Source organism: Lactococcus formosensis, assembly GCF_037892375.1.
Taxonomy (GTDB): domain Bacteria; phylum Bacillota; class Bacilli; order Lactobacillales; family Streptococcaceae; genus Lactococcus; species Lactococcus formosensis.
Map to the genome: position 1 here is coordinate 1,268,773 of NZ_CP141721.1, position 57,671 is coordinate 1,326,443.

General features: G+C 38.0%; 54 protein-coding genes and 1 other RNA gene (2 of these 55 only partly in view). 34 read left to right on the forward strand and 21 right to left on the reverse strand.

The genetic code is table 11. The annotated features are described in order from the left end of the window. The 4 genes from VNN39_RS06240 to VNN39_RS06255 all read left to right on the forward strand — a co-directional run. On the forward strand, nt 1–199 hold the 3' portion of the coding sequence (locus tag VNN39_RS06240; protein ID WP_339006968.1) for a hypothetical protein. It extends 38 nt beyond the left edge of the window; the window shows 199 of its 237 coding nt (coding positions 39–237); the start codon falls outside the window, past its left edge; it ends in the stop codon at nt 197–199. Next, complete coding sequence (locus VNN39_RS06245; RefSeq protein WP_339006969.1) at nt 186–1,772, forward strand: hypothetical protein; 1,587 nt, start codon at nt 186–188, stop codon at nt 1,770–1,772. The genes VNN39_RS06240 and VNN39_RS06245 overlap by 14 nt, the downstream gene beginning before the upstream one ends. A 279-nt stretch (nt 1,773–2,051) precedes the next feature. Then, entirely contained in the window at nt 2,052–2,537 is a 486-nt protein-coding gene (locus tag VNN39_RS06250) for a phage tail protein (RefSeq protein ID WP_338997083.1), read from the forward strand. Nucleotides 2,538–2,733: 196 nt separating this feature from the next. After that, complete coding sequence (locus tag VNN39_RS06255) at nt 2,734–3,087, forward strand: YxeA family protein (RefSeq protein WP_165714111.1); 354 nt, start codon at nt 2,734–2,736, stop codon at nt 3,085–3,087. Between the two features lie 472 nt (nt 3,088–3,559). On the opposite strand, the gene VNN39_RS06260 is transcribed toward VNN39_RS06255, so the two are convergent. Then, nucleotides 3,560–5,212, reverse strand: a complete 1,653-nt coding sequence (locus VNN39_RS06260; RefSeq protein ID WP_339006970.1) for a SulP family inorganic anion transporter — start codon at nt 5,210–5,212, stop codon at nt 3,560–3,562. A 343-nt stretch (nt 5,213–5,555) separates the two neighbouring features. Between VNN39_RS06260 and VNN39_RS06265 the strand changes: the two genes are divergently transcribed. Beyond that, on the forward strand, nt 5,556–5,864 hold the full coding sequence (locus VNN39_RS06265; protein ID WP_422393574.1) for a pentapeptide repeat-containing protein: 309 nt from the start codon (nt 5,556–5,558) through the stop codon (nt 5,862–5,864). 58 nt (nt 5,865–5,922) lie between these two features. Here VNN39_RS06265 and VNN39_RS06270 read toward each other — a convergent pair whose 3' ends face one another. Together VNN39_RS06270 and VNN39_RS06275 are read right to left on the reverse strand one after the other, a co-directional pair. Further along, nucleotides 5,923–6,090 carry a hypothetical protein gene (locus tag VNN39_RS06270; protein ID WP_016170871.1) on the reverse strand — a complete coding sequence of 56 codons (168 nt, stop codon included), beginning with the start codon at nt 6,088–6,090 and terminating at the stop codon, nt 5,923–5,925. Beyond that, the gene (locus VNN39_RS06275) at nt 6,087–6,842 is read right to left on the reverse strand and encodes a hypothetical protein (protein WP_338997087.1); all 756 of its coding nucleotides are present in this window, start codon (nt 6,840–6,842) and stop codon (nt 6,087–6,089) included. The genes VNN39_RS06270 and VNN39_RS06275 overlap by 4 nt, the downstream gene beginning before the upstream one ends. 404 nt (nt 6,843–7,246) lie before the next feature. Here VNN39_RS06275 and VNN39_RS06280 point away from each other — a divergent pair, with 404 nt between their 5' ends. Further along, nucleotides 7,247–8,413, forward strand: a complete 1,167-nt coding sequence (locus VNN39_RS06280) for a hypothetical protein (protein ID WP_338997088.1) — start codon at nt 7,247–7,249, stop codon at nt 8,411–8,413. 434 nt (nt 8,414–8,847) lie between these two features. Here the strand turns inward: VNN39_RS06280 and VNN39_RS06285 are convergent, their stop codons facing one another. Beyond that, nucleotides 8,848–9,273 (reverse strand): hypothetical protein, encoded by a 426-nt coding sequence (locus tag VNN39_RS06285; RefSeq protein ID WP_338997089.1) that lies wholly within the window; start codon nt 9,271–9,273, stop codon nt 8,848–8,850. A gap of 482 nt (nt 9,274–9,755) precedes the next feature. On the opposite strand from VNN39_RS06285, the gene VNN39_RS06290 reads away from it, so the two are divergent. From VNN39_RS06290 to VNN39_RS06300, 3 genes are all read left to right on the forward strand, one after another. Further along, the gene (locus tag VNN39_RS06290; protein ID WP_338997090.1) at nt 9,756–10,310 is read left to right on the forward strand and encodes a recombinase family protein; all 555 of its coding nucleotides are present in this window, start codon (nt 9,756–9,758) and stop codon (nt 10,308–10,310) included. Nucleotides 10,311–10,545: 235 nt separating this feature from the next. Next, nucleotides 10,546–11,370 (forward strand): glycosyltransferase family 32 protein, encoded by an 825-nt coding sequence (locus VNN39_RS06295; protein ID WP_338997092.1) that lies wholly within the window; start codon nt 10,546–10,548, stop codon nt 11,368–11,370. Nucleotides 11,371–11,381: 11 nt separating this feature from the next. After that, a complete protein-coding gene (locus VNN39_RS06300) occupies nt 11,382–13,484 on the forward strand; it encodes a family 16 glycosylhydrolase (protein ID WP_339006972.1) in 2,103 nt (700 codons plus the stop codon). A gap of 322 nt (nt 13,485–13,806) precedes the next feature. Here VNN39_RS06300 and VNN39_RS06305 read toward each other — a convergent pair whose 3' ends face one another. From VNN39_RS06305 to VNN39_RS06320, 4 genes are all read right to left on the reverse strand, one after another. Further along, nucleotides 13,807–14,445, reverse strand: a complete 639-nt coding sequence (locus VNN39_RS06305; protein ID WP_338997096.1) for a hypothetical protein — start codon at nt 14,443–14,445, stop codon at nt 13,807–13,809. A gap of 1,530 nt (nt 14,446–15,975) precedes the next feature. Further along, complete coding sequence (locus VNN39_RS06310) at nt 15,976–16,659, reverse strand: lactate utilization protein C (protein ID WP_338997097.1); 684 nt, start codon at nt 16,657–16,659, stop codon at nt 15,976–15,978. A 2-nt stretch (nt 16,660–16,661) separates the two neighbouring features. Next, the gene (locus tag VNN39_RS06315; protein ID WP_338997099.1) at nt 16,662–18,134 is read right to left on the reverse strand and encodes a LutB/LldF family L-lactate oxidation iron-sulfur protein; all 1,473 of its coding nucleotides are present in this window, start codon (nt 18,132–18,134) and stop codon (nt 16,662–16,664) included. Nucleotides 18,135–18,147: 13 nt separating this feature from the next. Then, complete coding sequence (locus VNN39_RS06320) at nt 18,148–18,915, reverse strand: (Fe-S)-binding protein (protein WP_338997101.1); 768 nt, start codon at nt 18,913–18,915, stop codon at nt 18,148–18,150. Nucleotides 18,916–19,169: 254 nt separating this feature from the next. Between VNN39_RS06320 and VNN39_RS06325 the strand changes: the two genes are divergently transcribed. From VNN39_RS06325 to ffs, 5 genes are all read left to right on the forward strand, one after another. Next, nucleotides 19,170–19,841: a YoaK family protein gene (locus tag VNN39_RS06325; RefSeq protein WP_014025116.1), complete on the forward strand. Its 672-nt coding sequence runs from the start codon at nt 19,170–19,172 to the stop codon at nt 19,839–19,841. Further along, complete coding sequence (locus VNN39_RS06330; RefSeq protein ID WP_213495998.1) at nt 19,838–20,572, forward strand: MBL fold metallo-hydrolase; 735 nt, start codon at nt 19,838–19,840, stop codon at nt 20,570–20,572. The genes VNN39_RS06325 and VNN39_RS06330 overlap by 4 nt, the downstream gene beginning before the upstream one ends. After that, nucleotides 20,572–21,063: a tRNA adenosine(34) deaminase TadA gene (tadA, locus tag VNN39_RS06335; protein WP_338998099.1), complete on the forward strand. Its 492-nt coding sequence runs from the start codon at nt 20,572–20,574 to the stop codon at nt 21,061–21,063. Before VNN39_RS06330 ends, tadA begins: the two co-directional genes overlap by 1 nt. A gap of 78 nt (nt 21,064–21,141) precedes the next feature. Next, nucleotides 21,142–21,603: a hypothetical protein gene (locus VNN39_RS06340; RefSeq protein WP_213495999.1), complete on the forward strand. Its 462-nt coding sequence runs from the start codon at nt 21,142–21,144 to the stop codon at nt 21,601–21,603. A 53-nt stretch (nt 21,604–21,656) separates the two neighbouring features. After that, nucleotides 21,657–21,754: signal recognition particle sRNA small type (ffs, locus tag VNN39_RS06345), an RNA gene on the forward strand. Nucleotides 21,755–22,021: 267 nt separating this feature from the next. Here the strand turns inward: ffs and VNN39_RS06350 are convergent. Beyond that, on the reverse strand, nt 22,022–25,000 hold the full coding sequence (locus VNN39_RS06350; RefSeq protein ID WP_338997104.1) for a polysaccharide lyase 8 family protein: 2,979 nt from the start codon (nt 24,998–25,000) through the stop codon (nt 22,022–22,024). Between the two features lie 349 nt (nt 25,001–25,349). On the opposite strand from VNN39_RS06350, the gene VNN39_RS06355 reads away from it, so the two are divergent. Then, nucleotides 25,350–26,504, forward strand: a complete 1,155-nt coding sequence (locus VNN39_RS06355) for a glycoside hydrolase family 88 protein (RefSeq protein ID WP_338997106.1) — start codon at nt 25,350–25,352, stop codon at nt 26,502–26,504. 9 nt (nt 26,505–26,513) lie between these two features. Then, nucleotides 26,514–28,301 carry a beta-galactosidase family protein gene (locus tag VNN39_RS06360; protein ID WP_338997108.1) on the forward strand — a complete coding sequence of 596 codons (1,788 nt, stop codon included), beginning with the start codon at nt 26,514–26,516 and terminating at the stop codon, nt 28,299–28,301. Nucleotides 28,302–28,326: 25 nt separating this feature from the next. Here VNN39_RS06360 and VNN39_RS06365 read toward each other — a convergent pair whose 3' ends face one another. Next, the gene (locus VNN39_RS06365) at nt 28,327–29,034 is read right to left on the reverse strand and encodes a GntR family transcriptional regulator (protein WP_165713467.1); all 708 of its coding nucleotides are present in this window, start codon (nt 29,032–29,034) and stop codon (nt 28,327–28,329) included. A 228-nt stretch (nt 29,035–29,262) separates the two neighbouring features. Here VNN39_RS06365 and VNN39_RS06370 point away from each other — a divergent pair, with 228 nt between their 5' ends. The 11 genes from VNN39_RS06370 (at nt 29,263) to VNN39_RS06420 (ending at nt 39,987) form a co-directional block, all read left to right on the forward strand. Beyond that, nucleotides 29,263–30,180: a PTS mannose/fructose/sorbose transporter subunit IIAB gene (locus tag VNN39_RS06370; protein WP_338997111.1), complete on the forward strand. Its 918-nt coding sequence runs from the start codon at nt 29,263–29,265 to the stop codon at nt 30,178–30,180. A gap of 12 nt (nt 30,181–30,192) precedes the next feature. After that, nucleotides 30,193–30,990 carry a PTS mannose/fructose/sorbose/N-acetylgalactosamine transporter subunit IIC gene (locus VNN39_RS06375; RefSeq protein ID WP_213496003.1) on the forward strand — a complete coding sequence of 266 codons (798 nt, stop codon included), beginning with the start codon at nt 30,193–30,195 and terminating at the stop codon, nt 30,988–30,990. Further along, nucleotides 30,983–31,807 (forward strand): PTS system mannose/fructose/sorbose family transporter subunit IID, encoded by an 825-nt coding sequence (locus VNN39_RS06380; protein WP_019294115.1) that lies wholly within the window; start codon nt 30,983–30,985, stop codon nt 31,805–31,807. Before VNN39_RS06375 ends, VNN39_RS06380 begins: the two co-directional genes overlap by 8 nt. A 173-nt stretch (nt 31,808–31,980) precedes the next feature. After that, a complete protein-coding gene (locus tag VNN39_RS06385) occupies nt 31,981–32,790 on the forward strand; it encodes a gluconate 5-dehydrogenase (protein WP_338997112.1) in 810 nt (269 codons plus the stop codon). A gap of 20 nt (nt 32,791–32,810) precedes the next feature. Beyond that, on the forward strand, nt 32,811–33,647 hold the full coding sequence (locus tag VNN39_RS06390; protein WP_165713463.1) for a hypothetical protein: 837 nt from the start codon (nt 32,811–32,813) through the stop codon (nt 33,645–33,647). A gap of 55 nt (nt 33,648–33,702) precedes the next feature. Beyond that, the gene (locus tag VNN39_RS06395; RefSeq protein WP_338997114.1) at nt 33,703–35,463 is read left to right on the forward strand and encodes a DUF2264 domain-containing protein; all 1,761 of its coding nucleotides are present in this window, start codon (nt 33,703–33,705) and stop codon (nt 35,461–35,463) included. A 45-nt stretch (nt 35,464–35,508) separates the two neighbouring features. After that, entirely contained in the window at nt 35,509–36,516 is a 1,008-nt protein-coding gene (locus VNN39_RS06400; RefSeq protein ID WP_270231566.1) for a LacI family DNA-binding transcriptional regulator, read from the forward strand. A gap of 147 nt (nt 36,517–36,663) precedes the next feature. Further along, the gene (gene kduI, locus VNN39_RS06405) at nt 36,664–37,509 is read left to right on the forward strand and encodes a 5-dehydro-4-deoxy-D-glucuronate isomerase (protein ID WP_165711578.1); all 846 of its coding nucleotides are present in this window, start codon (nt 36,664–36,666) and stop codon (nt 37,507–37,509) included. A 31-nt stretch (nt 37,510–37,540) separates the two neighbouring features. Then, nucleotides 37,541–38,347 (forward strand): gluconate 5-dehydrogenase, encoded by an 807-nt coding sequence (locus VNN39_RS06410; protein WP_165711577.1) that lies wholly within the window; start codon nt 37,541–37,543, stop codon nt 38,345–38,347. 30 nt (nt 38,348–38,377) lie between these two features. Next, nucleotides 38,378–39,346, forward strand: a complete 969-nt coding sequence (locus VNN39_RS06415) for a sugar kinase (protein ID WP_338997118.1) — start codon at nt 38,378–38,380, stop codon at nt 39,344–39,346. Continuing rightward, nucleotides 39,346–39,987, forward strand: a complete 642-nt coding sequence (locus tag VNN39_RS06420; protein WP_338997119.1) for a bifunctional 4-hydroxy-2-oxoglutarate aldolase/2-dehydro-3-deoxy-phosphogluconate aldolase — start codon at nt 39,346–39,348, stop codon at nt 39,985–39,987. The genes VNN39_RS06415 and VNN39_RS06420 overlap by 1 nt, the downstream gene beginning before the upstream one ends. A 39-nt stretch (nt 39,988–40,026) precedes the next feature. On the opposite strand, the gene VNN39_RS06425 is transcribed toward VNN39_RS06420, so the two are convergent. The 9 genes from VNN39_RS06425 to VNN39_RS06465 form a co-directional block, all read right to left on the reverse strand. Beyond that, on the reverse strand, nt 40,027–40,164 hold the full coding sequence (locus tag VNN39_RS06425) for a hypothetical protein (RefSeq protein ID WP_019294124.1): 138 nt from the start codon (nt 40,162–40,164) through the stop codon (nt 40,027–40,029). A 269-nt stretch (nt 40,165–40,433) separates the two neighbouring features. Beyond that, nucleotides 40,434–41,084 carry a GNAT family N-acetyltransferase gene (locus VNN39_RS06430; RefSeq protein ID WP_338997121.1) on the reverse strand — a complete coding sequence of 217 codons (651 nt, stop codon included), beginning with the start codon at nt 41,082–41,084 and terminating at the stop codon, nt 40,434–40,436. Then, nucleotides 41,077–41,454 carry a PaaI family thioesterase gene (locus VNN39_RS06435; protein WP_165711573.1) on the reverse strand — a complete coding sequence of 126 codons (378 nt, stop codon included), beginning with the start codon at nt 41,452–41,454 and terminating at the stop codon, nt 41,077–41,079. Before VNN39_RS06435 ends, VNN39_RS06430 begins: the two co-directional genes overlap by 8 nt. After that, entirely contained in the window at nt 41,451–42,554 is a 1,104-nt protein-coding gene (gene menC, locus VNN39_RS06440) for an o-succinylbenzoate synthase (RefSeq protein ID WP_338997123.1), read from the reverse strand. The genes VNN39_RS06435 and menC overlap by 4 nt, the downstream gene beginning before the upstream one ends. Further along, nucleotides 42,544–43,896, reverse strand: coding sequence for an o-succinylbenzoate--CoA ligase (gene menE, locus VNN39_RS06445; protein WP_338997125.1), 1,353 nt, complete (start codon nt 43,894–43,896; stop codon nt 42,544–42,546). Before menE ends, menC begins: the two co-directional genes overlap by 11 nt. Before the next feature lie 3 nt (nt 43,897–43,899). Continuing rightward, nucleotides 43,900–44,742 (reverse strand): 1,4-dihydroxy-2-naphthoyl-CoA synthase, encoded by an 843-nt coding sequence (menB, locus tag VNN39_RS06450; RefSeq protein WP_339006973.1) that lies wholly within the window; start codon nt 44,740–44,742, stop codon nt 43,900–43,902. 31 nt (nt 44,743–44,773) lie between these two features. After that, complete coding sequence (gene menH / locus VNN39_RS06455) at nt 44,774–45,601, reverse strand: 2-succinyl-6-hydroxy-2,4-cyclohexadiene-1-carboxylate synthase (RefSeq protein ID WP_338997128.1); 828 nt, start codon at nt 45,599–45,601, stop codon at nt 44,774–44,776. Further along, nucleotides 45,591–47,237: a 2-succinyl-5-enolpyruvyl-6-hydroxy-3-cyclohexene-1-carboxylic-acid synthase gene (menD, locus tag VNN39_RS06460; RefSeq protein ID WP_339006975.1), complete on the reverse strand. Its 1,647-nt coding sequence runs from the start codon at nt 47,235–47,237 to the stop codon at nt 45,591–45,593. Before menD ends, menH begins: the two co-directional genes overlap by 11 nt. Before the next feature lie 2 nt (nt 47,238–47,239). Further along, nucleotides 47,240–48,376 (reverse strand): isochorismate synthase, encoded by a 1,137-nt coding sequence (locus tag VNN39_RS06465; RefSeq protein ID WP_339006977.1) that lies wholly within the window; start codon nt 48,374–48,376, stop codon nt 47,240–47,242. Nucleotides 48,377–48,456: 80 nt separating this feature from the next. Here VNN39_RS06465 and VNN39_RS06470 point away from each other — a divergent pair, with 80 nt between their 5' ends. Genes VNN39_RS06470 through VNN39_RS06480 form a run of 3 tightly spaced genes read left to right on the forward strand, consistent with a single transcriptional unit; the run spans nt 48,457 to nt 51,234 of the window. Continuing rightward, the gene (locus VNN39_RS06470; RefSeq protein WP_338997134.1) at nt 48,457–49,026 is read left to right on the forward strand and encodes a GNAT family N-acetyltransferase; all 570 of its coding nucleotides are present in this window, start codon (nt 48,457–48,459) and stop codon (nt 49,024–49,026) included. Beyond that, entirely contained in the window at nt 49,019–50,299 is a 1,281-nt protein-coding gene (locus tag VNN39_RS06475) for a DRTGG domain-containing protein (RefSeq protein ID WP_165711566.1), read from the forward strand. Before VNN39_RS06470 ends, VNN39_RS06475 begins: the two co-directional genes overlap by 8 nt. An 11-nt stretch (nt 50,300–50,310) precedes the next feature. Further along, the gene (locus VNN39_RS06480; RefSeq protein ID WP_165711565.1) at nt 50,311–51,234 is read left to right on the forward strand and encodes a DHH family phosphoesterase; all 924 of its coding nucleotides are present in this window, start codon (nt 50,311–50,313) and stop codon (nt 51,232–51,234) included. Between the two features lie 77 nt (nt 51,235–51,311). On the opposite strand, the gene VNN39_RS06485 is transcribed toward VNN39_RS06480, so the two are convergent. Together VNN39_RS06485 and VNN39_RS06490 are read right to left on the reverse strand one after the other, a co-directional pair. Then, nucleotides 51,312–51,926: a histone H1-like repetitive region-containing protein gene (locus tag VNN39_RS06485; protein ID WP_338997137.1), complete on the reverse strand. Its 615-nt coding sequence runs from the start codon at nt 51,924–51,926 to the stop codon at nt 51,312–51,314. Nucleotides 51,927–52,036: 110 nt separating this feature from the next. Next, entirely contained in the window at nt 52,037–53,002 is a 966-nt protein-coding gene (locus tag VNN39_RS06490; protein WP_014024504.1) for an asparaginase, read from the reverse strand. 261 nt (nt 53,003–53,263) lie between these two features. Between VNN39_RS06490 and VNN39_RS06495 the strand changes: the two genes are divergently transcribed. From VNN39_RS06495 to rplI, 4 genes are all read left to right on the forward strand, one after another. Continuing rightward, nucleotides 53,264–54,670 carry a Cof-type HAD-IIB family hydrolase gene (locus tag VNN39_RS06495; protein ID WP_026063797.1) on the forward strand — a complete coding sequence of 469 codons (1,407 nt, stop codon included), beginning with the start codon at nt 53,264–53,266 and terminating at the stop codon, nt 54,668–54,670. A 116-nt stretch (nt 54,671–54,786) separates the two neighbouring features. Then, on the forward strand, nt 54,787–55,446 hold the full coding sequence (locus VNN39_RS06500; RefSeq protein ID WP_017369270.1) for an HAD family hydrolase: 660 nt from the start codon (nt 54,787–54,789) through the stop codon (nt 55,444–55,446). Between the two features lie 60 nt (nt 55,447–55,506). Beyond that, nucleotides 55,507–57,474 carry a DHH family phosphoesterase gene (locus VNN39_RS06505; protein ID WP_338997140.1) on the forward strand — a complete coding sequence of 656 codons (1,968 nt, stop codon included), beginning with the start codon at nt 55,507–55,509 and terminating at the stop codon, nt 57,472–57,474. Next, nucleotides 57,471–57,671: the beginning of a 50S ribosomal protein L9 gene (gene rplI, locus VNN39_RS06510; RefSeq protein ID WP_014024508.1), read on the forward strand. It continues 252 nt past the right edge of the window; only the first 201 of its 453 coding nucleotides appear in the window; its start codon is at nt 57,471–57,473; the stop codon falls past the right edge of the window. Before VNN39_RS06505 ends, rplI begins: the two co-directional genes overlap by 4 nt.

Sequence of the window (57,671 nt, forward strand, 5' to 3'; positions counted from 1 at the left end):
CGGGGTAAAGCAGATGACTTATAATCAGCACAGCACAGCACAGCACAGCACAGCACAGCACAGCACAGCACCAGCGGTAGACATCCGCCTATTTTTACTTGCACCGAAACGCTCAGGACCCCTTGGAGCGTTTTTTGGCATTTACAATTATCAAACAATAGAATCAATAGAAATGAGGAAAACCTATGACACCAGATAAAAAACGGAAACTGCGGAATATCGCTATCCTATCTCTGCTCGGCTTAATCGGAGGCACCTTCGCCTTTACAGCTTTTAACCAACAAGCCATTAATGACCGCTTACGTGATAATGAAGTTGAAGTCGGGGGGCGCGTCCACGATTACTACAATCGTGATACAGAAAACAAGGATGTCTTTGTGGAAAACTACGGCCAAACACCCATTATGGCACGTATTCGTCTGTCCGAGTTTATGGAAATCCAAGAGCGTGGTCAAGAGAATTTCACACCTGTTGTAGAGGGGACAAGCCGTGAAAATACACAAGGGTGGAGCACTTATATTCCTTCTGCAAATAATCTCAATATACGTACAGGTGAAGGAGCGGACCGCCTGAATCAGTATTCGAACTTAACTTTTGGTTGGATACGTGGTGGACAGATTGCACCTTGGTATCTTCCAACCTTTAACCATGATGAAGAAGATCTCCGCACAGCTTCAGCTGGAGATGCCCGTGACTATCTTGAAGAAGGAGCCACACATCCGGGAGACGGTACAGATGCTTACTGGTCTGAAGGTGAAAGTCACGACAACAGCACGGGCACTTGGCCGGGTTCTATGGTTATACGCGAAACTGCACAAAACCTCCCACAAGATCACGAACCAATCACACTCCAAGCATGGGCTGGGCTTGAAGAAGAGGAGCAAAACGGTAATTTCTGGGTCATTGACCACGAAACAGGTTGGGCTTATTGGGCTAATGTCCTTAATGCAGGTCAGACAACCTCTTACTTGCTGGATGCAGCTGAAATGACTCCTACAGCGGATGCCATCAATGGGACATACTATTATGGTATCCATGTGGATAGCCAGCTTATCAGTCTAGATCAAGAGTTTGAGGATGAAAATAGTGCCTCAGGGGACTTGTCTGACCTCCTCACAAGCATCAGAACTGATGCGGATGGTAATCCTTTTCCAGATACAGATGCACCTGTAAGTGCCTTTAACTTTAGTCGTATGGAGTCTGGTCGTATCTTTACTATGGCAGGTAAGCAATACCGCTACCTCGATGATATGGGTGAGGGGAATCATATGATTATTCTTAACGACACTGCGGGCGAAGAAAGAGTAGGTATAGACTTTAACAATATAAGTTTAAATTGGTATGCGGCTCTTGATGAATCTGTTCAAGATATTGTTCAGCCCGTGGTAGTAAGAGAAACGAATGCGGCATCTTTTGTAACTTCAGAACTCGTTTTTGAAAGAAGAGAAGAAAAGAATTGGATTCCTAGTAATATAAATGATATTCCTGGTCTTGAATCTGATTTAACTAGAGTAGATTCAAGTGGTACCAAAAGAGCCTTTTTCCTTTCTTTAGCAGATATAGCACATTTGTCAGTTAATGGCACTTTCACTACCTTTGAGGATCGTATATCTCCTTCAGGGAATGACTGGTGGCTTCGCGGGACGAGTAGCCCTGGTGGACCTCCAAGCACATGGCGTGTAACAAGTAGGGGAGATATAATTCATAATAGTAATCATGGTGGTGCTGTTATGTTTGGACATTATCGTCCAGCTATAGTTGTAAATAATTAAATAAATAAAAAAAGGCACCGTTTGATGGTCGTGATGAAATAGAGTAGAGCACTGATTTTTGCTGGTGCTTTTTTGATGGAGAGATGAGGGAGGTACGGATAAAATTGGGCATAAATGCTACAGGAGATTTAACTCAAGGAGGTTATCTTTAAGAGTTTCAATAATACATGGCATATGTTTTGACCTCATCATCAATCCTAACTAAAATTAACAAGTGAAACCTCCCTAAGTACCCATAAATTTCTGCTATAATAAAGAAAAAAGAAGCAGGAGGTCTTTATGGCATATAAGGTTAATTTTAAAGAAGGACAGGTGGAAACGACAGGACTGGAAAGCTCAACTGTAGCAGAAAGCTTAGCGGGATTACGTGCCAATGAAGCCCGTTATTTCTGGAACAAATATAAATTCGAATACATCACTTTTCCTGCTGTGGAAAAGGAAAAAGAAGTCGCTTGGCTGAAAAAATTGTTGAAAGAGGAGCGTGATCTTGAGTTTGCATCTCCTATCTTGGAAGTAGCGATTTATGAAGATGAAGACATCTACTGGCCAGAGTTTTACTTTGAAGATGGCATGGTCATTAATGTCCTCTATGAGAAAACGGCTGAGGAAGGGAAGAAGCCTAAACGTGCGGTTGGCTTCAAACTTTCAGTCGGTATGGAAATACCACAAGAGCTGGATGGGAAATTCAAGTTTGCGCGTCAGCGTTCAAAACTTGCGGGTGAGATACGTGGGTCGTACTTTGTCTTGAAGCAAGACTGGGTTTAGCAGGAATTTCAGAATGCTGTTCTCTTTCTAACTGAAAATTGCGGCGCAAAAATACCGAGAAGCATATAATCTTTTCGGTTTTTATTATCTAAAATTACATGCAGTGCTTAAAAGCTACTTTTCATATTCATTTTATTAAAACCGAGTCATCAGAACATGATATAATCAAGATAATGAAAAGATTAAGGATGATAAAGTGAAAAAAATTATTTTGCTATATTCTGCTGTTTTCCTAATCATTGGTGGTAGTGCTTATTCATGGTACAAGTCCCAATATAAGGGAGATAATTATTATGTAAGGATTTATGATGCGTATAAACCTAGTGAAAAAGAAGTTTATAAAAAAGGTAAAAAAGTAATCCAGTATACTTACACAGTACAAGGGTTTGATGAAAAGGGAGACAGTCAAATATTAAAGTTCAGTACTTTTTATAAAATAAAACCATATTCTTATTTAGAAATTTTTTACAACGAAGAAAATGGAAGTGTCGATTGGGTAGGACGTGATAGAAGTGAAATCCCCAAGAATGCTTTAGAACAATTACAATAAAAACATTTCTCTTGCTGAGTAGCTCTTTTAAAAAATAGAGTGTGATGATGTGTGCTTAATACTTCTGATTTTATATGTCAGAACAATCATAAAATGTCTGTTTTATTTCAGGGGCAACAGGAGATGTTTCGGGGAGAAAGTGTCTACTTTCCGTCCCTGCCTTGGCAGTTTTTCTGTAATACCATTTTTCCAGCGTACAAACTTTAGATTAGTTTCTAAAGTTTTTTATTTTTTCTTCGAGTTGTTTCTTATGTTCTCTCATAAAAACGAGGTGTTCGTTTAATGTCTCATCACCTTGAACACACCACTGGATAAATTTTGCGATATCTTTGATTGTGATGAAAAAGTCTCTCGAAATCTTATTCGAGAGACTTTAGACTATATGTGTTTGCACTATAACGACAGCTGTTCTGTATTAAAACAAACTGTCGCACTAAAATATCATTGTTTCTTCCAAGACTACTTTTAATAATTAAGCAAAGCTTTCTGCACGTTCAAGCGATGCATCAATATTTTTACAAATGTTGTCTCGACCTATTTTTTCAATAAAACCAGCTTTTTCCATAACATGATAGGGTTGTTCATTGACATGAGAAAGGATTAATGTCATTTTCTTCTTTTTGCAAATTTCAAAAGTTTCTTCAAGAGCTTCAAGTCCTGAAATATCCATCGCAGGTACATTACGCATCCGTAGGATCAAGACCCTTTTTCCTTCCTCATGTGTAAAATTAAGAAATTCAGTTGTAGCACCAAAAAATAAAGAACCAAATATTTCATAGACAACGGTATGTTTGGGAACCTGTTTTAAATCAATATCTTCAGAAATTTCTTCGTTGTCTAGGTTGTCTTTATCTACCCATTGACGAACTGTAGCAACATCTGACATACGTTTCAAAAACAAGAAGGCTGCTAAAATCATTCCGAATTCAATGGCAACAACCAGATCAAAAAATACTGTTAAGAAAAGTGTAATTAATAAAACTGCAATGTCACTCTTTGGTGCTTTACGCAGCATGTAAATAAAGGTGCGCCAACCACTCATATTATAAGCAACTATAACCAAAATTGAGGCTAAACAACTCATAGGGATAAGTGAAGCATAAGGCATTAAGAATAAGAGAATTAAAAGTAAAGTTAATGCATGGACTATGCCAGCTATTGGTGTACGTCCTCCATTTTTTACATTAGCTGCTGTACGTGCAATAGCACCTGTAGCAGGAATACCGCCAAACAGCGCAGACATCATATTTCCCACTCCTTGCCCCACCAATTCAGCATTTGAGCGATGACGACTCCCAATCATACCATCTGAAACCACGCATGAAAGAAGTGATTCAATAGAGGCTAAAATCGCAATAGTAAAAGCAGGGGAAATCATTTGGCGAATTAAAGAAAAGGATAGGTTTGGCATTGTGAGTGTGGGTAATCCTGCCTTGATGGTATACAAATTACCAATCGTAGCCACTGATAAATGGCCGAAACTGACAATAGCTGTTGTCACTATAATAGCAACAAGTGAACCGGGTATTTTTTGAGACACATGTGGCCAAAAAATCTGAATAAGTAAAGCAAGCATCCCAATCATTAAAGTTGGCCACTGAATTGTATGGAAGTGCTGTACATAGCTTACCCATTTTTCAACAAATTCAGCTGGAACTGCTCCCATATCAAGTCCGAACAAATCTTTTAGCTGTCCTGAAAAAATTCCTATTGCAATACCCAGTGTAAATCCTACGGTAATTGTTTTAGGAATAAATTTAATCAAGTTTCCGAAGCGGAGAACCCCCATCAGAATCATCATAATACCTGCTAAAAAGGTTGCAATTGTTAACCCACTCATTCCATATTGAGCAATAATACCATAAATAATAACAACAAATGCAGCAGTCGGCCCTCCGATTTGAACGCGACTTCCTCCTAAAAATGAAATAAAAAAACCTGCAACAACAGCTGTATAAAGTCCCTGCTCTGGTTTCACTCCTGATGCAATTGCTAAAGCGATGGATAGCGGTAAAGCAATGATTGCGACGATAATACCAGCAATAAGATCTTTGACAAATTGCTCTCTTGAATAATCTTTAAGAACACTAAACAGTTTTGGTTTAATATATTTAAAAGTGTTCATTCTTTCCTCCTATTTCTATATACTTATGAAAAGTCAACTCTAACATTTTATCATACTCAAAATTAAAATACAGAGAATATTTAAATATTAGGATTCCAGCAATGTTTTGGACTCAAAGTATGACCTCTGCTTGACTAAGATGTTGAGGATTGTTGAAATTAGATAATATAGCTATTTTGTAGTTTTGATTAACTTGGTGCACTCAAGCTTAAATATATGATAGATGAATAAAAATTTTAAAACAAAGCTCTGTTAAGGGAAAAATATCTTAACAGAGTTTTATTTAGTATCTTTATCCTAGAAAAAAATACTAAATGTTACAAATCTCAATAATAGTGAATTTATTGAAACAGATTTCAGAGAAGGTTATTTACCGAGTGTTAAATTTAAAAGTGCAAACTTGGAAAATGCAGATTTACGTGATGCAATACTGAAAAATACTGATTTTACAAGTGCAAAACTAAAAGGAGCAAAGCTAAAAGGGGCAACCATTGACAATACTTTTTTTGAAGGTGCTGAAATTTCAGGAATTGACTTAACAGGGAAGGAGTTTGTAAATGCAGATTTCCCATATGTAAGGATTAATGATAATGTATGTTCTACCGATGAAAAAGATATAATACTAGAAGAACATCTTCAAACGCTATTTTAAAAATAGGAAAAGCTCAAAACTTAGAAGTTTTGAGTTTTTTTTGCTTATTTCCAATTTCTTATTTAGAAAAATCTTTGATTAACCCTGTAACTGATACAATTAGAATAATAACCAATAAAATTTTAATGATTAATTTTCCAAGACTCTCAAGGCCAGTAAAGAATGTAATAATGAGACCAATTATAGCCAAAGTTGTCATTGCAATTTGATATTTATTTGTTTTCATTGCCAACCAACTCCCCATACAATAGCATTGCTTCCAGCGATAGGAATAAATTGAGGAGAAGAATTAAACACAATTCCTCCAGGGATAAATTTACCTACAGATAATCCTAAAACACCTAATGCTGCTTGAGCAGCTCGAGCTGGAACATAAACACCAGCAATTACTAATCCAGCACTAGCTGCATATTGAGTCTGTGCTTTATTTATACCAATACGAAGTCCCCACCAATAAACATGTAAATAAGTAGAACCATTATGATATTTTCCCATAGTCGAAATTTGAGATTCTTTAGCTTCTTCTTTAGCCGTTTTTTCATCATTTGCTACAACTACAGAATCTCCAGTTTGAACAGTATTTTCCTTAGGAGTAGAAGCAATGATTTTTTTCAAAGATTCATTACTTTTGTCAACCATGTTATTTAGAGAAGAAATTTCATCTTCTGAAGCATTGTCGGGTATTTTTGATTTATTAATTTCAAATTGTCCAGTTTTATCATTTAAGCTTACTGCGTTATCAAAACGATTAACAAATTCATCATTCACTTTCCCATCTTCAACAGGTTTCACTGGAACACTTTTTTTATCGATAACAGTATCCAAAGCTACTAAATTTTGACTTTGTTGAGTAGTACTAACTTGGGGCTTATAATTGTTTTCTTGATGATTTTGAGCAGTAGTATATGCATAAGTACCACTGCTAAGAAGTAATAATGTTATACATGATAATGTAATTTTAAATTTTTTCTTTTCCATAAAATTTCCTCCTAGAAATCATTGTGATTAACTAAACAATTATATTTTAGCACAATTCTAATTATTCTGCTATTGTTAACTTTAGAAAATTCAAATTAATTAACATATGTTATTTAATGCGTCAATACTAACACCTCATAACTTTATAAGTTTTGAGGTTATTTCATTTTATGTATCTATTGGTATAATAAAAGCGTCCATCAGAGTATACTCCAATGTCTCGATTTCCAGTTTCTGCTATAATGGGATTTATAAAGGGTCAAATAAGTTGATCATTGAGTTCAGCCAAAGGAATGTGATGAATGTATGTCAGCTTGTCAGATCATCTAAAATAATTAAAGAATTAAGGGGGGAATTTTGAGTATGCATAGTATTAAAAGAACCATAAATATAGGAGAAAAGAGTTGAATAGAAGAACGTTTTTAATATTTTTATCCATTTGTCTTACAATGACTACAGTTGGATGGTTTATTTATCTTGCTTTAGTTTTGCATGATTATATTACATTTTGGGTTGGACTCGTTATAACTCTTATTTATAGTGGAATTACAAGTGTTAGATTATTAAATTTTAACCGTATTTCAAAATGGGAAGAGACACCTGAGGAAGTTCAAAAAAAATATGATGGTTTTACAACTCGACTTCTTCAAAGGGAAAACATAAACCTATTTATTCTCCTGAGCTTTTTCTTTAATCTTTGCGCAAGTCCTATTATGATAAGCTCGTCTATTTTTTTTGCTTGGTTGATCCTCACTCTCTTAATTACGATTTACTTGTTACGTGAGCTAGAACATACGACCTATATTGAGGAACAACTTTCTCAGTCAAAGAAAAATAAAATTATTGCGGTTCTCGTTTATTCTTTACTTATAATTTTCATTTTGATACGTTCACTGACAAATGGATTTTCTGTTCATGAACTGTCATCTCAACCTCTTGATTCAGCTTTTAGAAAAGTCTTCACTATCTTTCTTCTGGGTAGTCTTTGGTTATTTCTTGTGCACTTCACGTGGAAAGAATGGTCAAGTCAGCGTTTCTTTAGATATCTTCAATATTTTATTCTATCTTTCTCTCTTACTTTTTTTGTTGGACGTTTTGCAATTTACAATATCCAACATCATGCGGTTTACTATGCCAATCAAATGAAGCATGATAAATATAATGATCCCGTTTTAATCGCAATGATGGATTTTGCAAGAACAACAGACTTTCCAGATACAGTGACTTATAAGCAAACTGATAATAAAGATGTAGTAGAAATAAAGTCAAAAAACTTTAGTAACTATGCACTCTATCATAATGACGGTGCTTATCATTCGGTTTATGATTCTCAATATACTTTCCAAAGTGATGAATTATTTATGCAAATATCAGATAAGGGTTGTTTTGAAATTTATACAATGGCTCTCCTTAATAAACCTGGATATAAAATTTTAAATGAAGAGGAATGCTTACGTTCTATTCAAGATTGGGTAAAGAAAACAGAGCAAGAAACACTCAAAGAGCAGAACAATCCGTTTATAAATTTACAATATATTTATAATATGCTATACCAGAACAAATTTAAATAAAGTGGTTTCGTCCCTCTCAAAGTAAATTTTAAGTCTACTTATAATTTATTGTAAAGTGGAGAAATCTGGGAAACTTCGCAATAGAACCAATATTGATATAGATTTTTCTGGTTTAAATTTATTTTTAATATGACTCGAGTTTTAATATTAAATCAATGTATATTTTGCCATAAGAAAAGACCTTCCATTGATTTGAAAAGTCTATATCATAAGTGTACATCATACAATATTGAAAAGTCCTTATTTACCCATAATTTTATCAACTATTTTATTGATAAAGAAGTACTCAACAAGAATAAAAAGGGCTAGAAACACTGTATTCCAAACTTCAGATAAAAATGTCACATGTCTAAATACGATAACTGTAATTATAATAAACGTTATCATGAGTAATACTTTGATAGTAGATGATTTATTCATAATTGTCCTTTTAATTATTGTCTTCCAAAGTTAGTGACACGTCTCAGATATACATTATAGTCAAACCACCAATCGGATTTGGTATCCAAATGTCTATCAACTATCACGGTAGCAATAGCAACAGCTGCTCCTGCAGCAGGTCCACCAGCTAAAAATCCGAGATAAAAGCCTGCTCCTGCAACCCCACCGTGGAGAATATCATTTGTTAGTCCTTTATCTAGACCAACTCTTACACTATTCCAACGGATTGCAAGTATACCATTTTTCCCATAAGAACGGGCTAAGGAGTTTGTATTACCAAAAGACACATACTGTATGGCCATTTTAGTTGAAGGATCAATCGTTAAATTATTATCTAGAATATATTTATTTGTATCAGATACTACATTATTAATTTCGGATAAAGTAGTATTTGGTATTTTACCGTCGCTATCTTTCACAATAAATTTATTGTTATATACTTCAATAAATTTATCGAATTGACTTAAATCTTGAACAGAAGATGTTTGACTACTTTTCACTTCATCTGCAGATGTTTTTGTGACTGTTAAATTGGCAAGTCCTATGGTTGAAAATGCAACCGCAGCAACAGCAAGTGTAATTCCTTTTTTCTTTTCTATAAAATTTCCTCCTAGAAATCATTGTGATTGATTAAACAATAATATTGTAGCACAATTCAAATAATTCTGCTATTATTATCGTTAAAAATTCAAATTAATTAAAATGCAATATTTCATAATTTATACAAGCTATTAGAATGATAAACTTAGAGAGTTTTTTTTTCTCAAAGTAAATTTTAAGTCTACTTATAATTGGTTTTGAGAAGTGTAGAATTAACTATGGAGTCATGAGTAAGTTTTAAATGGAAACTAGTTATAACAAAAAGAGCTCATAACTAAGGGTTATAAGTAAAGGAGAAATTATGAAATTTGGATATGCTCGAGTGAGTACAACTGGTCAAAAATTAGAAAGTCAAATTGAAAATTTAAAAGCTGCAGGAGCAGAAAAAATTTTTCAAGAAAAATTTACTGGGACAACAACAGAACGACCTGAATTTCAAAAATTACTTAATCAGTTGAAAAAAGATGATATGCTTATTGTGACGAAACTATACCGATTTGCAAGAAACACTCGAGAAGCGTTAGAAATCATTCAGCATCTCTTTCAGAATGATATAAAAGTACATATCTTAAATATGGGAATTATTGATAACACCCCAACAGGACAGCTTATCTTTACGATATTTAGTGCCTTTGCTCAATTTGAACGAGATATGATTGTCAATCGTACGAGTGAAGGGAAAAAATATGTCAGGGATAATGATCCTTCATTTAAAGAAGGACGTTCTCAAAAATTTACTGAAGAACAAATTGATTTTGCTTTTGAACTGAAGAAACAGGGGATGACATATAAAATGATCGAGCGAAAAACTGGTATTAGTGTTGCTACTCAAAAAAGAAGGTTTAGTAAACTTTAATGTTATAACACTTGATACCAATACTTTAATATTTAGTTATTTTTCTAACCACTTTTTTACCTGGTCAATGGTATGTCAATTTAATTTTAATTCAATGAAGACAGGAAGAACGTACAACAGGGAATTAGAAATAATTTGTTATGCTAGATACAGATGGAAGAGGAAAATACAAAGGCTACTGTTCAAATTTACATAGTGAACAAATTTTATAATAATAGATTATGAGGAGGAGAATATGGAACAATTTAATAATTCAGATATAGCTGATGATGATGAACTGAGATCTATTTATATCTTTGAAAATATTATAAAGAGAAGTGCCAATACCAATAATACTTTGAATACCCATGAGAATATTCCTAAGCAAATAGTCCAATATTGGGATGAAAAAAATATTCCTAATGATGTTAAGCTAGTAATGGACAGTTGGTCGAAATCAGGTATAAGAAAAGTTGTGTATGATAAGTTTAGTGCAAAAGAATTTATTGATAAACATGGAGACAAGTGGCAGTCGACTGCATTTGATATGTGTATACATCCAGCGATGAGAGCTGATTTTTTTAGATTATGCTATTTGTATGATCGGGGAGGGATATATATTGATGCAGACGATAAATATAACAATCGTGAATTAGGTGCCTTATTTAATAATAATAAGTTAAAGCTTCATCCTCTTTGCTATAATAAAAATTCAGATAGCATGGTAAATGTAAGTGAATTTTTGTTTGATATCAAGCGTAAATCAGAGTATATTTATTACGTAAATAATGATCCTATTATTGCCCCCCCAAAGCACCCAGTAATTAGATTAGCCTTAGAGAGAGCAACAAATAATATAATAAATAAAAAAGCAAACTTAAAAGACATTCAATCGATTAGCGGCCCAGGAAATCTAAGTGCCAGTCTTGTTCAATATTCTATTCATTGCGTTAAAAATAAAATTTCATTTGATGCTGAATTATTAAAAAATTGGGATGAAATAGCTACGCCACAGTGGAATTTAGACTATAGAAAAGATCAAAGAAATTGGAGGAATTGGGAAGGAAATATTATCAATTAAGGAGGAGTAGAATGAACATTATTAATAGAGAAAAATTACTGAATAAGCTTAAATTTAGATTAAGTTATTTAGTTAGAAAATTAGAGATAAAACCACATACAAAATCTTTCTCCAAAATATCAAGTGAAAAAATTAATAGAATATATGTAATAAATTTAGACAGAAAACCTAAAAGATGGAATCAAATAAAAAAGGAATTAGGTCGCCTATATATCAATAATAAAGAAAATTTATTGAGTTTAACAAGAAGATTTTCAGCAATAGATGCTCGATATCTGGACAGTAAAAGTGTTGATAGCAATTTATTAAAACCGAGGTATTCTTTGGGTAATCAACTAAGAGTTGAGCCTAATGATAAGATAAAAAATGATTCTGAAAATAATTCCATAATGATTGATATGACAAGTCAAGAAATTGCTGTAACCTTATCCCATATAGAAATTTGGAAGCTAATAACGAAATCAGAAAAAAATTTTACTTTGGTATTAGAAGATGATGTATATTTCAAATATAATTTTTCAAATGAAGTTGATAGCATCTGGGATGAATTATATGACAAAAATAAAGATTTTGATATTTTATTTTTGTCATATGAACATGTTAAATCAGTAAAAAATGAAAAACGAAATCTGAATAGAAATAATGTTAAAGTAGATAGAGTATCTAAGGGAATTTGGCAAGCTTCAGGTTATGTTTTGTCAAAAAAAGGAGCTGAAAAACTTTTAAAACTATTACCAGTATATGGTCCAGTTGATTTATGGCTAAACTTAATGTTTGGTGAATTAGAAGCCTATATTTCTGAAAGACCTATCATTGTCCAAAGAATAGATGTTCCATCAACTAATTCTTATTCAATAATGCCTATTTTTTCTCGGCTTGGAGTTTACACTGGGAACGAGCAAACTCAATTTATCAAAACTAGGCTTAAACAACCTGTGTTTGTTTTTGGAGAAGAAAATTCTGGTCTTACCTCGATAGCTAATGCCTTGATGGTATTAGGGTATACTTGTTTTTATAATCAAGTTAACCTACCGAGCTTCGAAGAAGAGCGATTTTTTTCAAAAAAAGAAAAAAACTATTTTAATTCATATATAAACATTACTTCTCTAAAAGAATTAGGGATTGATAAAATAGCAAGTATGTATCCTGAAGCTAAATTTATTTTTACATATAATACAAAAAAATTTAATATTGACAATCCAGAAATCAGTCATCTTCATGTTCCTTCTGAATATCAAGATAAGTGGGAACTTTTATGTGATTTTTTGGATATGGAGTATCCTGCAATACCATTCCCTGAGACAATTGAGCAAAAAATAAATGATCTATCTTTCAATAATAAAGCAAAGTTTGATGTTAAAGGGTTAGAATTTGATGTTCTACCGTGGATTGTTTGCCCTAAAAATTACCTTAATTTACAAAGCAAAAACAAGGAAACTGTAATTTATAACAATTCGTCAATAATGGATAAAGCTACTAATTTTGATATTAAACAATGGAATTTTCGTAATGACACCTTCCCTAGTAATCTCGCGTTATTTAAACCAGAAAATGTAGCAGTTACTGAAAATAATATTGAACTACATTTTAAAAATGTGATTACTACTGTACGCCCCTATACTTCAGGTGCTTTAGTGACTAAAAATAAATACTTGTATGGTAAATTTAAAGTTGAACTTCGACCCTCAAATATTTCGGGTATAATTACTGGCGTTTTTTTGCATCGCAATAGTCCACATCAAGAAATAGATATAGAATTTTTAGGAAAAGATACAACAAAAATGCTAGTTAATGTTTTCTTTAATCCTGGAATAGAAGGATCAAAATTAGAATATGGATATCGGGGAACGCCTGTAGCTATCAATCTAGGATTTGATGCCAGTGAAAATTATCATTTGTATGAAATACATTGGGAGAAGGACAGTATAAAATGGCTAGTAGATGGAAATATTGTATATGAGCGTATTATGTACGTTCCCACGCCAATTCCATATCTACCTATGGAATTTAATATAAATCTCTGGCACTCTCAATCTGAAGAACTAGCAGGAAAGCTTGATTTTGGAGATATTACAATAAGTTCATCAATTAGAAGAATTGAAATTGAGTTTTAATAAATTATAAAGAAGAAATTAACTTTGAAAATCGTAAAAGCTTGTAACTTCCAAAACTTCGATGAACAGTAGCTCAAATAGGATTTGAGGTAGAAGATGGAAATATACCAATAGTAAATTTTATTGTGTATTAATTGATAACGATATAATTATTAACGAATAGTAGGTAAACATTGCAAACCACTTAGACCGAGAGATTGTCCAAAACTCTCGGATTTTTTATTCCCAAATAAAAAATCCTCACTAGTAAAAGGGGATTTGTGAAAATAGCGTTCAAACTAGCAGAGGTGTTCTCAGTGCTTGGCAGTATTCAATCTTCCTATTAATCAGTATTTTCTGAATTTAAATAAGTCCTCATTTCTGTTTTTATGTCATTTATGTTCTTTTCTATTTTAACTGCACTCAATAAAGGAACGAGCATATCTAAGTTAAGATTTGAGTGATAATGTGATTGTAAGTTTTTCATTGCGTTAGGGGCATAAGTGATAATTTCTTCGATTTTTTTATTTTTTGAGTTATTATTAAAATACAATAGTAATTGTTGAGAGTGCTGCTCAATAGATATTCTTAATACTTCTATTTCATCAGCTAATTGTTTTATCTCATTTTTTGCATTTTGAACATCAATTCTTGGATCATTACCTAAAATTGCATTTAAATTTGCTCCTTCTGCTTGAAGTGCCTGTAAAGATTCAAATGCAGCTTCTAATTTTCTTTTTTGTTCTACAAACTTATCTCTATTCTGTTTTACCCTGACAAGCTCAGTCAAATAATTACTAATTTCTAAACGAAAAGCTGTTTTTTGGGTAAAATTATTGTTCAATTTTACTATTTCTTTTTTTAATTTTTCATTATTTTGAGCGTTCTTTTTAGTGTTGCTACTGTTGAATATGATATTCAAAATAACTCCTATAACACTAGCTAAAGCTGCTATTATAGCAGCAATAATAGTTCCATTCAATGTAATTCTCCACTTCTGTAAGATTATTCTCTTTAAATTAGATTATATCAGAAAGAAGTTATGTAATCTATTATAGTAAGCAGTAGTTGATAAATTTTAAAATGGCGTTAATATTTTTCAGTAATATTTTGGTTTTTACGAAAGCTAAAATATATTTATTGTTACGAATTAATAAATACCTTATATAAAAGATATTGAGGGAAATTTTAGGAAATTAAAAACATACATATAATAACTAATAATATATGTATGTTTTTGGGATTCGAAGTACTCAAGTAAATTTCTTTATTTGAATTTTTTATCTCTCTTCTTTTTTAGTTTCATTAATTCCTGCTTGTCCTGACTTTCTATCCTTAATTGTTCTTCTCGTTTTTGATTTTTTCTCTCATTGTTTACATATATCTTTAATTCTTTAAAGGATTTAATATGAAGTTCTAGACAGACGAGAAAAAGGAATTGTAAGATTATTAAAACGGCCCAAAAGAAGAAAATAGAGGATGATCTAACATAATCCGAAAAATGAGTATTTAAATAAAGGATTAAATAGAAGATATTATATTTAAAATTTGGATGATTGAAGATAAGAGGCATAATAACCATAAAAAACACTGTCCCTAAAAAGAAGGGAAGTAAAAATGAGCTCAATGGAATCTTAGAGTTCCCATCAAAACTGTTTTTTGAATAGAAGGAGCAGTAAATGTTAATAGCGCTAATTAATAGTGCATTGATTGTTAAAAATATTGGGATTTTTATACTTTGCACACCATCTTTCCATTTGTTTTTTTATGTTAATAATCGTGTATATAGATCTAAGTAGTTATATTCTCTCTTTCTTTCGTCATCTGAAGAAAAAAGTCAAACTCTTATACATGTTAACGGAACTATTTTTAATCTGAGAGATTAGAGGGGGAATTTCGTAATATCTAATGAAAACAAGTTAAGTTAAGTTAAGTTAAGTTTATTTTAAGTTAATTAAATTGTAAAATCAACTTATAACTGTATACGATCTTTACAAACAAATAAATAAGTTTTTTCCATAAAACAATAGTAGTTTAGTCAAAAGTTATTGATACTCCACTTCAAAAAAATTTATTCATAAAGAAGATGTAAATTATATTTAAACTCAGTACTTGGGAAGACATTGCACTATCAGAAGAAGTTGTATCTAGCAGATGATGTTTTATTCCATATTATTGTGCTAAAATGACAAAAGAGCTATTATCGTAGGAGTAGCAGAGTGATGTGCGAAATTTGTCCTGCAATTTTTCAAGGGTGTTACATTGTATATAGAGGGGAAGGTGCAGTATTTTTAAATTAACAAAACAAATAATTCTAGTCGTTTGTATCCTTTTCGTATTATATGATTTAGTTCAGGGGAGATACAGTGCTCTACCCGGAATAATAATAGCAATCATTATAGTTCCTGAAGGGTATCTCGCATATAAAAACAGAGAAAATAAAAAGAAATAAAAAAGCTCACTAACTGGTGTCATAGTCAGTCAGTAAGCTTTTTTGTATTTTTATCAACTCCTATAAATCTTTAACAATAATGTAATTAATTTCCAAAGGTCCGTGAAGCCCGACTACAAGCTGCATTTCAATATCCCCAGAGTTTGATGGTCCAGAAATAAAATGCAGCGTTGAACCCGGCTTTTTATTCTCATCCAGCAAAGTTGCAGCTTGTGTAGAGCGCGGAACCATACGGCTGAGGGGAATCACAGAAATATAATGAGTAGGTAAAAAGTGCAAAGAACGCCCTTGACCAGCTTCTGATTCCACCACAATTGTGGCTGATTCAGCGAGGAAAAATTTAGGAACGGCTACAACAACATTCGAATTTTGAGCAGCATTAATATTTTCTTCACGTTTTTCTTTACCAATTTTCCATTTGACCAGTTGGTCCGAAATAATATTAACCCCTAGCTTTTCCAGCTCATCTGTTGAAGGAACTATGACCTGCCCACCACCAGATTTTTCAATTAAACCTTGAATTATTTCATTCATTTGTGACGACGTTGTTTGCACTAGGTTCGCTGAAACGCGACGCGCTTGTTCCTTGGCAAGTTCGAGTAATTCGTCAGTGCTTAAATCTGCCAAATGTGTTTGGGGAAGGTCTGAAATGAGATTATATGGTTCAAATGGCAGTTCTACACCACCACGTTTTTTTAACAATGTGTCTAAAAATTGAGTTCGATTTTCAATAGTTCCTGTCATTTTTATTTACCTGCCTTATGTTTTTTATACCAGTGACGAAACTGTTCTTTGTGTGGAGGAGCTATAGGTAAGTCGCGAACATCCGTCCAACCTTTGGCTAGAGCAGGTGCTTTGCTAACTGCACCGTACTTAAACAAAGAACCCCCAACGCTTACTTCCTTATTTTTGGGTAACATATTGAGACCAGTATGGGCCATCTTCATTGCCATTCCAAACATTGCGGGACTACTTGTGCCTTTTCCAATCGCATTCATTTCAAAATTGACAAAAGAACCGTCGTGATGCATTGACAAATCGTCTTCCATGACTTTACGATGTTCAATTAAAAGTTCATGCAAAGGGATTTTTACGGGACAGGTTTCTGTACAAGCTCCGCATAAGGTAGAAGCATATGGTAAATCTCCATATTGTTCATAACCTCCTAGAACAGGAGAGAGAACGGAGCCGATCGGACCAGGGTAAATAGAGCCGTAAGCATGACCTCCAATTTGACGATAGACAGGGCAAACATTTAAGCAAGCGCCGCAGCGGATACACTGTAGGACAGCTTCAAAAGCAGTTCCAATCGCATTTGAACGGCCGTTATCAATAATCACAACATGAAAATCCTCCGGCCCATCAGATTCGTCCTCGGCTTTTTGACCAGCGAAAGTGACATAAGTTGTTAACTTTTGCCCAACAGCTGAGCGCGCAAGCATATTGTCCAAAATTTCAGCTTCTTTAATAGAGGGAACGATACGTTCCATTCCCATTAACACAATCTGTGTTTTAGGAATAGAAATCGTTAAATCAGCATTCCCTTCATTGGTCGATAAATTAATGTCGCCAGTATTGGCGATGGCAAAGTTACACCCAGTGATGCCTACTTCCGACTTCAAGAAAAGTTTACGCATGGTATCACGCGCACATCGTGCAAGATTAACAGGGTCATTATCTCCCTTATATCCAAGTTTTTTAGCAAAAATTTCACGAATCTGGTCACGATTTTTATGTAAAGCTGGAAAAACAATATGCGAAGGCTCATCCCAGTCAGCAACTTGTAATATAAATTCGGCCAAGTCCGTCTCCAAAATTTCCATATCATCGCCGAGTGAGACAAGCATAGGATCAATGTCTACTTCAGTGGATACCATTGATTTTGATTTGACAATCTTTTTAGCATTTTTTTCAAGAATAATACGTTTCACATACTCATTAGCTTCCTTAGCATCAGCCGCAAAGAAGACATGTCCGCCACGAGCGGCTACATTATCCGAAAATTCAGTTAAATAGTGTGGCAAATATTTTAAAGTATGTTGACGGATTGATTCAGCAATATCACGCCATTCTTGCCAATTTCCTAGTTCATCACGTGCAGATTCTCGTTTGTCCCATTGAGCATCTTGTGCTTGTGCAACCGCAGCTTTTGCAAACTGATCTTTTTTACTTTCTTCTAAACGTTCAGCGAAAGTTTTTGTACTTGTTGAAAGGCCCATTTTCTCCTCCTTTTTATTTTATAAATGCTGGATTTTTGATTGCATCTATTCTTTCTAAATCAACATTTGTGTTTAAAATTTCAGCAATATGCATGACTTTAACCTTTTTGCCATCACGATTCAATTTTCCACCGATATTCATTAAACAACCTAAATCAGCAGAAATTAAGATTTCGGCACCCGTTGATAAGATATCCCTTGTTTTTTCAGCAACCATCATTTCAGAGATTTCAGGAGATTTAACGGAGAACGTTCCACCAAAACCGCAACAATTTTCTAAATGAGGCAGCGGAAGAAGCTCAAGTCCCTTGACCTTATCTAATAGGATAAAAGGAGCTTCTCGTTCACCTAAAATGCGGGTCATGTGACAAGAACGATGGTAAGTTGCCTTCTCGCCATTAAATGTGGCACCAAGATCTTCAAGTCCTAATACTCGATAAAGAAATTGAGTGAATTCATAGGATTTATTTGCTAAATCAATTGCTTTTTGTTTATAAGGATCACCTTCATCGAACATATGTGGATACTCAGTGAACATCCCTGAACAAGAGCCGGCTATACCAACCACATAATCAGAAGGTTCAAAAGTATCAATCTGGTTTTTGATGGTAGGCATGGATTCCTTAGCTAATCCTGAGTTATAAGTAGGTTGTCCACAACAAATCTGTTGTTCAGGTAGGTCTGTTTCAATTCCCAAACGTTCGAGGACTTCAACCATTGCAATTCCAACTTGTGGAAACATAAGGTCCATCACACAAGTGGAAAATATTGAAACTTTCATAAGCTCTCCTTAATATTTTTAAATCTTTATTAAAAATTCGACAATTTTTAGATATGTATGCTCTTTCATTATAAGCCGATTTTTTTATATTTTCAAAAAAAGGAGGTGTCAAAAGAGTTTGACAGCGTATTTTGTTTAAAAATCATTTACGTTTAAAATTCTTTTTGATGCAGCTCAAAGGGGCAAAAGTGGCCTATAGGAGATCAGCGAAACATAACTGTGCCAAAAGGATTTTAGAATGCTATAATAAGAATATGAACACTGAAATGAGAGAAAAACTAAGAGTAGCCTCGCTCTTAGCGATGAACGCTGGATTTATGGATGCTTTTTCCTTTTTCCATTTTGATGGGCGCTTCATCGGAATGCAAACGGGGAACATGATACAGGCAGCGGTTTATTTAGCCAAAGGAGATTTTGTACGTGTAGCAGATTTTATCATTCCTGTTCTCTTCTTTTCTTGTGGGGTGATTTTTAAAAACATTTATTCTTATTACTTAAGAAAGAAGAACAAACCAGATACGATTTATCTGCTTTTGTTACAGTGGACAGGCGTGACCGTATTTACCTTACTCTATGCTACGGTTTTAAAATTACCCGTTTCCATTTTTGTTGGCTTTTTATCATTCTTCATGGCCATTCAGCACGATACTTTCAGTAAAACAAGAGGACTTCCCTACGGAAGTATCATGATGACCGGAAATTTGAAATCAACCATGGTCAACTTAACGAATTACGCACTGACACACGAACAACGCTACCTACAAAATTTTCGCGTCTTTGCTAGTCTGGTCGGTGCCTTCTTCCTAGGGACTATTTTAGGTACTTATAGTGCCGATATCTTTGGCAACTGGACTTTGCTTGTATCCAGCACATTTTTAATTATCGTTTACTTTATGTTAAGGTTTGAAAGAGAGGAGACAATATGAAATTAACAGCACTTGGTGTATGGGGCGGTTATCCCACACGTGATGCAGGCACAACTTCTTATTTATTACAAAGTGAAGAGGGATTTAATCTTTTATTGGATGCTGGATCACGTGCCGTGACGGAACTTGAGCATGAGCTTTCACCCAATGATTTGGATGCAATCATCTTGAGCCACTACCATGAAGACCACATAGCAGACTTGGGCGCTTTACGTCAATATCGTCAGCTACAAACAGTGAAACCAGAGATGTTGCCTATTTATGGTCATCAGGAAAATGAATACGAATTTTCAAAATTATCTTTGGAAAATGTCAGTGAGGGAATTGCTTATGATGTCGAAAAGGGCACATCTGTCGGCCCCTTTGATATTCAGTTCTTAAAAACAGTGCATCCTGTTATTTGCTACGCGATGCGTATTGTTGAGAGAGCGACAGGACAGGTCTTAGTTTATACGGGAGATACGGGTTATTTTGCAGAACTTGTTGATTTTTCTAAAGATGCGGATATCTTGCTGGCTGACGTTTATTTCTTCAAGGATAAGGCCAAAATGCCGAATCACTTGTCCAGTGTAGAAGCTGGGGAAATAGCAGCACAAGCCAATGTGAAAAAACTAATCCTCACACATTTGCCACAAGTTGGTGACTTGCAAGTATTACGTGAAGAAGCGCAAGAAGCAGCAGGAAATATACCTGTTGACTTGGCTCAACCCCATATGAAATGGACGGTGTGATGGAGTTTAGTCAGCAAGAAAAAGAATATTTCATGCAGCAAGCACTGCTTGAAGCCCAAAAGGCAGCAGAAAATGAAGAAGTGCCCATCGGCGTGGTTATTGTACACGAAGGTAAAATAATTGGACGCGGCTTTAACCGCCGAGAGCTTGATGGCCGTGCTACCCACCATGCAGAAATTTGTGCGATTGAAGCTGCGAACGAAGCTGTAGGGAACTGGCGTTTATTAGACTGTGCTCTGTTTGTTACTATTGAACCTTGTGTCATGTGTGCTGGAGCCATTGGTTTAGCTCGTATTCCACAAGTATACTTTGGGGCAACAAATCCCAAGTTCGGAGCAGCTGTAAGTTTGTATCAAATCTTGGAAGATAAACGGCTCAATCATCGTGTAACTGTTGAAAGTGGCATTTTAGAAGCTGAGTGCGCCGATATCATGAAAGATTTTTTCCAACATCGGAGAAAGAGAAATAAAGAAAAAAAAGAGCAGGTGTAACTGTTCTTTTTTAGAGGAAATTTCTGTAAGTTTTTGTTACCATAGACAAAGGATAAAATAGAAAAACGAGGACAACTCATGGACGCCGAAAAAACTCCCAAGCAGCGCTACAAAGAAGAAACAGCACCCTATCGCGCGTGGCTCAATAGTATCAGTATTCCTATTGGATTGATTGTACTTTTTATCGCTGTCTTCCTTGGATTTACGATCAATGCAGCAGGAGTAATTCTTGTTATCTTCGCGATTGTCACCCATGTTGGTTATGCAAGGATACACGCACCTAAAATCTGCCATGTAGCACCCATTCTTTATTATGTTTACAATGTATTGTCTATTTTTTATGTGATGACGCTCATTGCGCAACCCCAAGGTAGTATGCTTGTAGCTATTCTTTCTCTGATAAATTTTGTCCTACTGATTTTGGTGATTGTCTTTTACTTTATCGGAGCAAATGCTATCAAGAAACAATTTCCAACCATGAAAGAAGATTATGAACGTGCCATGGAAGTTTATAAAGAGCGGAAATCATCAGGAAAATGATAAAATTCTTTTGATAAAGTCAAAGCTTGTCAAAACAAGAAGAAGTATGTTATAATAAATTTCGGAGCAATAAGTTTCTTACGAAGCGTGTCAGGACCTGACGGTAGCAGCACTAAGTATGGAGCTTATGTGCTCTTTTTTTTTTGTTGTCAAAAATAATTTATTTTAACTTCATACCGTAGTAAAACGTTATTAAAAAGCTTTTTCATTTGTCTTCGTATTAAACATAGCATGTGCTATACTTAATGTGCAAAAAACTAGTAATGATTATAAAAAGTATAGTTATATCTGGCTATGCTTTTTTAAGTCCATCTTCCAGTTATTCCGAAAGTGAAACTAAAAAAACCACCCCTTGTAAGGATGGTTTGACTTGAAAAAGTCGAATAAGAAATATAAATTATATGCCTATTAACGAAAATCACTCCACAACAATTTGTTTAGCACTTCCCGCACTGCCCGAAAAGTCAATGCTTAGAGTGTGCGTGGCTTCATCAAAGCTTACGCCGTCACTCATCGAAAGGATATACTTGAAATCTTTTGGCAATTGGATGTGGGCAATTTCATTGGTTTGGGTGGGGTTTGCGATTGTGTATGTGGTTTGGGTTTGCTTGTTTTGTTTTAACAAGGAAATTGGTTTATCTGTGGTGATGTCTGCTATGCTTCCTCCTGTGGCAGCCCAGAAATTAATTCCTAAATAGCCAGCGGTTTCCATTTGCACAGCTTGGATACTTTCGGTGTTTGCAAGAATTTTAAGAGTATTATCTTGGGTATAATTTTTAAGCTTTTCTTGCGTTGCTTCAGGAAGAATAATATAAGCATAGTTTGCATTTTGAGGATGTTGTCCGTGGTTTATCATGAATTTGCGATATTCGCCACTATAGGTTTTGTCACTTGGAAAGGCGCTATTGATTGCGGCGTAAGTTCCTGTTCTTTTTTCACTTTGCACAGTGACGTCTGATGAAGTTGGGAAGTAATAACCAATCGAAGCATTTTGATGGTCAGACCGCAAGAGGAGCCAATCTTTTTTACTTTCTTCAGAAGCATCAGTGATATTTCCCTTATTTGAAATCACTTGATAGTGATATGCGTCATTAAGAAGACGATTGTCCACGACCGTTTCGATGGAAGCAGTTGTATCACCGCTAATTCCCGCACCTAAGGCAATGGTCTGGTCTTCAAGAACAAACCATGATTTTTTAGCTCGAAGATTCATGGGAAGGACGGTACCGTTGTTTTTGGTGCCTTGCTTATTAAGTGCCATCCCCATCACGGCTTGATTTTCTGCAGCTGCTCCACCGACCCATGTTTCGGGAGAAGTTACGGTAGTAAAGGATGAATTTTCATCTTGAAGCGCTACAGTATCTACGGTTGTCCCAGGCAAACGATAAGGATCAACCGTTGGCCAATAGCTGTTACCAAATTGGACACCGTCGTTATTATAGAGATAAAACATGCCATCTGCTGTATGCCAACCACGTTTATTTTCTCCGTTTCCTGCTTCAAAAGAAGAGGTGCGGTTGGAGTATAGGCTCAGGCTTGTCATGTAATTTGGATTACTTTGAACAAAACGATCCATTGAGGCAAAGACCTTTGTTCCCGTAAAGGGAAGCATATCTCCAGTGATTGCAGTATTTGCCATTAAAGAAAGTGTCAGCTGCAAGTCATTATAATCCCTCGTGTTATTGAGATAATAATCAGGATTGGTTTGCATCCAGTATTTTACTGCTTCTTGCAGCTTCTTTTGACTTTCTTCGGGTGCTAAGTTAGCAACGATAAGCAAATTATACATCGTGGTTGAACCGTAGCCGACCTGTGTATCTTTCGGAGCGCGTGAGATTGATCGTCCATTGACACCTGGAAGCATCGTTCCTTGATAGATGAGAGGGATAAATGATTGTTCAACAGTAGAGACAAAGTTTGAGACAGTTTGACTGTCCATTTCAAAGCTTGAATATTTGGTGGTAGCGAGGATTTGTCCGACACCTTTCACAAGAACATTGCCGTAAGAACCGGTATAAGGGATGTTATTGTGCTGAATAAAAGAGCCATCAGGATAAAAGCCGTCTCCCTTGGTAACTGTTTGAAAAACTTCTTTGATACTGTTTGAGGCCAGCTCAATCTTACTTTCATCTTCTTGTAAAATCCCTAAGCCAAGCACAGATAAGGCCAAGTCTGTTCGATTTGCTCCTGTGGTCGAAAAGTTTGGAATGAAAGCCAGATCAACAAATACATCCTGTGCTTTAGTATAGAGTTGCTGATAAGGATTTGGAACATAGGACTGGATTGCTTTGGTATATTCCTGTATTTTATCTGATGGTAGCTTATCACCAAGAATTATTAAGCTGCCAATAAATTTTTGAGGAATCCCAACCTGCCAATCCCACCAATTGCCATAGTATTTCTGACCATCGTATCCCTTTTGACTAACCATAAAATCAAGACCAGACTGAATATCAGCGAGCAGTTCGGGATTAAGATAGTAATCTGTTCCCTTAGTGCCATAAGCCTGTGAGAGAAGGTAGAGATTAGAGAATTGAGTCGTCAGATTTGCAGAAGGAGTATCGCCAGCTTTCAAACGCCACAACTCTTTTCGATCAGGGCTACGATTCATACTTTGGTAAAGAGTTTGAGCATTCTTAGACAAAGTATTCACATATTTGACGAGTGGAGCATTGTTAGAATCATAATTTTCAGTGATTAGTTGTTGCTTCCACTTGTCACGTAAGCTTATAAATTGCTGCGTATCTAAAACTTCAGGGTTACTGTTCACTTCGCCGGCTTTCAGTGATAAGAGCGACAGCTGACTCAGATTACCAAAAAGCCGTAAACCTGTGGCACCGGTCCAGTCCCCATTGATGGTTGATCCATCGCTGTAAGTAACATGGGGATTATCATAGATTATCTTGCCGTTAAGGTAAGCTTTAACACTCGTGCCCTGATAACGTAGAAGTAGCTTATAGGTCTGTCCGATCTCAAGACTTTGACTATGGATATCTGTTATCCATTTGCCTCCTGGCTGACCAAGCTGCCAGTTTCCGTTACTCATATAAGCAAAGGACTGATAATTTTTGGTGTTTCCTGCGCCGGCACGAAAGACAAGTCCAAAATTTGTTTGTCCCTTGTATACAAAAGTTATTTGCACATCACCAGAACTACGGTTTCCTGCATCTGTATTAAGCGAAATACTTTCATAACCTGTACTTAGCTTTTGATTAGCTATATTCAGCTGTCCTTGAGAGATTTTTCTATCGGCTTGGCCAACCAAATCCTCCCAAGTCCCAAGCTGATTGCTGAAATCAGAAGTATAGCTCTCTGCCGTAGCCCGTTGACTGAATGTGAAACTTACCGAAATGCTCACAAGTAAGAAAGCAATAAAATAAAATAGTTTTTTTGTCATTTCATATTCTCCGTGTATTTATATTCCCAATGCTCTTTTTAAAGGACACTAAAAGAGACTTAGAACAGTTAATCTAAATCTTTCAAACGTTTACTCCTAGATTCTCCTTTACTCTATGATAAGTAGAATAATTTAACATGTTATATTATCTAAGAGTAAGTATATAGTATGTTAAGCAGATTGTCAACAAACCAGGATAACGCTTACTTTGGCGTTCCTGAGGGATAAAAAAATTACAAGCAATAAAAAGATCGGCTGTGACTTTTTCTTGGACTATTAAAAATTTCTTGCTATTTTGTCAAGTAAAAGTTATAATATAACATGTTAATATATTAAGAGAGGTTGAGTTATGAATATGAATAAGAAAAAATTAATTCAGCTCGGTCAAAATATCGACCAAGCTTGGCTGGACAATCAAATAAAGAAAATAATTGTAAAAATTGAAAGAAACATGGAGCGTTTTGGTGATGATTTTCCTTCGGCTTGTGCCACAGATGGGAAATATCGTATCAAGGGGAATGACGACTGGACCAATGGATTTTGGACAGGAATGATAGCTTTGGCTTATGAATATACAGGGAAGGAAAAGTTCTTACATCGTGTCGAAGCCAATATGGAAAGTTTCCAAAAGAGATTAGACGATCATTTTGTGTTAGATCATCATGATATAGGGTTTCTATATAGTCTATCAGCGGGGGCGGCTTATAAGTTAACTGGAAATGAAACTTATAAATCGACTTTACTCCAAGCTGCGGATGTCTTGCTTCACCGTTTTCAAGAAAAAGGTAATTTTATTCAAGCTTGGGGCAAGTATGGCGATCCTAAAGAATATCGTGTCATTATTGATTCATTCATCAATCTTCCCTTGCTCTTTGCAGCAACAGAATATTCTGGCAAAGCAATTTACAAAGAAGTAGCACTGAAGCATTATGCGACTTTGCTCAAAACAGTTTTCCGTGACAATGCAAGTACTTATCATACTTATTATTTTGATCTCGAAACAGGGCAGCCAGCGTATGGAGCTACACATCAAGGACATAGTGATACGTCAACTTGGGCGCGTGGGCAGGCATGGGCTATTTTAGGAATTCCGCTTAATGAAAGTTATATTCATTCCGCTATTTTTCCTGAGGTATACCCTTCTGTGGTAGAAGTTTTCTTGAACCATTTACCTAAAGACCTTATTCCGTATTGGGATTTTGATTATACAGATGCAGAGCCATCTGCTAAAGACAGTTCAGCAGCAGCCATTGCAGCGTGTGGATTCTTAGAAGCTGCACAGCAAAAAGCTTATCCAGAAGCAGAAGGTATTGCAAAGGGGCTCATTTATCAGCTGGGGGAACTTTACACAGAGGCCGCAGATGGGAATGAAGGTTTGTTGCAACATGGGGTATATGCTTTTGCAGAAGGCAAAGGTATTGATGAACCTAACCTCTGGGGCGATTATTTCTATTTTGAAGCGCTCATGCGCTTAGCAAATGATAAATGGAACCGATACTGGTAAGGAGAAGTAGTGAAAACATTTCAAATAAAAGAAGAATTTATGCTGGATAATAAGCCAGTTAAAATAATAAGTGGTGCTATTCATTACTTTAGAATTCCCCGAAGTCAGTGGGAAGACAGCCTTTATAATCTGAAAGCACTTGGTGCAAATACTGTAGAAACTTATATTCCGTGGAATATTCATGAACCTGAAGAAGGAGTATTTGATTTTGAAGGTATGAAAGATATTCGTGCTTTCGTTAAGTTGGCTGAAAGTTTAGGACTCATGGTTATTTTACGGCCTTCTGTTTATATCTGTGCCGAATGGGAGTTTGGCGGACTGCCAGCTTGGTTGCTGAAAGAATCAGAAATACGTCTTCGTTCCACAGACTCACGCTTTATGACCAAGGTGGAAAACTATTTTAAGGTACTACTTCCATATCTTTCACCATTACAAATCACTGCAGGTGGTCCTGTTATCATGATGCAAGTTGAAAACGAATATGGTTCTTATGGGATGGAGAAGGATTACCTTCGCCAAACGATGGCACTTATGAAAAAATATGGAATCAATGTACCCTTGTTTACTTCAGATGGTGCTTGGCAGGCAGCGCTTGATGCGGGTTCTTTGATCGAAGATGATGTTTTGGTTACAGGAAACTTCGGAAGCCGTTCGAAAGAAAACGCAGCAGTGCTCGCAGGATTTATGAAAGAACATGGCAAAAAATGGCCACTTATGTGTATGGAATATTGGGATGGTTGGTTCAATCGTTGGGGAGAACCGATTATTAAGCGTGATCCGCAAGACTTAGCAGATGAAGTTAAAGCCATGTTGGAGCTGGGTTCGCTTAATCTTTATATGTTCCACGGTGGGACCAATTTTGGCTTTTATAATGGTTGCTCTGCGCGTGACACGGGAAATCTACCGCAAATTACTAGCTATGATTACGATGCCTTGCTCACAGAGGCAGGGAAACCTACTGCCAAATATTATGCTGTTCAAAAAGCGATCAAAGAAGTGTGTCCAGATGTTTGGCAAGCGCAGCCTCGTGTCAAGGAGATTGCAAATCTTGGTTCTTTTAAAGTTTCAGAGAGTGTGTCTTTATTTAAGACTAAAGATAACATGATGAAGGCTTTAACAAGTTCTTATCCTCTCACTTTAGAAGCAGCAGGTACAGGCTATGGTTATATGCTTTATTCTACTGTCTTAAAAAATTATGGTAAAGAGACTAAACTTAAGATTGTTGAAGCGAGCGACCGTCTCCAAATTTATCTTGATGGTCAACATAAACACACACAATACCAAGAAGAAATTGGGCAAGAAATATTGTTGGATGTAGTGGAAAATCAGGAAGAGATTCAAGTGGACTGTTTAGTAGAGAATCTAGGTCGTGTCAATTATGGTTTTAAGTTTAATCATCCAAGTCAGCGAAAAGGTATACGTGGTGGTATGATGCATGACATACATTTTCACCAAGGTTATACACAATATCCTTTAGATTTCTCTGCGGAACAGTTAAGTGGAATTGACTTTGGTGCAGGTAAAAATCCAGCACAGCCTTCTTTTTATCGCTTTAATATGAGCTTGGAGAAGGTGGCAGATACTTTCATCGATTGCTCGAACTATGGCAAAGGTGTTATCATTGTGAATGGTAAGAATCTTGGTCGTTATTGGAACCAAGGGCCTGTGTACAGTTTGTATTGTCCGAAGGGCTTTCTCCATGAAGGAGAGAATGAAATTCTTGTCTTTGAAACAGAAGCTGTAGAAATTACCAGCTTAAACTTTTCAAGTCAACCAGTATTTGATACTCTAAAGTAAAAATAAAATAAAGTAAAAGTGGATGCTATTCGGCATCCACTTCTATTTTTGTTTTGAAGTATTTCCAATGTTTGTAGCTGACGATATATTCAGCAACACTCTTATCTACAAGATAGGTGTGTTTAACCTGCTTAACCACAGGTTCGCGGAAGCTTAAGTTGAGTGCGTTTAACAGCTCACTTTCATCTGGAAAAATAATTTCATTTGTTTCAACAGAGGACATGGAATAAAGATCGATACCAAAGTCTTTGTTCACTCGCTCATAGACACTCGAATAGTCTTCTAAATGATCTGACACAGGCTCCTTGACTAAAGTTTTTGGGAGGTGTGTAAAGTGTAAGAGAAAGGGGGTTCCATCAAAATAACGTACCCGAACGATCTTATAATAACTTTGGTCTGGAGTAAGTCCAAGCTCTTTTAGGATTGAAGGCTCATTTTCCTCTTTTATTGACAGAACTTTGACAGTTTCGTGATCTTGAGAATGTAATTCGATATCTGAGAATTTAACATTTTGGGAAATTTTCGATTTAGAAACGTAAGTCCCTTTTCCTTGGACACGGTAGAGGTAACCTGCACTTGTTAATTGGTTTAAGGCTTTCACCGCAGTGATAGAACTTACTTCATATTTTCGTTTAATATCGGCTTCTGAATAAAATTTATCCCCAGGGATAAATTTATGATTTTTGATTTCAGATAATAAGTCTTGTTTGATTTGTTCATACTTTGGAATCAATAGAAATACTCCTATCTATATAACTTATATTAGAATGATAACATGTTAAGTTGGAATATGCAAGCTGTATATACAAGGCTTTAGAGTGCGCTTTAGGGAGCTTTTTACAAAAAAATATGTAACCGTGTACATTTTCTCTTGACAAGCTACTTAATATGTTATATACTGATAATGCAAGAAGATAACATGTTAAATAAAAGAGCGCTTGCGTGATTGATAAGGAGTCAAATGAGAAACATAGTATTGATTAGCCATGGTTCGATGGCTGCCGGGGTGAAAGAAAGTCTCGAGATGATCATCGGACGGCAAGAACAGATGCATGTGGTATGTATGCCCGAGGATAGTGATAATATCCAATTTGAACAAGAGCTATTAGAAAAAATGCACACCTTAGAGGGTGAAACTTTAATTATTGCTGATTTACTTGGAGGAACACCTTGTAACGTGGCATTAAAGCATTTTACAGATAATGATGATGTTTCTATCATCGCTGGGATGAACCTCTCTCTTGTTTTAGAAGCAGCAGTGAGTGATACTGCGTCCGCTGATGATTTGGTTACTTCGAGCAGAACAACACTGGTTAATGCGAAAAACTTGCTGAATGAAGCAAAGGCACAAGAAGCAGTAACGCTTAATATGGCAGATTATTCTGAGTATCAAGGTAAAGCAAAGATTGTGAACACGCGTATTGATGAGCGCTTGATTCATGGACAAGTGGCTGGGATTTGGTCTTCAAGCTTAGGAACACAACGCATTATTGTTGCCAATGATGAGGCCGCTGCCGATGACTTGCAAAAATCATCTTTACGCATGGCTTGTCCGTCAGCAATGCGACTCTCAGTTATTCCAGTAGCCCAAGCAGCAGAAAATATCAATGCGGGGAAATATGGCTTACAACGAATTTTTCTTCTCTTTAAAAAACCTGCCGATGTTTTAAAATTTATTCAAGCAGGGGGAAAACTTGAAAGTCTTAATGTAGGGAATATGAGCTATAAAGAAGGTTCAAAAGAAGTCACAAAGAGCATCAAAGTCATGCCGGAAGAAGAAAATATCTTCCAAGAAATTGCTGCTGGTGGTGTTAAAATCACAGCCCAATTGGTTCCAAGTGAGCCTGCCATTGACTTTATGGAAAAACTTAACAAATAGGAGAACGATAAAATGCATTTAACAGTCCTACAAATCATTTTAATTACAATTTTTGCTTTTATTGCCATCAATGATTCATTGATTTCGAATTCGTTGACTCAGCCAGCTATTGCCGGTATGATTTCTGGTTTAATCATGGGGGATTTGAAAACTGGTTTAATGGTTGGTGGTACCCTCCAGCTTATGCGCTTAGGTATTGCAGCGTTTGGTGGAGCTTCTGTACCTGACTATTTCACAGGTGCCGTCCTTGGTACAGCCTTCGCTATTATTTCAGGGAAAGGCGCAGCTTATGGTATTGGTTTAGCTGTTCCTGTCTCACTTCTGATGCTCCAACTTGACGTTGTGGCACGTTTCTGTAATGTCTTCCTGCTTCACAGAGTTGATAAAGCTATTGATAAAGAACAATACGGCCGTATTCCACGTTTGGTTCTCTCTGGTTCATTTCTTTGGGGGCTATCTCGTGCTATTCCCATCTTACTCATGCTCATCGTTGGTGATGCTGCCGTAACAACCTTGACCAATGCAATGCCTGAATGGTTGATGACTGGTCTTCAAGTTGCTGGGGGCACATTGCCTGTTGTCGGTGTGGCGATACTCTTGCGTTATTTGCCAACGAAACAATATATTCCCTATCTTATGGTCGGTTTCTTCCTTGCAGCATATTTACAAGTTCCGATGATGGGGATTGCGATTGTCGGAGTAGTCGCAGCACTCTTGGTGTTCAAACGTGACAGCACAAAGCCTGCACCAGCTGAGGCAGGCACAACAAATGGCCAAAACTTTGAAGGAGGCTTTGACGGTGATGAATAACAATAAAGAAGTAATTACAAAAAAAGATTTAAATAAAATTAGCTGGCGTTATATCTTGGGAAGTCAGCTCAACTGGAACTATGAACGTATGATGAGTTCAGGTTATCTTTATGGCATCATGCCTGTTCTGAAAAAGCTTTACAAAGACGATAAAGAACTTAAAGATATGGCTAAAACGCATAACCAATTCTTCAATACCAATGCTATTTTTGGTAATTTGATTATGGGGATTGATGTAGCCATTGAAGAAAAAGAAGGTTATAAAGCGAAGGAAACTGTGGCGGCTTTGAAAACGGCCCTCATGGGATCACTTGCAGGTGTCGGAGATTCACTTTTCCATGTTATTTGGGGAACAATCTTTGGTTCTGTTGCAGGAACTTTAGCTCAGCAAGGTTCGACTGTCGGCTGTCTCCTCTGGATTGCTGCAAATATTGCCTTGCTCTTTGGTCGCGCTGCTTTACTTCCACTAGGGTATAAACAAGGGGTAAAATTAGTAACCACATTAAAAGATAAACTCTCTGCTTTTACTAATGCGGCAACTGTTCTGGGTGTGACTGTTATTGGCGCTTTAATACCAACGGTTATCAAGGTAGCTACGCCACTGGTTTACACAAATAACGGTGTTAAGTTAGAAATGCAAGCAACATTAGATGGAATCTTGCCAGCCTTAATCCCAGTTTTGCTCACATTGTTAACTTACTGGATGTTGGGCCAAAAGAAATTGAACTCTACACGTGTTATTTGGTTGGTTTTAATTTTCACGATTGTTCTCAGTGCACTTGGCATTCTAGGGTTACCTGTGCCACCAGCAAAATAAAACACAACACACATTGTATAAGGCATTCGTCTTGCACGGTGTGTGAAGAATTTTCGGATGACTTACCTCACTTACACAATTCCGAGTCATTGGAAAATTTTTCATAGACCGTATAAGAACAAAAGGTTCATATTGCATATGAACCTGCTTTTTAATAAGAAAAGGAATAAAAAATGACAGATAATATTTTAAAATTATTCAGCATGGAGGGAAAAATAGTCCTTATCACTGGAGGGGCACATGGGATTGGATATTCTCTTGGTATTGCTTATGCCCAAGCAGGTGCAAAGATTGTTTTTAATGCCAGACATCAAGCGGGAGTAGAAACGGGTTTAGCAGCTTATGAAAAAGAAGCCATTAAGGCTTATGGCTACGTCTGCGATGTCACAGATGAAACAGCAGTTGCGGCTATGATGCAGCAGATTGAAGCAGAAGTTGGAAGTGTAGATGTTCTGGTGAATAATGCGGGCATTATCGCACGACAATCGATGCTTGACATGACAGCGAGCGATTTCCGAAAGGTTGTAGATGTTGATCTCACAGGTCCTTTCATTATGTCGAAAGCCGTGCTTCCTGCGATGATTAAAAAAGGAGGCGGCAAGATTATCAATATTTGCTCCATGATGTCCGAGCTGGGCCGTGAAACTGTTTCGGCATATGCCGCAGCCAAGGGCGGTTTGAAAATGCTGACGAAGAATATCGCCTCTGAGTATGGTAAATATAATATTCAGTGTAATGGTATCGGCCCTGGATATATTGCTACCGAACAAACGAAACCACTGCGAGAACGACAAACAGATGGTTCTCGTCATCCTTTTGATGCCTTTATTATTGCGAAAACCCCGGCTGAACGTTGGGGGAAACCGGAGGATTTACAAGGTGCAGCTGTCTTCCTTGCTTCAGATGCTTCCAACTTTGTAAATGGGCATATCCTATATGTCGATGGCGGTATCCTTGCCTATATCGGCAAACAACCTGAATAAAGAAAACGGAGAAACAAAGAATGATAAAAATTGAACTGCTTAATAAGGACAAAGAAAATATCTCTGGTAAATTTGATCATGAGAAAGAGTACGCACCATTTATGGCTCAAGGAAACCAGCTTTGTACACTAGGAATCAAGGAATATGTGTATCAGATGGGAGATAAGATTCGTGTTACAGTAGATGAGGTTCCAGGTTATTATATGGTTCAGATGGATGAAACTCTTGCGCCATCACTCCTTTATTTTACTCAAGAAGAATGGTTATATGAAATCCCTTTAACAGAAAATCTGCGAAAGTCCTCTGTGGAGACGGCCTTCAAATCCGCACGCCATAGCTTGACCGTGCGCAAAGCCCATCCTTTTGAAATTTCAAACTATCAAAATCTTTCTTTTAATGCGCATGATCAAAAAGAAAACTCAGGCGTATATCCGCATGCTTCGGCCAATGTCGAAACACGTGATGAGTCGGTCTTTTTCGCGAAAAATGCCATAGATGGTAAATGCGCTAACCTATCACATGGTTCATATCCTTTTGCCTCATGGGGAATTAATCAGCAGGCTGATGCAGAATTAACCATTGATTTTGGCCGTCATGTTGAAGTGGATCAGCTGAACTTACTTTTCCGCTGTGATTTTCCACATGATAGTTATTGGCAAAGTGTCGAAGTTACATTTTCAAATGGTAATTGTATGAGATTTGACACAGAAAAGCAGGCAGAGTATCAAAACTTTAAATTTCCGACACAGCAGACCACTTTTATCAAACTGGGTCATTTAAACAAGGCACAAGATGATTCGCCCTTCCCAGCGCTGACCCAAATTGAAGTTTTTGGAAAAAACCAGCCTGTTCAATAAGACTATACCTATCCCTTGCAAAGTCATGGGATATTTTCATCAGAAAAGAGATAAAATGCGAGAAAAGAAATTAAAAGCTTTAAAATGGGATTCTTATGAAGAAATCACGCAGGGATTCAAACTTATGCTTAAACCGCTCAAAGTAAAAATGAATGGTTCTGGTCATATCGACTTGGGACACAATCACGGTGCTATCTATGATGAGGAGACAAGTCAGATGGAAACCTTTAGCCGTTTGGTCTGGGCGATTGGTCCTTATCTCAGTCAAAATGAAGATGTTTTTCTCACAGAAGAAATTCGTGCTTCCTTTATAGCGGGAACAGATCCTACAAGCAAGCATTATTTTGGCGCGCTCGCCAACTACGACCAAAAATTTGTCGAAATGGCAGCCTTAGCGACCTGTTTACTGCTCAATAAGGAGACCATCTGGAAGGACTTTAGTCTGCAAGAAAAAGAAAATATAGTCAACTGGCTCCTTCAAATCAATGAACAAAAAATCCCCAAAAATAACTGGCGTTTTTTCCGTATCTTGGTCAATGTCACCATGAAAAACTTGGAGATGCCTTATTCTCAAGAAATAATTGATCAAGAGTTTGCCTTCATTGACAGCTGCTATCAAGGGAAGGGATGGTATTGTGACGGTAAGGCAAGTCAGGTGGATTATTATATTCCGTGGGCATTTCATTACTATAGCTTGCTCATCTCAAAATTTTTAAATCCTCATGAAGATGCTGAACGGCTTAAAAAGATTAGGGAAAGGGCAACTTTATTTGCGCAGGATTATCAGTATTGGTTTGACCGAGAAGGACGAGCAGTGCCTTTTGGCCGAAGCTTGACTTATCGTTTTGCACAGGGCGCTTTTTGGTCAGCCTTAGTTTTTGCGGATTTGGAAGCTTTGCCTTGGTCAAAGATTAAAGCGCTCTTTTCAAATCATATGCAATCCTGGTTTCGGGAGGCAATTTTTACTGAAAATGGCATTTTAAATGTTGGTTACGCTTATCCCAATCTCAATATGGCCGAAAATTATAATGCAGCAGGTTTACCTTACTGGGCTTTTAAAGCATTTTTACTCTTGGCAGTTGACCGTCAACATCCTTTTTGGCAAGCCGACAAACAGTTACCACGCTTATCACGCAAACGAATCGCCTCTAAAGAAATGCGAGCCTTGATTGAACACAGCGCCCATTCGGATCAAGTTATGTTTTATCCAGCTGGGCAGTTCATCGAAAATCAGAGTCATGCACCAGCCAAATATGGTAAGTTTGTCTATTCGACACAGTTTGGTTTTAGTGTACCCAAAGGCGCTTATTTTTACGCTGAAGGCGCTTTTGATAATACCTTAGCGCTGAGTGAAGACGGGCTGTACTTTCGAGCACATGCCCAAGATGACTCTTTTGAAATCTTCGAAGATCGTGTGGTGCATTACTGGTTACCCATGCCAGCCGTTCACATCAAAAGTACGATTATCCCTTTAGGTCAAGCGCATCTGCGTATCCACGATATCCAAACAGACAAAGTATTGTGTGTAGCAGAAGGTGGTTTTTCCACAACGATTGAGGAAAGCTCAACTTTTTCTGATAATAAATTTGCCCAAATAGACACGCCATTAGGGAGCAGTAGTATCAGAGCGATCAAAGGCTATGACGAGGCAGACATTGTTCGGCCAGAAGTGAATACCAATGTGTTGTATCCACGCAGTATTTTTCCTTGTCTTCAGGGAAAGATTCAGCCCGGTCAACATCGCTTGATAAGTCTCATAACTGGAGCAGTGGTACAGGAGCAAGATTCAAAATGGAGCACAGTAAGTGAAAAATAACTTTTTTCTTATTATTTTTTTCAAAGTATCGTATAATAAGGGCATATGACTAAAAAAGTAACGATCAACGATATCGCAAAGTTAACTGGGGTATCAAAATCAACCATATCCAATTTTTTAAATGGTAAATTTGCAGGGATGTCAGAAGAGACACGGCAACGGATTCAAGATAAAATTGAAGAGCTCGACTATCGTCCGAACCGTCAAGCGCGTGCTTTAAAGTCAAGTTACTCTTCACTTATCGGGATTTCAGTAACCGACATTTCCAATCTTTATACATCACGTTTATTAAAAGGGATGATGGAAAGATTGCAAAACACCAAGTACCATACGCTTATCATGAACTCGGACCTCGATGAAGAGTATGAACAATACAATATCGAAAAATTATTAGACGAGAAAGTTGATGGCATCATCCTTCAGCCTCTTAAAGCTGCAGCGGCCGATTATAAGTCGATTGATTCAGACTTGCCCTTAGTCCAAGTCGATCGCTACCTTCAACCCCTTATTTGGCCAGCTGTTATTTCTGATAATGGTGAGCAATCAAAAAAATTAGCGGAAAAGATTGTCAAAGAAGGCTATCAAAGGATTGTCATCTTAACACCGCCAATGCAGAATTCTTCAACTCGTCTAAAACGCTATGAAGGAATTACCGAAGCAATAAAAGATACGGATATTGAACTGGAAGAAGTATTCACTGAAGAAGTCAAGGATCTCTTTACAAGTGATCCAATGATTTGGGAAAAGATCGAGCCTTTCTGTAAAGATGATAAAAAGACAGCCGTCTATGCCTTCAACGGCGGTCTGCTTTATGGTGCTATTAAAATTCTGAAAGATAAGCAAATTGCTGTGCCAGATCAAGTGGGAGTGGTAGGTTATGATGATGGAGCTTTGGGAGAGCTGATTAGCCCAGGGTTGACTGCTATCGTTCAGGATCCCGTAAAGATAGGCTACACAGCTGCAGATCTTTTGGTCAAAAATATCGAAGCCAAAGCGCAAAAAGCAGAACTTACAGTCGTTGACTCAGATCTAAAAATCAGACATTCACTATAAAAATATCAAAGGAAAAATATCCTTTGGTATTTTTTTATTTTTTATACTTGACAAAACAACTGAAAGCGAATACAATAGATGTTAGTAAATCGGTTTAGTAAATCGGTTCATCAATTTTACAAATTACAAATAAAAAAGGAGCATCAAATGAACAATCAAACAATGGATACACGTTATACGCACTCACCAAAGGATATTGCGAAATTTACGACACAAGAGCTGCGCGAAGAATTTGCAGTAGAGACCATCTTCGAACCTAACTTTATTCATTTGGTTTATTCGCACAATGACCGCTTGATTTTTGGCGGAGTTGAACCGACAGAAGAACCTTTGGAAATTGTTCTAGATAAAGTTCTTGGGGTAGAGTATTTCTTAGAACGTCGTGAGCTTGGTGTTATTAACATTGGTGGTGATGGTAGCATTATTATCGATGGCGAAGAAGACGAAGTTTTACACCGTGATGGGTACTATATCGGAAAAGGGACAAAGGAAGTTATCTTCAAATCTAAAGATCCGCAAAACCCAGCAAAATTCTACGTGGCTTCAGCTCCAGCTCACCAAAAATACCCGAATAAAAAAATCGCTCTGGCCAATATCAATCCTTTAACACCGGGTGATGATGAACATATGAATAAACGTAAGATCAATCAATATGTTCATCCAAACCAAGTTGAATCTTGCCAACTCCAAATGGGTTTAACATCACTTGCTCCTGGTTCTGCATGGAACACAATGCCTTGTCACACACATGAACGTCGTATGGAAGCTTATCTGTACTTTGAATTGCCAGAAGACAATGCCATTTTCCACTTCATGGGTAAACCCGAGGAAACAAAACACTTAGTGCTTCAAAACGAACAAGCGGCAATCAGTCCAAGTTGGTCCATCCATACAGGCGTAGCCACAAGTAATTACTCTTTTATCTGGGCAATGTGTGGCGAAAATATCACTTATGACGATATGGATATTGTTCCAATGAATGAACTTAAATAATAAAAATAAACGAAAAAAGAAAGAGAAGATTATGACTGAGAATATTTTAAACACCTTTTCACTTGAAGGAAAAATCGCCCTTGTAACAGGAGCGACTTACGGTATCGGTTTTGCCTTGGCATCAAGCTATGCCAAAGCGGGAGCAACGATTGTATTTAATGACATCAACCAAGAAGCAGTTGATCGTGGTATGGCAGCTTACCAAGAAGCAGGCATTACAGCACACGGTTATGTTTGTGATGTGACTGATGAAGCAGGAATTAATGCAATGGTTGAGCAAATTGAAAAGGAAGTCGGCATCATCGACATCTTGGTCAACAATGCCGGTATTATCAAACGGACACCGATGATTGAAATGTCTGCCGCAGATTTTCGCCAAGTGATTGATATTGATTTGAATGGTCCATTTATCGTTTCTAAAGCTGTTATTCCAGGCATGATGAAAAAAGGTGGTGGTAAAATCATCAACATTTGTTCAATGATGTCAGAGCTTGGTCGTGAAACAGTTTCAGCCTATGCTGCTGCTAAAGGTGGATTGAAAATGCTGACGAAGAATATTGCTTCTGAGTATGGCAAATATAATATCCAATGTAACGGTATTGGCCCAGGCTACATTGCGACACCACAAACAGCGCCTTTACGTGAGTTACAAGAAGATGGTTCACGTCATCCTTTTGATTCTTTTATCATTGCTAAAACGCCAGCAGAGCGTTGGGGAGAACCAGAAGATCTTGAAGGCCCAGCAGTCTTCTTGGCGTCGAAGGCTTCTGACTTTGTCAACGGTCATATTCTCTATGTAGATGGCGGAATCTTAGCCTACATTGGTAAGCAACCATAAAATAAAGAGCTGAACCTTGGAGAAAGAATTATGCCAAAATTTATAACAATAGGTGAGCCTCTAGTCGTGATGGCCTCACAAGATGTGGATGTCAGCTTAGATGAAGCAGTACATTTCAAGAAATACCTCGCAGGAGCAGAATTTAATGTTGCACTTGGTATCAAACGTTTAGGTCACAGTGCGGGATATGTATCCAAAGTTGGGGCAGATACTTTTGGACGGTTTATCACTGAGGCTGCACAAGAGGCAGAGCTGGATACGCAAAACTTGATTTACGATGAAAACTTTTTGACAGGTGTTTATTTGAAACAATGTGTGAGTACGGGGGATCCGGTTACTTCATATTTTCGTAAAAATTCAGCTGCTTCAAACTTGAAGATAGATGAGATTGATTTATCTACTTTAGCAGATGTTCAGATTGCTCATCTTTCAGGGATCTTTCCAGCATTATCGCCCAGAACACTTCAAACTTTTAGAGCGTTTAATGATAAGCTGCAGGAAAATAAAGTCTTCACGGTATTTGACCCAAACCTTCGTCCAGCGCTTTGGAAAAATCAAGAGGAAATGATCTCCACACTTAATGAATTAGCTAAAAAGAGTCAGATTATCCTTCCAGGTATCAACGAAGGAAATATTCTTATGGGTTCAAGTGACCCAGAAGAAATTGCTGATTTTTATTTAAAGCAAAGTGATTTAACGACAAGCGTTGTGGTGAAGCTAGGATCAGAAGGTGCTTATGTTAAGACAAAATCTGGACAAGCCTATACAGTTCCTGGGTTTAAAGTTACCAATGTAATAGATACAGTGGGCGCAGGAGATGGCTTTGCTGTCGGCTTAGAATCTGCTTTACTTGAAGGTAAAACGCTGGAAGTTGCTGTACATCGTGCTTGTGCTATTGGCGCTTTGGCAGTTCAAAGTGCGGGGGATAGTGAAGGATATCCGACACGTCAGGAACTTATGGACTTTTATAAGAGTCGAAATTATCAAGGAGATTTATAATGCAAAGAGCAGAATTATTGGAAAAGGTGATTAAGTCGGGCGTTGTTTCAGTGGTACGCGCAGATAATGCCGAAGATGCCGTCAAAATAGTAGAAGCAGTTGTAGACGGTGGGATTAAAAGTATTGAGCTGACTTACTCAGTGCCGCGTGCAAATGATGTCATTGCCGATCTTGTGGCAAGATATGCTGATACAGATGTCGTGGTTGGTGCAGGTACAGTTTTAGAACCAACTTCAGCACGTTTGGCAATTATTGCCGGTGCTCAATTTATTGTGAGTCCAACTTTTAACAAAGAAGTTGCTAAAATCTGTAACCTCTATCAAATCCCTTATATTCCAGGAGTGATGACCCCATTAGAAGCACAGATAGCGATGGAATATGGCTCTGAACTCATCAAGCTTTTCCCAGGAGATATTGCAGGAGCTGCGATGATTAAGGACCTCAAAGGTCCTTTCCCTTACATCAATGTGATGCCATCTGGTGGTGTTAATGAATCAAATGTGGCAGAATGGTTTAAAGTCGGAGCGACTGCTGTAAGTGCAGGAGGTGGTGTGACAGCACCGGCATTAACAGGTGATTTTGCTGCTGTTAAATCAAATGCTGAGAAGTTTATGCTGGCCTATGAAGCCGTAGGAAAATAAATGAAAAGCTTATATCGTTTTGATATAAGCTTTTTACTTTCATTCCTTTTCTAAAAGAATCCGTTTAATCTCCCGAAGCTCTCTTTTAGTACGGCTTTGGTCAAGTGCTAATGACAAAACACCAAGAGCTAAGAAAAAATTTGCGATTTCGGATAGGATTGTAAATAATTCAGTCATTGATTATCCTTTAGCCTATCTGTATTTAATTTTACTCTTGTCATTGTTGTTTTTCCTCTCTATCAAGCTTTTTTCTCAAGATAAAATATATTTACCTAAATATTATCACATTTTAAGTGTTTTAATTTTTAAAAATTCATTGAAAGATGAAGAAAATTATTCTACAAATATGGAGGGAGCTAACAATATAACAGCGGGATTACTTTGTAAAGCTAAGAAAATTTTAATGTGTCGATGCGATGATTTCCGGAGTAATATTAGTAAATGAATTAACCTACGCGCCCCGCATAAACATAATATTCCTCAACATCCTCTTCTGAAACTTCCGCATCATTACTCCAAGAGAAACGCTGTGCGGCGATTCTTTTTAAGCCTTTCTTCTCGTAAAAAGGATAGTTGGAATAGCTGTCTGTAAGTAGGAAGAAGGTTTTTGCTTTCTTTTCTTTTAAGTAATCAAGGAAAAGCTGATAGAGTTTACTGCCAAGACCTAAGCCTTTGTAGTTTTCATTTAAGATTAAGAGATTTAAAGCAGCATCAAAGGTTTCCTTGCTTTGCTGTATAAGCTCCTCATTGAGCTTCATGGTTTCCAAGTAAAAGTCAAAAACGGTTTCAGGTTTTCCTTGGTTGATGATTAAGCTCAGCGCTTCAAGTTGGCGGTACCTTATCCGACTTTTGGGAAGGAGATCAGGAGTGAGGGCAGCACCGACGACGCCGATAATTTTCCCCTTATCTTTAGCGACAAAGACTTTTGTAGAGGTCAAGAGGATTGTTTCAAGAAAAAAATCAGCCATAGGCAAGACATTTTCTTGTTTATTCCACTCTTGATAAGCCCAAGTGTCGATAATTAATTGATTGATATCCGCAAGTTCGGCTTCATCTATATCCACCAATTCTGTAAATATTATGTTGTCTTTATTCATATCTTTTTGCCACAATAGCGTTGGTTACAGTGACTTGTGCCACTAAAACCTCACGCGCATCTGTAAACTTCAGCTCCCACACATGTGTACGCCCACCTTTGTGCAGAAGAAGACCTTGAGCAAAGAGTATTCCTACTGCTTTAGTTGGGTTCAAATGATTGCCATTGACCGCTTGGCCGACAGCAAAATGTTTATCGTCAAGCAAGAGATTACTTGCCATACCAGCAGCAACCTCAGCAAAGGCCAGCGTTGCACCACCATTTAAGAAACCTTGAGGTTGCGCATGAAAGTCCTCTAAAGGCATTTGAGCGGTAAAACCTGTTGGGGTTAAAACCAGCTTTTGAATACCCAGTTGTTCAATTAAATTCATGTAAAAATCTCCTTTTTCACGGTGTAATGCTCAAGTGCTGCCTGATTGATAGATACACCCAAGCCCTTGCCACGCGGTCTGTTCATCTTGCCTTCAATAAATTTAATCTCTGGTACGATTAAATCTTCCGTAAAATAATAGGACGAATCTGACAAATCCCCGGGCATGGCATTGTCGCTTAAAGTGGCCAGTTGTGTATGCAATATCTTGGAAATACCACTTTCGACCATACTGCCAATCCAGAAGGAAATGTTATTTTTCCGGCAAAAGGCGATAGCTTCTTTTGTTTGATAAAGTCCACCTAAGCGGCCAATTTTGATATTGAGCATGGTTTTCCCCTTAAGTTGAGAAAGGGTCTGTAAATCACTCCAACTTTGGACATTTTCATCAAAACAGATAGGTGTTGAAAGCTGCAGAAGAATGTCTTTATAATCTTCGAGATTATCAGTAGCAAAAGGCTCTTCAATGCAGACAAGTGCAAATTGATCGAGCTTTATCAGCGCTTCGATATTTTCAAGGGCATAAGAGCGGTTGGCATCAACAGCCCATTGGAGCTGAGGATAATGCTCCACAGCATATTGGACGCGTTCAAAACCATCTGTGGGCTTAATTTTAAGCTTTATTCTTTCCACACCTTGGGCGATTAAGGCTTCGATTTTTTCAGGAAGCTGCTCAAAAGGCACATCGCCCAAGACGGCCCCACGGGATAAAGTTTCTGTCAATGGCTCAGGAAATAGGGCAGCGATTGTATTTTTTCCTTGAGCTTTGTAATAAAGATCCAACAGGGCATTCTCCAAACCTGCCATTGCCATCGGTAAGGGCTGCTCAAAAAACTCATGAATCTCAAAGGGATGTGTGAAGTTTGCTGTTATTACTTTTGGAATGTAAGTCTGCGCCAAGCATTCCCATGAGCTGTCAAATGTTTCTTGCGTGTAGAAAGGTGTGGTGAAGCTTACGCATTCACCATACCCTTGATGGCCGGTTTCGTCTTCGGCAATGATAATAATGGTGTCACGTTGCTTCAGCTCACCTTTAGATGTCTTGAAGTTAAACTTCATCGGAAGTTGGACGTGATTCAAACTGATCGATTTAAGCTTCATGTTTTAAATTTTTCCTAAGGATTTTGCCTGAGGCATTTTTGGGAAGAGCATTCATTTTGATGATCTGGCGGGGAAGTTTATACTTGGCCAGACGTTGACTCAAAAAGCTTGTAATTTCTTGTATATCGGGCGCTCCTGCGTAGAAAAGAAGTGGCACTTGACCCCAAGTCTGATCTTCCTGCGGGACAAGCGCACATTCGATAATGCCCTCTAAGCTATAGAGTAAATCCTCAATCTCTTTGGGATAAATATTTTCTCCACCGGAAATAATGATATCTTTACGACGATTGAGAATATAAAGGAAATTGTCCTCATCAAGATAGCCAATATCTCCTGTGTTGAATAGATGAACGTCTTCTTGATTAAGATAACCTTTCATGAGCATTGGCGATTTTAGATGTATTTCGCCAGCCTGATCAGCATCAGGATTTAAAATTTTAATCTCCACGCCAGGAAGTGCTTGACCGACAGAAGTTAGCTTGTCCGGATATTCCAAAATGTTGAAGGTAACAGATTGGGAAAAAGTTTCGGTCATCCCGTAAGTTTTGTAGACAGGTAGACCTTGTGCAAAACATGCCTGTATCAAAGGTTGGGGAATAAATTCCCCCCCTAACAAGAGGACGCGAAGACTTTTGGCAGCAATTTTTTCATGAACACGTTTAAGCATGGTCGGTACCATGGAAACCATATTGACCGAGCTGTTATTAATCAGTTTAATCAACTCTTCCTCATCGAAAGAAGCACGTATTGTGGCCTGAGTGGCATTATAGAGGCTGCGCATGATGATGGATAGACCACTGACATGAAACATGGGGAGAACGACAAGCCAGTTGTCTTCTGGAAGAATGCCCATGGTTGCTGCAGAAGCAGCCACATGTGCCGCAAGCATTTTCCAAGTGATAGGTACTGATTTGAACTTTCCAGTTGTCGCACTGGTGTTCATGATCACAGCAATTTTCTCTGGCACTGGCTGCCAATTGAGCACAGCTCTACTGGTTTCTAAAGAATGGATATCAGAGAAAGACAAGTCTGCTGGATAGGTTTGCTGGTCCGAAGCAATCAGCAGTTCCACATCAAGTTCAGTCAGTTGCTCTTGGATTTCATTAGCTGTAAGATGGGTGTTGAGCAAGAGGACTTCCTTATCCAAAGCCAACAGCGCAAAGAGCACAATTGCCATCTCTGGCGAATTTTCTGAAAGAAGAGCTAGGCGGTTGTGCCTAGCTGTTTCTTTGTTTAAATGTTGGGCTGTCTGAACAGTTTTATCGTAGACTTCTTTAAAAGTCAGTTGATTTAAGAAAAGTTTATTTGGCGATTTTTCAGCCTGTTCTTTTAACCATTTCATAGCTTATGGGAATTTAGGGAATTGATCAAAGTCAGGTTTGCGTTTTTCTTTGAAAGCATCGCGCCCTTCTTTGGCTTCATCGCTGAGGTAGTACATGAGCGTTGCATTACCAGCAAATTGTTGCAAGCCAGCAAGTCCATCAGTTGCAGCATTCATTGAGCCTTTAAGCATACGAAGTGCCATTGGTGACAAGGCAAGCATTTCTTCGGCCCATTTAACTGTTTCGTCTTCAAGTTGATCAAAAGGTACAACAGTGTTTACCATGCCCATATCCATTGCTTCTTGTGCAGTGTATTGACGGCAGAGGAACCAGATTTCACGTGCTTTCTTTTGACCAACCATAGCAGCCAAGAGTCCAGCACCATAACCAGCATCAAAAGAACCGACACGTGGGCCTGTTTGACCAAACTTAGCATTTTCAGAAGCAATTGTTAAATCACAAACGATATGGAGAACGTGGCCACCACCGATAGCAAAACCGTTGACCATAGCAATAACAGGTTTTGGTGTGATACGGATTAAGTGTTGCAAGTCTAAGACGTTAAGACGAGGGATTTGATCTTCACCAACATAGCCACCGTCGCCACGGACTTTTTGGTCGCCGCCAGAACAGAAAGCTTCCTTATCTTCACCTTGACCGTGGTTAGCACCTGTCAAAACAATGACACCAACAGAAGTGTCGTCACGTGCCACAGTAAAGGCATCGATAAGTTCCACCACTGTTTTAGGACGAAACGCATTACGTACTTCAGGACGATTGATCGTAATTTTTGCAATACCGTTATAAGTTTCGTAGATGACATCTTCGTACTTGCGGTCTAAAGCAAGCCAGTTATATTTTGACATAATTTGTCTCCTTTTTTTGTTTATTTATTCATTATAGCATGGCTGAGTCATGCAAATGTGTCTTTAAGATTAAATTAAAATGCTGAGGCAGTTCAAGATGTGTATTATGCCCTGCGCCCTCCACAATCAGACTCTGTGCTTTTGGATAAGTACTGATTTGTTCAGCGATTCGTTTATATTTTTGATCCAGAGCTCCAGTGATATAGAGAAGTGGTGGGTTCAAATCTTGGAGCTTCTCTGAAATGTCTGGAAGCTTTCCTTGGCTGGTAGCGCGTAAAGTTTGGGCCAGGGCATGAGGTGCATTTAGGGCGCGACTGGACCAAATTTTATATTGCTCTTCCTGAGAAAGATTTTGTTGACTTTGGAAGATGGGGAGCGCGCCCCAATAATTTGCAAACCAGACAGCACCATTTTCCTCGATTTGTTCAGCCAAGTGAAGATCAGCTTGGAGACGTTTTTCACGTTGATTACTGTCAGCTATGCCAGGGGCAGCTGCTTCAATGATAAGTTGTTCAATGGGCTGTTCGGGAAAGTTCAGTGCAAATTGCAGTGCAATCCGTCCACCCATGGAATAGCCCAATAAGCTGTAGCTTTTTTCTTGAAAAAGGTTTTGAATGATTTGTCGAAGCTGCGCACAAATGCTTGCCAAACGGTAAGCATCAAGTTGTTCCGGCTTGCTGGACTTTCCATGTCCCACAAGGTCTAAAGCAAAGATTTGGTAGCCTGATATATCTAAAGCATCCCAAGTCGAAGCAGACTGGCTAAAACCATGTAAGGCTAAAAGGGGCTTACCTTGACCATGGATTCGGACATGAAAGTTAAGTGAGTCAATCTGGATATATTTATCTTCAAATAGCATAAGTCGTATATTTTTTGTGCAAGTCAAAGCTCACATCCTTGTCCGTTTTTATTTCCAGAAGATGAATCCCCGGTTGCGCAAAACTTTGACTGAATTGGCTTTCAAAGTCTTGATAATCTTCCACGAGATGATAATCCAGCCCCACCAATTGCGCTAAGCCTCCAAAATCTAAACCGTGTGGTGTTGAGAACAGGTAGTCAAAATGCGGTTGCCCCTTTTGCGCCAAATGGTGGAAGATTCCGCCACCGTCATTGTTGAAAAGGACGATAGTCAAGTTGAGCTGATGTGTTTTGCCTACGATTAAGCCATTGATATCGTGAAGCATAGAGAGATCACCGGTTAAGAGGACCGTAGGTTGTCCACTCGTAGATATACCTAAGGCGGTTGACTCTTGTCCGTCAATACCATTGGTACCGCGGTTTCCTAAAAGACGAACAGTGGCTTGACGACTGCGCCAAAAGTAATCAACATCGCGTATAGCCATCGAGTTAGAAATCAGAAGCTGTGCTTGTTCCGGAAGAAGGTCTTGCAGACTTTGAACATAACGTCCTTCAAAAGGTGCAGTTTCATCTTTAACTGTATCGAGTTTTTGGCGCATGGAGTGCTGATAGTCTTGCCACTGCTTGAGTGCCCTTTTACCAGAAGTTGAAGGTTGAACTGCTTCACAAAAAAGTGCTGGTTCAGCCTGAATAACCTGTGTCGTGGTTTGACTTGGATTGCGATAATCAAGTGCCGAATCAACTTGGATATATTCTGCCTCAGGATTGCGAGCAATTAATTGTAAAACGCGTTTTGATACAGGAATTTGACCAAACTGAAGGAAACAGTTAACTTTAAGTGTGTTGAGGATCTCTGGATGTGTGAGAAAAGCATCATAAGCATCAATAATATTGGGATGACTAAAATTACGTAAATTAGACAAAGGATCTGCCAAGATAGGTGCGTGAATCTTTTCTGACAGGTCTAAAAGTGCTTTTTGATAATCCGAGTTACTATCAGGTCCTGCGAGAATAATCACATTGCCGCTTAATTCAGGAACAAGCTGCGGCTGAATTTTCCCTTGACTGAGAGAGAAAGGCTTGTGACCTTTTTGGTAATGTTCCGGGTTGAGTTCTGGAATCAAAGGCTCACCGATAGGCACATTGATTTGTACGGCAGCAGCGGGAACATTGGTAGATGCCATATAGGCACGTTGTGCGACCTTACGTGGATAAGTCCAGAAATTATTAGCATTGGGATGACTTAACTCTTCATAATGGTTAACGAATTTGCCAAAGTAATCAGCCTGATTTACAGTTTGTGCAGCGCCCACAAATTGCAAGTCATTTGGCCGATCCGCGCTCAAAATAATCAGAGGTACACGACTGTGTTTCGCTTCAGTAATGGCGGGGAGATAGTGAGCAGCAGCAGAACCAGAAGTACAGATAAGAACTACCGGACGTTGTTGAGCTTTGGCTATACCAAGGGCAAAAAAAGCAGCCGAGCGCTCATCAATATTGACATAAGTGTCATATTTGCCGTACTCTTCAAAAAGCATGGCAAGAGCTGTTGAACGTGAACCCGGGCTAAATACAGCTTCACGTACGCCTAGATTGAAAAATTCATCAACAAGTGGTGCTAAATATTCATTGTTCATTTTTAAAGTGCCTCGAGTATTGTTTTTAATTTTATCTTTGTTTCATCAAATTCAGCTTGACAGTCTGAAGCGGCAACAATGCCGCAACCGGCATAGGCGTAGCATGTTTTCCCATCAAATAGTGCTGAACGAATGGCGACGATGAGTGTTCCATCTCCTTGAGCATCGATTAGACCTAAAGGTGCCGCGTAAAGTCCGCGTTCATGTTTTTCATTGGCACGGAGGAAGTCAAGCGCCGCTTTACTAGGTTGTCCGCCCAGTGCTGGTGTAGGATGAAGGTGCTTGGCCCAATCAATTAAGGAATGGGACGTATCAACCGTCGATAAGAGTGTTCGAAGATGAAAGACATTCCTCAAAGCCATTATCCCCGTTTCCCCTATCTGAACATGGGGTGACTTCTCTAACATCTTGTCCTTAATCTTTTGGACAACAATTTGGTGTTCATGAAGATTTTTCGGGTCTTGAAGTAAGCGGGTATCGCCATGAGCAAGGGAACGGGGAAAGGTTCCAGCTAAAGCATAGCTCAGAATATGATTACCTTCTTTCTGGACCAAAATTTCAGGTGAAGCACCAAGAAATGTTTTACCAGCTTTATGATAAGCAAAAATAAAAGCTGAAGGGTTATTTTCTATCAACCGCTCAAGAATTGGCTCAATCTTAAAAGTCTGCTCACTCGTAAATTTAATTTGACGAGAAGCTACGATTTTGATTGTTTTGCCATGCGCAATATTTTCCTGTAACTTTTGGTAAAGACTTTGCCATTCTTGATAATCCGAAGCTTCTTCTGTATAGCTGTTGGACAGTTTACTTCCCTTTTCGTCCGTAATTTCTGGGAGAGAATCACAGGACAAAACATAAGACTCTGTAGGTGTCTGTACAAAGTAATGCTTAAAAGCGACAATCTCGTTTCCGAAATCTTGCCAAAGCTCATCATTTACTTCATCAAAAAAACTCTGGCTGTAAAAAACGTAAGGATAGTTTGCGATATCTTGTTCTTGCACAGCTTGCAAGCGTTGACTGGCAATAATCAACGTTTGCTTTTGGCTATCGTACCAAAAAAAACGCTCACTAGGGTCAGGGAAAGCAGACCAAAAGGCAAGCGGGTGCTCTAATTTGAGATTTATCCGTCTATAGTTCATAGTAATGAAATTATATCACAGATAGCAGAAGTAACGTGATATAATAGGCTTATTAAAAATAAGAATCTGGAACAGTGAGAATGAATATCAATGTAAAACTTGCGGAACACCAAAAGATTGAAACCAACAGGCTATGGCTTCGTCCTTTTGTCATGTCTGATGCAGCCGATATGTTTGAATATAGCTCTGATGCAAGCAATCTTCAATTTGTTTTTAATTCCCATCCAAATCTTACACATACCAGCTTTGTCATAGCCAATCGTTTCATGAAAGAGCCCTTAGGTAAATGGGCAATCGAACTAAAATCAGAGCAAAAAATGATTGGTTTGATTCAGTTTTCAAAGCTGGTTGAGCAAAAGGGTACAGCAGAATTATCCTATGTACTTCACAAAAAATATTGGAATCAAGGTCTGATGACTGAAGTGCTCGCTTCTGTAACCCAAGTTTGTCTTAAAGAGATTGGACTGAAGCAACTTGTGCTTAATTGTGATCGGGAAAATCTCAGCTCGATACGGGTGGCTCAAAAAGTAGGCTATAAGCGAATTGGCCGTTTTAAAGGTAGCACACAATACAATAAAGGACGCATCTCTGAATTTGAGGAGTTTGCTATTAAAAAAGGAAATCAAGTCTTAGGAGTATCTCATGTCTAAACACGAAGAAATTCTTAATTATATAGAAAAACTTGACATTGGTAAGCAAGTCAGTGTCCGTAGTATCGCTAATCGTTTAAAAGTGGCAGATGGCACAGCTTATCGGGCCATTAAAGAAGCAGAAAATCGTGGTTTAGTTGCTGTAAATGACCGCTCAGGTACTGTTCGAGTATCGGTGAAAGGACAAAAACGTAACCATAAGTTGACTTTCGGAAAAATTGCTGAAATTGCCAGTGCTGAAATCTTGGGTGGACATGCTGGTCTTGAGGTTGAATTCAGTCGTTTCTCCATCGGGGCCATGCAGCCAGAAAGTGTGAAAAAGTTTTTGATGAAAAACAGCTTGATGATTGTCGGTGATCGTAAGGACATCCAGAGTATGGCTTTGCATGGGCAAAGCGCCGTCCTTGTGACGGGGGGATTTGATATTGATCAGGATGTTATTGATTATGCAAATGAGATGGGAATTCCGCTTATGCGTGCGACTTACGATACCTTTACAGTTGCAAATCGTATCAGCCATGCTTTAGCGAATGAATTAATAAAAAAAGACATCATCACAGTAGCTGAAATTTCCCACGATCATCGCCCTGCATTACGCGAAGAAGATACGGTAAAAGACTTTATGGAACTAATGAAGCGGACAAATTTAAGTCGTTTTGTAGTAGTTAATCCACATCGTGTGGTTGTTGGCGTGGTTAGTATGCGTGATATCGCCCATAAAAGCCTGGACACGCAGCTTAACAAACTAATGAACTACCCCGATGTTGCCAAGCAAAAAATGACGGTGGCGAGCATTTCACAAAAGATGATTCATGAAGGTTATGACATCATGCCAATCGTTAATAAAGATTACACCTATGCTGGTGTGGTGACCAAGTCTGAAGTGCTAGAAAGTCTTCAAAGAAGTCAAGAAGAAAGCCAAGTGACACATACTTTTAGTGAAGACATGTCCAGTAAGATTAGTGAAAAAGGCTCTGCTTATACCGTCATGGTTGAACCGCTCATGGTTAATAATGTCGGAAATATTTCTAGTGCTGCCTTGAGTGAAATTGTGGCAATCGTGGTTCAAAGAACACTTGACAAAAGACGGCGTAGAAATGTTATCCTAGAGTCAATGAATCTCAACGTGATGGGCACAGTCGCGATTGATAATCTCTTGGAAATATATCCCAAAGTCATCAATGAGACTCGTTTAGGTGCAGTTGTAGACATAGAAATTTATTATGTCAACAATATAATTGCCAAAGCAGTTGTAAATCTACAAATTACATAAGGAAAGAAATTATGAAAGAAATACTCACAAAAATTAAAGAATATAATACCATCCTCATTCATCGCCATAAAAATCCGGATCCAGATGCGTTAGGTTCTCAGTGCGGTTTACGTGCTATCTTAAGAGCAAATTTCCCAGAAAAGAAAATCTATGCTGTTGGGTATGATGAGCCAACACTTACTTATTTGGCTGAGATGGACCAAGTGGAGCTGGAGTCGGGAACAAAATACCTCAGTATCATCTGTGATACAGCAAATACACCACGGATTGATGATGAAAGATGGATGCAGGCAGATTATGTGATTAAAATAGACCATCATCCAAATGATGATGCCTACGGAGATTTACGTCTTGTTGAGCCAGACCGCAGTTCGGCTTCGGAGATTATTACGGATTTCGCATTGAACCATGACTTAGCTTTAAATAAAGAAGCAGCACGTTTGCTTTATGGTGGAATTGTTGGAGATACTGGGCGTTTCCTTTATCCAGCAACCTCAGCGAAAACACTCTATCTTGCAAGTAAGCTTGCAGAATTTGACTTTGACCGTCCAGCTTTAGGGCGAGAAATGACCTCATTTGATATGAAAGTCGCGCGTTTGCAAGGATATGTTTACGAAAATCTTGAAATTTCCGAAAATGGTGCAGGGCGTGTAATATTAAGTAAAGAGGTTTTGGAAAAATTCAACTTACGCGATGCCGAAACATCAAGCATCGTAGGCACACCAGGCAGCATCCGCGATGTAAAGTCATGGGCGATTTTTGTGGAACAAGCAGACGGACACTATCGTGTACGGATGCGTTCAAAAACCGTACCCATCAACGAAATTGCTAAAAAGCACGATGGAGGTGGACATGCTTTAGCTTCCGGCGCCAACTCATATTCTTTGGAAGAAAATGAGCAAATTTGGCAGGAGTTGCAAGATAATTTGGGATAGAAGCTTTTTGAATAACTTGTATTAAAGATAATGTTAAAAATCCTGACGGTACTTATACCGTCAGGATTTTTAAGTGTTTAACGTTTTGATTTACGATAGCCAGCAGCTATTGCCTGTTCTTCACTGTCAAAGTATACTGCGTTACTTGAGTTCATGTGATATCCAGCTTGTCCTGGAAGATGGTAAATTTTAGATTTTGAATTTCCAATAATTGCACCTTGGTCTTTTGTATAAATCTGCCCAGAATCTTCAATTCTATTCATGGACGCAGCCTGTTCAGCGGCGGCCTGTTCAGCGGCGGCTTTTTCAGCGGCGGCTTTTTCAGCGGCGGCTTTTTCAGCAGCGGCTTTTTTAGCGGCAGCTTTTTCAGCAGCGGCTTTTTCAGCGGCGGCTTTTTCAGCGGCGGCTTTTTCAGCAGCGGCTTTTTTAGCGGCAGCTTTTTCAGCAGCGGCTTTTTCAGCGGCGGCTTTTTCAGCGGCGGCTTTTTCAGCGGCGGCTTTTTCAGCAGCAGCTTTTTCAGCGGCGGCTTTTTCAGCGGCGGCCTTTTCAGCTTCTTCAGATTTCTTTACGATTTGAGACTGTTTAGTGTCTGGCGTTGTTTTACTTCCCTCTGCATCCGTGCAGCCCGTAAGAGATACGGCCATTACAAAAGGTAAAGAAAGAGTAAGTAATACTTTGCTAAATTTTTTCATAAATTTAAATTTCCTCCCAAGCAATTATAAGCTATAAGAAATAATCTTGCAAGGGTTTCCATATAAATGATATTTGCACAAAAAAGAGAGTGTTTTACACTCTCATGATACTAATTTTCGACAAACTTCTTAAGTGCATCACCTTCTAAGCCACCATTCAAGCCAATCAAGAGTTTAATGCGTGCTTTTTGAGAATTTACTTCAGGTGCGAACATCACACCAGACTCTGCCAGCTTAGAGCCACCACCTTCATAGGCGTAGACTGGTTCCGCTATACCATTGAAACAACGGGAAACGAGGACAACAGGTATACCAAGCTTAATGATGTTCATTAATTTTTGTGCAGCTGTAGGAGGGAGGTTACCCGCACCGAGTGCTTCAATAACAAGACCATCTAGACTACTTAAATCAAACAGGTCAAAGACTTCGCCCGTCATCCCGGCATAAGCTTTAACAATCGGAACTTTTCCTTTAACAGAAGAAATATCAAGATGTTGATTTTCGCCATCTGTGTGGAAATAGAAAAGCTTGTGCTTTGTGGCTAAGCCAACGGGTCCATGCGTAGGTGTTTGGAAAGTCGAAACATTGGTCGTGTGTGTTTTGGTAACATAACGTGCGGAATGAATTTCATCATTCATCACTACAAGAACACCGCGATCGTGAGAAGCATCGTCAGCAGCAACACGGAGTGCACTGAGGAAATTATAGATACCATCTGTTCCTAATTCGTTGCTTGAGCGCATTGCTCCTGTCAGTACAATAGGCATACCACGTGGAATTGTTGAATCCAAAAAGAAGGCTGTTTCTTCAAGTGTATCCGTGCCGTGTGTGATGACAACTCCGTCAAATTCTTCTTGGTCGAAGGCTCTGTTGATACGTTTTTTAATCAAGAGCATTTCTTTTGGGGTGATGTGAGGACTAGGAAGGTTAAAAATATCTTCAGCGACCATGTGAATCGAATCAAGGTGCATATCTACCGAATTCATGGGGTTAACCGCGTTTGGCGCCACGCGACCACTGGCATCTTCCGCCATAGAAATGGTCCCCCCAGTATGCAACACTAAAATCTTTTTCATTAGTCAATTTCCTTTCAAATGTCAATAAAGTAAATTTATTATAGCATATTCTATCAGTGAATAAACTCCCGCAAAACTAAGGGTTATCCCGATTAGAAAAAAATTAAAGTGAGTGGAATTTTAAAACTTTTGGACAGCCATTATTCGTGGAATTTTTGGAAAAAACCTGTATAATTAATAGGATAAGAAAGCTTAATAGCAAGTGAAATTTAGCTGATAAGCAAAAGTGATATGAAGAATTTATGAGTATAAGGCGTAGAAATGGATATAAAAGCAGTATTTTTTGATTTAGACGGCACTCTTTTTACAGGAACAAGATCAGTTGCGCCGAGCACGCGCGTTGCCATTGATGAATTAAAACGTAAAGATATATTAGTCGGGATTGCCACAGGACGAGGCCCTGCTTTTGCTTTGCCTTTGATGGAAGAGCTTCACTTAGATTTTGCGGTAACTTATAATGGGCAGTATATCTTTACACCCAAAGCTGTCTTGCATGCAGAAGAGATTGATAAGAGGACCTTACGCAAAATCGTTCGTTTTGCCAAAGATAATCATCGAGATATCTCTTTAGGAGCAGCTCATGGTGTTAACGGCTCTAAACTTTTGAAATTTGGTGAAACACGGATGGCTGGGATTATTTCAGGTATTTTACCATCAGGCACTTCAGACATTGCGCGAAACAGTTTCAAGCATGTCGTACGTCGTGTGGTTCCACAGTCTAATTTTCTAAATATCTTGCGTGAACCCATTTATCAAGTCATGATGGTCGCAACTCAATCAGAAACGGCAATGCTTGAAAAAGAATTTCCTAATTTGATGATTACACGCAGCAATCCCTACTCTGTGGATATGATTCCATGTGATTCTGGTAAACTTCGTGGTATCAAGATGATTGGTGAGCGTTATGGCTTCGATGAGCATCAAGTTATGGCCTTTGGTGATTCGGAAAACGACTTAGAAATGTTAACACATGTCGAATATGGTATTGCGATGGGCAATGCCTCTGATCTCGTTAAAGAAAAAGCAACACATGTCACGACAAGTAATAATCATGATGGAATTGCTAAGGCACTTGCACATTATGGACTTATTGATTTTTCAACAAGCAATAATTTTATTTCACGTGATCAAAACTTTAATAAAGTAAAAGAATTCCATAAAATGATGGACGGGCGGAGTCAGGAGATTCCACGTGCTTTCCCGCCGATGGAAGCGGGTTATCGTGCAGGATTCAAAGTTGAAGAAATAGTGGAATTTCTCTATGCTTCAGCAAATGGGGATAGTGATAAGTTTGACGAACTAACGGCGAATCTACATGCAGATGTGGATAAGGCAGTCCAGAAGGTTAAACGCAAGGCAAAAGATGAAGCGCCGCTGATTGGCGAAGTCGATGCATTGATTGACTTGCTTTACTTTACTTATGGAAGTTTGGTGCTTGCTGGAGTTGACCCTTATGATATTTTCAACTTTGTCCATGCAGCAAATATGGGGAAAATCTTCCCAGATGGTCAGCCGCACTTTGATCCAGAAACGCATAAAATTTTGAAACCTGACGATTGGGAAGAAAAATATGCTCCAGAAGGAAAAATAGAGCGCGAGCTTGAAAGACAAAAGAGAATTGCCTTGCGAAAAGCGCGTGTGCGTGAAGAAAACAACAAGAAAAAATAAAAATGAAATCGCTGTGAAGCGATTTTTATGCTTTTTACCTCTGGTCACAAACTCCGCTCAAAAATATGTTATAATAAAGCAGATATAAGCAGACGATTAGGGAGTTTTAGGTGGAAATGAACAAGTTTAAAGCGGTAATTTTTGACATGGATGGTGTTCTCGTTGACACAGAACAATTCTATGCTCAAAGACGTGAAGAATTCTTTAGCAATCATAATATTTCGATTCAACACATGAAATACTCTGATTTTATCGGAGGAAATATGCGAGAAATCTGGCCGCAAATCTTAGGTGTAGATTATGACCAAGATGAAGCAGCTAAGCTACATGCAGCATATTTAGAGTTAAAAGACAATAACCCACTTCCTTATAAAGACTTGCTTTTTCCAGATGTTAGAGACGTTTTGGAAGCCTTAGAAAAAGACAACTTTAAAATCGGTTTAGCTTCAAGCTCTGCTATGCAAGATATTGATGAAATGCTAAAGGTACATGGTTTACGTCCCTACTTTAAGTCGATTCTTTCGGGCAATGACTTGAAGGCAACAAAGCCTAACCCAGAGATTTATCAACTAAGCATGAAGGCGCTCAATGTAAAACCTGAAGAAACCTTAATCATTGAAGACTCCGAAAAAGGAATTGCGGCAGGTAAGGCAGCTGGAGCTACAGTCTGGGCTATTGAAGATATGCGTTTTGGAATGAACCAATCCGCAGCAGATGTATGGTTACCAAATCTCACAGCTGTTAAAGAAAGACTAGAAGGTCTTTCCGTAAAATAATAGCTTAATGCGCTTAAAAAAATTGCCAATGTGTAAACAAAAGCATAAAAGGAGAAGGAAATGAAAAGTGTACAGAGATTTTCACCAATAACAATTGTATTAGTCATGGTTATCGTGCAAGCTCTGGAAAGTTTCTTACTTATCTTTTCGGGTTCACGGATGATGGCTGTGTTCTATCTTTTTTTGATGAACATTCTTATTACGGTCGGTATCTTACTTCAAGCTCGAAATTATCGTTTAAGAAGAGTCGAGTTTATCAGAAAAATAAATGATGAAGCAGAGAACTCACTCAACGCAACTTTAGACAATATGCCTATTGGTGTTATTCGTTATAATAAAGAAACCTACGAGCCGGAATGGTTTAACCCCTTTATTGATTTGATTTATCATGGCGATGACCGTGTTCTTGACAAAGAGGAAGTCAAGGAAATTATTCAAAAGTATCATGAGGAAAGAAATCAATTTTTTACAATTGAGAAGAAAAAATATTTTATCACCTTAGATGATGAAAAAAACCTTCTTTATTTAGCAGATGCGACTTCTGAGGCGAACAGTCGCGAGAGCCTACAGGAAAGTCGTGCTGTTATTGGAAGTATCTCGGTCGATAACTATGATGATGTTACAGATTTGATTGCTGATAGTGAGCGTACCAAGGTTAATAGTTTGATTGCTAGCAACTTAGAGAGCTTTGCAAGTAAATACGGTGTATATTTACGCCGTGTCTCAAGCAGTCGTTACTATTTCTTTTGTGATTACGGTATTTTGAACCGAATGATTGAGGATAAGTTTTCTTTATTGAAGGATTTCCGGAAAAATTCAGCTGAAAGCAAGATTCCACTCACCTTATCCGTGGGGGTATCTTATGGTTGGAATGATTTTCCAAGTATTGGTAAAACCTCCCTCAACAATCTTGAGTTAGCTTTAGTTCGTGGGGGTAACCAAGCAGTCCTTCGGGAGAACACACCGCAAGCAAAAACAATCTATTTTGGTGGTAATTCTGAAAGTCGGACGCAAAAATCAAGAACACGTGCGCGTGCTATCTCGACGGCATTACAGACAATCATCAGTGAAAGTGAAGATGTCTTTATCGTAGGACACCGCTTCCCAGATATGGATGCCTTAGGTGCGGCAATTACGATGAAAAATTTTGTCAACATGTCAGGAAAAGAAGCCTATGTGGTTTATGACCCTGAGCAACTGATGCCAGAGGTAAGCCGAGCTATTAATCTAGTAAACGAAACTGAAGAAGGTTTTGCACATATCATTAAGCTTGAAACAGCCTTTGATATGAAGACGGAAAACTCCCTACTGATTATGGTTGACCACTCAAAGACCACTCAGACACTCAGTCTTGATTTTTATAAGTCATTTAGTAAACTGGTTGTTATTGACCATCATCGTCGAGATGATGATTTCCCTGAGCATGCTTTGCTGTCTTATATTGAATCAAGTGCAAGTTCAGCCAGTGAATTAGCGGTCGAACTTTTACAATTCCATGAATATAACTCGAAAATGACGGTGACAGATGCTAGTATTGCGCTAGCTGGGATTGAGCTGGATACGAAACATTTCACCAAAGCAACAACTTCCCGTACTTTTGAGGTGGCTGCTTATCTCCGCTCACAAGGAGCTGACAATAACCTGATTAAAGGAATTTTAGCTACTGAGTTTGAAAAATATAAAAAGATTAATGAAATTATTCTCAACTCAGAATATGTTGCGCCAGGAGTCGTGGTTGCCTTGGGTAAACCCAACCAAAAATATGACAATGTTGCGACAGCTAAAGCTGCAGACACTCTGCTAGATATGGCAGATGTTCAAGCAGCATTCTCTATTACAAATCATCAAAATGGCTATATCTCCATCTCGGCACGGTCATTCAAAGATTATAATGTCCAAACGATTATGGAAGCCATGGGTGGTGGTGGTCACTTTAATGCCGCCGCAACACAAATATACGAACGAAATATCGATGAAGTCAAAAAAGACCTCATCGCATTAATTAAGGAAAGAGAGAACGAACAATGAAAGTAGTATTTTTAGCAGATGTAAAAGGACAAGGAAAAAAAGGCGAAATCAAAGAAGTACCTACAGGATATGCAAATAACTTTCTCCTTAAGAAAAATTTAGCAAAAGTTGCAACAAGTGCTGCTGTGGCAGAACTTCAAGGGAAAACAAAAGCTAAAGAAAAAGAAGAAGCTGAGGAGCTTGCAGCGGCTAAAGCA

Coding starts and splice junctions, on each gene's coding strand:
- VNN39_RS06245 (WP_339006969.1), top strand. CDS start 186: ATGACACCAGATAAAAAACGGAAACTGCGGAATATCGCTATCCTATCT.
- VNN39_RS06250 (WP_338997083.1), top strand. CDS start 2,052: ATGGCATATAAGGTTAATTTTAAAGAAGGACAGGTGGAAACGACAGGA.
- VNN39_RS06260 (WP_339006970.1), bottom strand. CDS start 5,212: ATGAACACTTTTAAATATATTAAACCAAAACTGTTTAGTGTTCTTAAA.
- VNN39_RS06270 (WP_016170871.1), bottom strand. CDS start 6,090: ATGAAAACAAATAAATATCAAATTGCAATGACAACTTTGGCTATAATT.
- VNN39_RS06275 (WP_338997087.1), bottom strand. CDS start 6,842: ATGGAAAAGAAAAAATTTAAAATTACATTATCATGTATAACATTATTA.
- VNN39_RS06290 (WP_338997090.1), top strand. CDS start 9,756: ATGAAATTTGGATATGCTCGAGTGAGTACAACTGGTCAAAAATTAGAA.
- VNN39_RS06295 (WP_338997092.1), top strand. CDS start 10,546: ATGGAACAATTTAATAATTCAGATATAGCTGATGATGATGAACTGAGA.
- VNN39_RS06300 (WP_339006972.1), top strand. CDS start 11,382: ATGAACATTATTAATAGAGAAAAATTACTGAATAAGCTTAAATTTAGA.
- VNN39_RS06310 (WP_338997097.1), bottom strand. CDS start 16,659: ATGACAGGAACTATTGAAAATCGAACTCAATTTTTAGACACATTGTTA.
- VNN39_RS06315 (WP_338997099.1), bottom strand. CDS start 18,134: ATGGGCCTTTCAACAAGTACAAAAACTTTCGCTGAACGTTTAGAAGAA.
- VNN39_RS06320 (WP_338997101.1), bottom strand. CDS start 18,915: ATGAAAGTTTCAATATTTTCCACTTGTGTGATGGACCTTATGTTTCCA.
- VNN39_RS06325 (WP_014025116.1), top strand. CDS start 19,170: ATGAACACTGAAATGAGAGAAAAACTAAGAGTAGCCTCGCTCTTAGCG.
- VNN39_RS06330 (WP_213495998.1), top strand. CDS start 19,838: ATGAAATTAACAGCACTTGGTGTATGGGGCGGTTATCCCACACGTGAT.
- tadA (WP_338998099.1), top strand. CDS start 20,572: ATGGAGTTTAGTCAGCAAGAAAAAGAATATTTCATGCAGCAAGCACTG.
- VNN39_RS06340 (WP_213495999.1), top strand. CDS start 21,142: ATGGACGCCGAAAAAACTCCCAAGCAGCGCTACAAAGAAGAAACAGCA.
- VNN39_RS06350 (WP_338997104.1), bottom strand. CDS start 25,000: ATGACAAAAAAACTATTTTATTTTATTGCTTTCTTACTTGTGAGCATT.
- VNN39_RS06355 (WP_338997106.1), top strand. CDS start 25,350: ATGAATATGAATAAGAAAAAATTAATTCAGCTCGGTCAAAATATCGAC.
- VNN39_RS06370 (WP_338997111.1), top strand. CDS start 29,263: ATGAGAAACATAGTATTGATTAGCCATGGTTCGATGGCTGCCGGGGTG.
- VNN39_RS06375 (WP_213496003.1), top strand. CDS start 30,193: ATGCATTTAACAGTCCTACAAATCATTTTAATTACAATTTTTGCTTTT.
- VNN39_RS06380 (WP_019294115.1), top strand. CDS start 30,983: ATGAATAACAATAAAGAAGTAATTACAAAAAAAGATTTAAATAAAATT.
- VNN39_RS06385 (WP_338997112.1), top strand. CDS start 31,981: ATGACAGATAATATTTTAAAATTATTCAGCATGGAGGGAAAAATAGTC.
- VNN39_RS06390 (WP_165713463.1), top strand. CDS start 32,811: ATGATAAAAATTGAACTGCTTAATAAGGACAAAGAAAATATCTCTGGT.
- VNN39_RS06395 (WP_338997114.1), top strand. CDS start 33,703: ATGCGAGAAAAGAAATTAAAAGCTTTAAAATGGGATTCTTATGAAGAA.
- VNN39_RS06400 (WP_270231566.1), top strand. CDS start 35,509: ATGACTAAAAAAGTAACGATCAACGATATCGCAAAGTTAACTGGGGTA.
- kduI (WP_165711578.1), top strand. CDS start 36,664: ATGAACAATCAAACAATGGATACACGTTATACGCACTCACCAAAGGAT.
- VNN39_RS06410 (WP_165711577.1), top strand. CDS start 37,541: ATGACTGAGAATATTTTAAACACCTTTTCACTTGAAGGAAAAATCGCC.
- VNN39_RS06415 (WP_338997118.1), top strand. CDS start 38,378: ATGCCAAAATTTATAACAATAGGTGAGCCTCTAGTCGTGATGGCCTCA.
- VNN39_RS06420 (WP_338997119.1), top strand. CDS start 39,346: ATGCAAAGAGCAGAATTATTGGAAAAGGTGATTAAGTCGGGCGTTGTT.
- VNN39_RS06425 (WP_019294124.1), bottom strand. CDS start 40,164: ATGACTGAATTATTTACAATCCTATCCGAAATCGCAAATTTTTTCTTA.
- VNN39_RS06430 (WP_338997121.1), bottom strand. CDS start 41,084: ATGAATAAAGACAACATAATATTTACAGAATTGGTGGATATAGATGAA.
- VNN39_RS06435 (WP_165711573.1), bottom strand. CDS start 41,454: ATGAATTTAATTGAACAACTGGGTATTCAAAAGCTGGTTTTAACCCCA.
- menC (WP_338997123.1), bottom strand. CDS start 42,554: ATGAAGCTTAAATCGATCAGTTTGAATCACGTCCAACTTCCGATGAAG.
- menE (WP_338997125.1), bottom strand. CDS start 43,896: ATGAAATGGTTAAAAGAACAGGCTGAAAAATCGCCAAATAAACTTTTC.
- menB (WP_339006973.1), bottom strand. CDS start 44,742: ATGTCAAAATATAACTGGCTTGCTTTAGACCGCAAGTACGAAGATGTC.
- menH (WP_338997128.1), bottom strand. CDS start 45,601: ATGCTATTTGAAGATAAATATATCCAGATTGACTCACTTAACTTTCAT.
- menD (WP_339006975.1), bottom strand. CDS start 47,237: ATGAACAATGAATATTTAGCACCACTTGTTGATGAATTTTTCAATCTA.
- VNN39_RS06465 (WP_339006977.1), bottom strand. CDS start 48,376: ATGAACTATAGACGGATAAATCTCAAATTAGAGCACCCGCTTGCCTTT.
- VNN39_RS06470 (WP_338997134.1), top strand. CDS start 48,457: ATGAATATCAATGTAAAACTTGCGGAACACCAAAAGATTGAAACCAAC.
- VNN39_RS06475 (WP_165711566.1), top strand. CDS start 49,019: ATGTCTAAACACGAAGAAATTCTTAATTATATAGAAAAACTTGACATT.
- VNN39_RS06480 (WP_165711565.1), top strand. CDS start 50,311: ATGAAAGAAATACTCACAAAAATTAAAGAATATAATACCATCCTCATT.
- VNN39_RS06485 (WP_338997137.1), bottom strand. CDS start 51,926: ATGAAAAAATTTAGCAAAGTATTACTTACTCTTTCTTTACCTTTTGTA.
- VNN39_RS06490 (WP_014024504.1), bottom strand. CDS start 53,002: ATGAAAAAGATTTTAGTGTTGCATACTGGGGGGACCATTTCTATGGCG.
- VNN39_RS06495 (WP_026063797.1), top strand. CDS start 53,264: ATGGATATAAAAGCAGTATTTTTTGATTTAGACGGCACTCTTTTTACA.
- VNN39_RS06500 (WP_017369270.1), top strand. CDS start 54,787: ATGAACAAGTTTAAAGCGGTAATTTTTGACATGGATGGTGTTCTCGTT.
- VNN39_RS06505 (WP_338997140.1), top strand. CDS start 55,507: ATGAAAAGTGTACAGAGATTTTCACCAATAACAATTGTATTAGTCATG.